At 65.8% G+C, this 51,329-nt stretch carries 49 protein-coding genes and 1 pseudogene; 24 read left to right on the top strand and 26 right to left on the bottom strand.

Going from position 1 to position 51,329, the window contains the following annotated elements:
* Both A5906_RS44325 and A5906_RS13560 read left to right on the top strand, forming a co-directional pair.
* The coding region (locus A5906_RS44325; RefSeq protein ID WP_245326718.1) for a tetratricopeptide repeat protein at positions 1 to 911 on the top strand (911 nt) is incomplete at its 5' end.
* Positions 912 to 996: 85 nt separating this feature from the next.
* Positions 997 to 1,881, top strand: coding sequence for a 4-(cytidine 5'-diphospho)-2-C-methyl-D-erythritol kinase (locus A5906_RS13560; RefSeq protein ID WP_080135688.1), 885 nt, complete (start codon positions 997 to 999; stop codon positions 1,879 to 1,881).
* Here A5906_RS13560 and A5906_RS13555 read toward each other — a convergent pair.
* From A5906_RS13555 to A5906_RS13535, 5 genes are all read right to left on the bottom strand, one after another.
* On the bottom strand, positions 1,878 to 2,756 hold the full coding sequence (locus tag A5906_RS13555) for an alpha/beta fold hydrolase (protein WP_080135687.1): 879 nt from the start codon (positions 2,754 to 2,756) through the stop codon (positions 1,878 to 1,880). The genes A5906_RS13560 and A5906_RS13555 overlap by 4 nt on opposite strands.
* Positions 2,749 to 3,381: a LysE family translocator gene (locus tag A5906_RS13550; RefSeq protein WP_080135686.1), complete on the bottom strand. Its 633-nt coding sequence runs from the start codon at positions 3,379 to 3,381 to the stop codon at positions 2,749 to 2,751. The genes A5906_RS13555 and A5906_RS13550 overlap by 8 nt, the downstream gene beginning before the upstream one ends.
* 44 nt (positions 3,382 to 3,425) lie before the next feature.
* A complete protein-coding gene (gene fabF, locus A5906_RS13545) occupies positions 3,426 to 4,688 on the bottom strand; it encodes a beta-ketoacyl-ACP synthase II (protein WP_080135685.1) in 1,263 nt (420 codons plus the stop codon).
* Position 4,689: 1 nt separating this feature from the next.
* A complete protein-coding gene (locus A5906_RS13540; protein ID WP_080135684.1) occupies positions 4,690 to 5,205 on the bottom strand; it encodes a winged helix-turn-helix transcriptional regulator in 516 nt (171 codons plus the stop codon).
* A gap of 422 nt (positions 5,206 to 5,627) precedes the next feature.
* Entirely contained in the window at positions 5,628 to 6,635 is a 1,008-nt protein-coding gene (locus A5906_RS13535; protein ID WP_080135719.1) for a polyprenyl synthetase family protein, read from the bottom strand.
* A 133-nt stretch (positions 6,636 to 6,768) separates the two neighbouring features.
* Here A5906_RS13535 and A5906_RS13530 point away from each other — a divergent pair, with 133 nt between their 5' ends.
* From A5906_RS13530 to glyS, 6 genes are all read left to right on the top strand, one after another.
* Complete coding sequence (locus A5906_RS13530) at positions 6,769 to 6,996, top strand: putative signal transducing protein (RefSeq protein ID WP_080135683.1); 228 nt, start codon at positions 6,769 to 6,771, stop codon at positions 6,994 to 6,996.
* Positions 6,989 to 7,756 (top strand): tRNA1(Val) (adenine(37)-N6)-methyltransferase, encoded by a 768-nt coding sequence (locus A5906_RS13525; RefSeq protein WP_080135682.1) that lies wholly within the window; start codon positions 6,989 to 6,991, stop codon positions 7,754 to 7,756. The genes A5906_RS13530 and A5906_RS13525 overlap by 8 nt, the downstream gene beginning before the upstream one ends.
* Positions 7,757 to 7,971: 215 nt before the next feature.
* Entirely contained in the window at positions 7,972 to 8,880 is a 909-nt protein-coding gene (locus A5906_RS13520) for a S49 family peptidase (RefSeq protein ID WP_080135681.1), read from the top strand.
* A gap of 104 nt (positions 8,881 to 8,984) precedes the next feature.
* Positions 8,985 to 9,176 carry a hypothetical protein gene (locus tag A5906_RS13515; RefSeq protein WP_018648788.1) on the top strand — a complete coding sequence of 64 codons (192 nt, stop codon included), beginning with the start codon at positions 8,985 to 8,987 and terminating at the stop codon, positions 9,174 to 9,176.
* Positions 9,177 to 9,367: 191 nt separating this feature from the next.
* On the top strand, positions 9,368 to 10,306 hold the full coding sequence (locus A5906_RS13510) for a glycine--tRNA ligase subunit alpha (protein ID WP_080135680.1): 939 nt from the start codon (positions 9,368 to 9,370) through the stop codon (positions 10,304 to 10,306).
* Positions 10,306 to 12,405 (top strand): glycine--tRNA ligase subunit beta, encoded by a 2,100-nt coding sequence (glyS, locus tag A5906_RS13505; RefSeq protein WP_080135679.1) that lies wholly within the window; start codon positions 10,306 to 10,308, stop codon positions 12,403 to 12,405. The genes A5906_RS13510 and glyS overlap by 1 nt, the downstream gene beginning before the upstream one ends.
* Positions 12,406 to 12,711: 306 nt before the next feature.
* Here glyS and A5906_RS13500 read toward each other — a convergent pair whose 3' ends face one another.
* Positions 12,712 to 13,059, bottom strand: a complete 348-nt coding sequence (locus A5906_RS13500) for a DUF1236 domain-containing protein (protein WP_080135718.1) — start codon at positions 13,057 to 13,059, stop codon at positions 12,712 to 12,714.
* A 224-nt stretch (positions 13,060 to 13,283) separates the two neighbouring features.
* Here A5906_RS13500 and A5906_RS13495 point away from each other — a divergent pair, with 224 nt between their 5' ends.
* On the top strand, positions 13,284 to 13,439 hold the full coding sequence (locus A5906_RS13495; protein ID WP_074077234.1) for a DUF3096 domain-containing protein: 156 nt from the start codon (positions 13,284 to 13,286) through the stop codon (positions 13,437 to 13,439).
* Between the two features lie 96 nt (positions 13,440 to 13,535).
* A complete protein-coding gene (gene ppdK / locus A5906_RS13490; RefSeq protein WP_080135678.1) occupies positions 13,536 to 16,463 on the top strand; it encodes a pyruvate, phosphate dikinase in 2,928 nt (975 codons plus the stop codon).
* Positions 16,464 to 16,493: 30 nt separating this feature from the next.
* Here the strand turns inward: ppdK and A5906_RS43515 are convergent.
* Positions 16,494 to 16,691, bottom strand: a pseudogene (locus A5906_RS43515) (hypothetical protein); the annotation flags it as partial.
* A gap of 214 nt (positions 16,692 to 16,905) precedes the next feature.
* Between A5906_RS43515 and A5906_RS13485 the strand changes: the two are divergent.
* Positions 16,906 to 18,372, top strand: coding sequence for a cell wall hydrolase (locus A5906_RS13485; protein ID WP_080135677.1), 1,467 nt, complete (start codon positions 16,906 to 16,908; stop codon positions 18,370 to 18,372).
* 167 nt (positions 18,373 to 18,539) lie between these two features.
* Here A5906_RS13485 and nadC read toward each other — a convergent pair whose 3' ends face one another.
* The 3 genes from nadC to nadA form a co-directional block, all read right to left on the bottom strand.
* Positions 18,540 to 19,418, bottom strand: a complete 879-nt coding sequence (nadC, locus tag A5906_RS13480) for a carboxylating nicotinate-nucleotide diphosphorylase (RefSeq protein ID WP_080135676.1) — start codon at positions 19,416 to 19,418, stop codon at positions 18,540 to 18,542.
* Positions 19,419 to 19,428: 10 nt separating this feature from the next.
* Positions 19,429 to 21,036, bottom strand: coding sequence for an L-aspartate oxidase (locus tag A5906_RS13475; RefSeq protein WP_080135717.1), 1,608 nt, complete (start codon positions 21,034 to 21,036; stop codon positions 19,429 to 19,431).
* A gap of 179 nt (positions 21,037 to 21,215) precedes the next feature.
* Positions 21,216 to 22,319: a quinolinate synthase NadA gene (gene nadA, locus A5906_RS13470; protein WP_080135675.1), complete on the bottom strand. Its 1,104-nt coding sequence runs from the start codon at positions 22,317 to 22,319 to the stop codon at positions 21,216 to 21,218.
* A 330-nt stretch (positions 22,320 to 22,649) separates the two neighbouring features.
* Here nadA and A5906_RS13465 point away from each other — a divergent pair, with 330 nt between their 5' ends.
* From A5906_RS13465 to A5906_RS13435, 7 genes are all read left to right on the top strand, one after another.
* On the top strand, positions 22,650 to 23,900 hold the full coding sequence (locus A5906_RS13465; protein ID WP_080135674.1) for an MFS transporter: 1,251 nt from the start codon (positions 22,650 to 22,652) through the stop codon (positions 23,898 to 23,900).
* Positions 23,901 to 23,941: 41 nt separating this feature from the next.
* Entirely contained in the window at positions 23,942 to 24,928 is a 987-nt protein-coding gene (gene acuI / locus A5906_RS13460; RefSeq protein WP_080135673.1) for an acrylyl-CoA reductase (NADPH), read from the top strand.
* A gap of 113 nt (positions 24,929 to 25,041) precedes the next feature.
* Positions 25,042 to 25,641 (top strand): hypothetical protein, encoded by a 600-nt coding sequence (locus A5906_RS13455; RefSeq protein WP_080135672.1) that lies wholly within the window; start codon positions 25,042 to 25,044, stop codon positions 25,639 to 25,641.
* A 158-nt stretch (positions 25,642 to 25,799) separates the two neighbouring features.
* The gene (locus A5906_RS13450) at positions 25,800 to 26,039 is read left to right on the top strand and encodes a DUF6894 family protein (RefSeq protein WP_080135671.1); all 240 of its coding nucleotides are present in this window, start codon (positions 25,800 to 25,802) and stop codon (positions 26,037 to 26,039) included.
* 202 nt (positions 26,040 to 26,241) lie between these two features.
* The gene (locus tag A5906_RS13445) at positions 26,242 to 27,975 is read left to right on the top strand and encodes a methyl-accepting chemotaxis protein (RefSeq protein WP_080135670.1); all 1,734 of its coding nucleotides are present in this window, start codon (positions 26,242 to 26,244) and stop codon (positions 27,973 to 27,975) included.
* A gap of 205 nt (positions 27,976 to 28,180) precedes the next feature.
* Positions 28,181 to 30,151, top strand: coding sequence for a methyl-accepting chemotaxis protein (locus A5906_RS13440; RefSeq protein WP_080135669.1), 1,971 nt, complete (start codon positions 28,181 to 28,183; stop codon positions 30,149 to 30,151).
* Positions 30,152 to 30,425: 274 nt separating this feature from the next.
* Positions 30,426 to 32,114 (top strand): methyl-accepting chemotaxis protein, encoded by a 1,689-nt coding sequence (locus A5906_RS13435; protein ID WP_080135668.1) that lies wholly within the window; start codon positions 30,426 to 30,428, stop codon positions 32,112 to 32,114.
* Between the two features lie 64 nt (positions 32,115 to 32,178).
* Here the strand turns inward: A5906_RS13435 and A5906_RS13430 are convergent, their stop codons facing one another.
* From A5906_RS13430 to ygfZ, 6 genes are all read right to left on the bottom strand, one after another.
* The gene (locus tag A5906_RS13430) at positions 32,179 to 34,887 is read right to left on the bottom strand and encodes a DUF2339 domain-containing protein (protein ID WP_080135667.1); all 2,709 of its coding nucleotides are present in this window, start codon (positions 34,885 to 34,887) and stop codon (positions 32,179 to 32,181) included.
* Positions 34,888 to 34,938: 51 nt separating this feature from the next.
* Entirely contained in the window at positions 34,939 to 35,907 is a 969-nt protein-coding gene (locus A5906_RS13425; protein ID WP_080135666.1) for an NUDIX hydrolase, read from the bottom strand.
* A gap of 220 nt (positions 35,908 to 36,127) precedes the next feature.
* Positions 36,128 to 36,634, bottom strand: coding sequence for a tyrosine phosphatase family protein (locus A5906_RS13415; RefSeq protein WP_080135664.1), 507 nt, complete (start codon positions 36,632 to 36,634; stop codon positions 36,128 to 36,130).
* Positions 36,635 to 36,766: 132 nt separating this feature from the next.
* Positions 36,767 to 37,381: a YfbR-like 5'-deoxynucleotidase gene (locus tag A5906_RS13410; RefSeq protein ID WP_080135663.1), complete on the bottom strand. Its 615-nt coding sequence runs from the start codon at positions 37,379 to 37,381 to the stop codon at positions 36,767 to 36,769.
* On the bottom strand, positions 37,378 to 38,004 hold the full coding sequence (locus A5906_RS13405) for a DNA-3-methyladenine glycosylase I (RefSeq protein WP_080135662.1): 627 nt from the start codon (positions 38,002 to 38,004) through the stop codon (positions 37,378 to 37,380). The genes A5906_RS13410 and A5906_RS13405 overlap by 4 nt, the downstream gene beginning before the upstream one ends.
* Positions 38,001 to 38,876: a CAF17-like 4Fe-4S cluster assembly/insertion protein YgfZ gene (gene ygfZ, locus A5906_RS13400; RefSeq protein WP_080135661.1), complete on the bottom strand. Its 876-nt coding sequence runs from the start codon at positions 38,874 to 38,876 to the stop codon at positions 38,001 to 38,003. Before ygfZ ends, A5906_RS13405 begins: the two co-directional genes overlap by 4 nt.
* Positions 38,877 to 38,972: 96 nt before the next feature.
* Between ygfZ and A5906_RS13395 the strand changes: the two genes are divergently transcribed.
* The 5 genes from A5906_RS13395 to A5906_RS13375 all read left to right on the top strand — a co-directional run bounded on the left by A5906_RS13395 (position 38,973) and on the right by A5906_RS13375 (position 43,112).
* Positions 38,973 to 40,307 (top strand): dihydroorotase, encoded by a 1,335-nt coding sequence (locus A5906_RS13395; RefSeq protein WP_080135660.1) that lies wholly within the window; start codon positions 38,973 to 38,975, stop codon positions 40,305 to 40,307.
* Positions 40,308 to 40,505: 198 nt separating this feature from the next.
* Positions 40,506 to 41,369 carry a sulfurtransferase gene (locus tag A5906_RS13390; RefSeq protein WP_080135659.1) on the top strand — a complete coding sequence of 288 codons (864 nt, stop codon included), beginning with the start codon at positions 40,506 to 40,508 and terminating at the stop codon, positions 41,367 to 41,369.
* A gap of 103 nt (positions 41,370 to 41,472) precedes the next feature.
* Complete coding sequence (locus A5906_RS13385; protein WP_245326717.1) at positions 41,473 to 42,165, top strand: RNA polymerase sigma factor; 693 nt, start codon at positions 41,473 to 41,475, stop codon at positions 42,163 to 42,165.
* A gap of 92 nt (positions 42,166 to 42,257) precedes the next feature.
* Complete coding sequence (locus A5906_RS13380) at positions 42,258 to 42,788, top strand: DUF4142 domain-containing protein (RefSeq protein WP_080135657.1); 531 nt, start codon at positions 42,258 to 42,260, stop codon at positions 42,786 to 42,788.
* Between the two features lie 9 nt (positions 42,789 to 42,797).
* Positions 42,798 to 43,112 (top strand): cupredoxin domain-containing protein, encoded by a 315-nt coding sequence (locus A5906_RS13375; protein WP_136615197.1) that lies wholly within the window; start codon positions 42,798 to 42,800, stop codon positions 43,110 to 43,112.
* A gap of 195 nt (positions 43,113 to 43,307) precedes the next feature.
* Here A5906_RS13375 and A5906_RS13370 read toward each other — a convergent pair whose 3' ends face one another.
* The 4 genes from A5906_RS13370 to A5906_RS13355 all read right to left on the bottom strand — a co-directional run bounded on the left by A5906_RS13370 (position 43,308) and on the right by A5906_RS13355 (position 45,188).
* The gene (locus tag A5906_RS13370; RefSeq protein ID WP_024341552.1) at positions 43,308 to 43,574 is read right to left on the bottom strand and encodes a hypothetical protein; all 267 of its coding nucleotides are present in this window, start codon (positions 43,572 to 43,574) and stop codon (positions 43,308 to 43,310) included.
* Between the two features lie 251 nt (positions 43,575 to 43,825).
* Positions 43,826 to 44,203 carry a TIGR02301 family protein gene (locus A5906_RS13365; RefSeq protein WP_080135656.1) on the bottom strand — a complete coding sequence of 126 codons (378 nt, stop codon included), beginning with the start codon at positions 44,201 to 44,203 and terminating at the stop codon, positions 43,826 to 43,828.
* 45 nt (positions 44,204 to 44,248) lie between these two features.
* Positions 44,249 to 44,683: an NUDIX hydrolase gene (locus A5906_RS13360; protein WP_080135655.1), complete on the bottom strand. Its 435-nt coding sequence runs from the start codon at positions 44,681 to 44,683 to the stop codon at positions 44,249 to 44,251.
* A 4-nt stretch (positions 44,684 to 44,687) separates the two neighbouring features.
* The gene (locus A5906_RS13355) at positions 44,688 to 45,188 is read right to left on the bottom strand and encodes a hypothetical protein (RefSeq protein WP_080135654.1); all 501 of its coding nucleotides are present in this window, start codon (positions 45,186 to 45,188) and stop codon (positions 44,688 to 44,690) included.
* Positions 45,189 to 45,251: 63 nt separating this feature from the next.
* On the opposite strand from A5906_RS13355, the gene A5906_RS13350 reads away from it, so the two are divergent.
* Positions 45,252 to 46,010, top strand: coding sequence for an SOS response-associated peptidase (locus A5906_RS13350; RefSeq protein ID WP_080135653.1), 759 nt, complete (start codon positions 45,252 to 45,254; stop codon positions 46,008 to 46,010).
* A 66-nt stretch (positions 46,011 to 46,076) separates the two neighbouring features.
* Here A5906_RS13350 and A5906_RS13345 read toward each other — a convergent pair whose 3' ends face one another.
* The 6 genes from A5906_RS13345 to A5906_RS46360 all read right to left on the bottom strand — a co-directional run bounded on the left by A5906_RS13345 (position 46,077) and on the right by A5906_RS46360 (position 51,324).
* Positions 46,077 to 47,270 carry a CaiB/BaiF CoA transferase family protein gene (locus A5906_RS13345; RefSeq protein WP_080135652.1) on the bottom strand — a complete coding sequence of 398 codons (1,194 nt, stop codon included), beginning with the start codon at positions 47,268 to 47,270 and terminating at the stop codon, positions 46,077 to 46,079.
* Positions 47,271 to 47,305: 35 nt separating this feature from the next.
* Complete coding sequence (locus A5906_RS13340; protein WP_080135651.1) at positions 47,306 to 48,235, bottom strand: glycine reductase; 930 nt, start codon at positions 48,233 to 48,235, stop codon at positions 47,306 to 47,308.
* 270 nt (positions 48,236 to 48,505) lie between these two features.
* Positions 48,506 to 49,087, bottom strand: a complete 582-nt coding sequence (locus A5906_RS13335; protein ID WP_080135650.1) for an NUDIX hydrolase — start codon at positions 49,085 to 49,087, stop codon at positions 48,506 to 48,508.
* A gap of 10 nt (positions 49,088 to 49,097) precedes the next feature.
* Positions 49,098 to 49,541, bottom strand: coding sequence for a GNAT family acetyltransferase (locus tag A5906_RS13330; RefSeq protein ID WP_080135649.1), 444 nt, complete (start codon positions 49,539 to 49,541; stop codon positions 49,098 to 49,100).
* Positions 49,538 to 50,965, bottom strand: a complete 1,428-nt coding sequence (locus A5906_RS13325) for an FAD-binding oxidoreductase (protein ID WP_080135648.1) — start codon at positions 50,963 to 50,965, stop codon at positions 49,538 to 49,540. Before A5906_RS13325 ends, A5906_RS13330 begins: the two co-directional genes overlap by 4 nt.
* Before the next feature lie 20 nt (positions 50,966 to 50,985).
* The gene (locus A5906_RS46360) at positions 50,986 to 51,324 is read right to left on the bottom strand and encodes a Sua5 family C-terminal domain-containing protein (RefSeq protein ID WP_430642377.1); all 339 of its coding nucleotides are present in this window, start codon (positions 51,322 to 51,324) and stop codon (positions 50,986 to 50,988) included.
* Between the last annotated feature and the right edge of the window lie 5 nt (positions 51,325 to 51,329).

The raw sequence follows: 51,329 nt of genomic DNA, 5'->3' as shown, positions 1-51,329 counted from the left end.
CCCGCCGCGGCGGCGAGGATCTCGCGCTGGTCTATCTCCAGCTCTCGCTGTACCTGCAGCCGACCCATCCGCTGGCGCTGCTCTCGCTGGCCGATCTCTATGAATCGGTGAAGCGTCCGCAGATGGCGATCAAGGTCTATGAGCGCGTGCCGTCGACCTCGCCGCTGAAGCGCAACGCGCAGATCCAGCTCGCCATCGACCTCGATTCGGCCGACCGCACCGACGAGGCGATCAAGATCCTCAAAGGCGTCACGACAGAGGACGCCAAGGATCTCGAGGCCATCATGGCGCTCGGCAATATCGAGCGCGGCCGCAAGAAGTTCGGCGACTGTGGCGCGACCTATTCGCAAGGCATCGAGGTGCTGCCGGCCGGCGCCGACAAGGCCAACAGCGTCTGGTATTATTATCGCGGTATCTGCGAGGAGCGTTCCAAGCAGTGGGCCAAGGCCGAAGCCGACATGAAGAAGGCGCTCGAGCTGCAGCCCGATCAGCCGCATGTCCTCAACTATCTCGGCTATTCCTGGATCGATCAGGGCGTGAACCTCGACGAGGGCATGAAGATGATCAAGCGCGCCGTCGAGCAGCGCCCCGACGACGGCTACATCGTCGACTCGCTCGGCTGGGCTTATTACCGCATCGGCAACTACGAAGAGGCGGTGAAGAACCTCGAACGCGCGATCGACCTCAAGCCCGAGGATCCCACCATCAACGACCACCTCGGGGACGCCTATTGGCGCGTCGGCCGAACGCTGGAGGCCAAGTTCCAGTGGGCGCATGCCCGCGATCTCAAGCCCGAGCCGGATGACCTTCCGAAGATCGAGGCCAAGATCGCCAACGGAATGACCGACGACAATTCGAATTCTTCGGCCGCGCAAGCGGAGAAGAAGAAGGACGACGGCAAGGGCGGCTGATCTAGGTGCATGATCCGGAAAAGTGTGTAGCGGTTTTCCGATCGGATCATGCGCAAACAAGTGAATCATTTGGGGGCTGTCGCGCATGCCGGCGCTGATTGAAGAAGGGCGGGCGAAGGTCAATTTGAGCCTTCGCGTCGTCGGCCGTCGTGCGGACGGGTATCATGACCTCGAAAGCGTGGTCGCGTTCGCCGATTGCGCCGACCGGCTCACGCTGGAGCCCGGTGGGGAGTTGACGCTCATCACCACGGGGCCTCTGGCCGCAGCGTGCGGCGAGACCTCCGACAATCTCGTGTTCAAGGCGGCGAGGCTGCTGGCCGAAGCCGTGCCGGGCCTGAAGCTCGGTGCCTTTACGCTCGACAAGGTGCTTCCTGTGGCCGCCGGCATCGGTGGCGGCTCGGCCGATGCCGCGGCAGCACTGCGGCTGCTCGCGCGCCTCAACAATCTGCCGCTCGACGATCCCCGTTTGCAGAAGGTTGCGCTTGCGACCGGCGCCGACGTGCCGGTCTGCCTGTTCTCACGCGCCTGCGACATGACCGGCGTCGGCGAGCAATTGCTGCCGCTGGCGTTGCCGAGCATGCCCTGCGTGATGGTCAATCCGCGCGTGCCGGTTGCCACCAAGGACGTCTTCCAGGCGCTTGGCCTGCGCAACGGCGAGCTCCTGGTCGGCGCCACCGCGGTGCTCGGAGCCCCGGCCTGGCCGAACGAGGGCGCCTCGATCGCCGATTGGGTCGCGGTCCTCGACAATGTCGCCAACGATCTCGAAGCGCCCGCGCTGCGTATCGAGCCGGTGATTGGCGAGGTGCTGGAAGCCTTGCGCGGCTCCCCCGGCGTCAAGCTCGCCCGCATGTCCGGCTCCGGCGCGACGTGCTTTGCGATCTATGCCGCGCCCACCGATGCGCATGCCGCCGCCGAGAAGATCCGGCGCGATCACCCCGGCTGGTGGGTGCACGCGGGGACGTTGAGCTAACCCGCGCCGTCCTCGGCCAATCCGAGAAACCCCCGGATCGCACCCAGCACCTCTTGCGGCTTGTCGTGCTGCAGCCAGTGCCCGGCGCCGGCGATGGTCGCGACACGCGCCTGTGGGAAGTAGCGCTCCAGGCCTGCGGCCCTCGCGCCCGCCAGAAAGCTCTCCGCGGCATTGAGCAGCAGCGTCGGGCAGGCGATGCGCGACCACAATGCGACGTGGTCGTCCGGCCAGAGCCGGTGCGGCGCAGAGGCACGCTGATAGGGATCGAACTTCCAGCTATAGGTGCCGTCCGCGTTCTGCCGCGCGCCGTGCGTGGCAAGATGCAGCGCGAGGTCGCGGGCGAGGCGCTTGTTGTGAAGCATCATCTGCGCGGCCGCATCCTCGAGGGTCGCATAGCGGCGCGGCGTGCGGTCGTGCAGTCTGTCGAGCTGGCCGACCCATTTACCGATGCGCTCGTGCACGGGCGGCTTCGGCGTATCGGGAAGCATGGTCACGCCGTCGAGAACCACGAGCTTGCTGACCTGCTCCGGGAATGATCCCGAAAAGATCAGGCTCACCATGCCACCCATGGAATGGCCGATGAGGGTCACTTGAGGCGCCGCGATGCTGCGGAGGAGCTGGACCAGATCGTAGACATACTCGGTCAGCGCGTAACTGCCGCCTCGCGTCCAGTCGGAATCGCCATGGCCGCGCAGGTCGGGCGCAACCACGTGATAATGCGGCTGCAGCGAGCGTGCGATGACGTCCCAGCTGCGGCAATGATCGCGGCCACCATGGACCAGGATCAGGGGCGGCGCGAGCTCGTTGCCCCAATCGGCATAATGCAGCCGCAGGCCGTGCGATTCATAGAAGCGGTCGTGGGGGGCGCTAGCCATTGGCCGGCCGCCGTGCCAGCGCCAGCGAGAGGCCGAGGCCTGCGATGACGACGCCGGAGCCCTGGGTGAGGCGCCGCATCAGAAGCGGCCGTCCGATCAACTGCGTGCGCGTCGCGGAGGCCATCAGCACCACCACGACATCGGCAAGCGTGTTCAGCGTCACCGAGATCGAACCCAGCATGATGAATTGCAGAGTCGGGTTCGATCCCGCGGGATCGAGGAATTGTGGAATGAAGGCGAGGAAGAACGCGGCGGTCTTCGGATTCAGCGCCTCGACCAGCACGCCGTCGCGAAAGGCGCACTTGTCGCCGACCGCTTCGCTCCCGAGCGACAGCGCGCGGCGGGCGCTGCGGAAGGTCGTGATGCCGAGCCAGACCAGATAGAGCGCGCCGACGAATTTGACCGCGGCAAACAGTTCCGCGCTGGCCAGGATGATCGCGGAGATACCGAGACTGCCGGCCACGACATGGACCATCCCGCCCAGTGCCGTGCCCGCGGTCGAGGCAAAGCCGCTGCTGCGTCCCTCCGACAGGGTTCGCGCCGCGACATAGAAAATGCCGGGGCCGGGAACGGCCGCGATGAGAAAAGCTGCGGCCAGGAACAGCCAGAAATTCGTTTCAACCATCCCGTTTTGGTAGCGCAGCGGGCCGCGATTGCAAGGCCTTCCGTCTAGCCCATGCGTCGGAAGATCACGCTGGCATTCACCCCGCCAAAGCCGAAACCGTTGGAGATGGCGTGCCGCATCGGCATCGGCCGCGCGCTGCCCGAGACGATGTCGATACCGTCGGCATTCGTGTCGGGGTTTTCGAGATTGAGCGTCGGCGGCGCGATCTGGTCGCGCAAGGCGAGCACGGTGAAGATCGCCTCCAGGCCGCCGGCGGCGCCGAGCAGATGGCCGGTCGCGGATTTGGTCGCGCTCACGGCAATGCCGCGGTTGCGGCCGAACAGCGCGGCGATGGCGCCGAGCTCGCTCTCGTCGCCGGCCGGCGTCGACGTCGCATGCGCATTCAGATGCTGCAGATCCGCGGGCGCAAGCTTCGCCTGCCGAAGCGCGATCTCCATGGCGCGGCGGGCGCCGTCGCCATCGGGCGGGCCCGACGTCATGTGGTAGGCGTCTGCCGTCGTGCCGTAGCCGACGATTTCCGCGATCGGCCTCGCGCCGCGCGCCAGCGCATGCTCGAGCTCCTCGATCACCAGGATGCCGGCGCCTTCGCCCATGACAAAACCGTCGCGGTCGCGATCGAACGGGCGCGAGGCGCGTGGGGGTTCGTCGTTGAATCCGCTCGACAGGGCGCGTGCCGCGGCAAAGCCGCCGAGGCTGACGATGTCGATGCAGGCCTCCGCGCCGCCGCAGATCGCAACGTCGGCTTCGCCCGCGCGGATCATGCGCGCGGCATCGCCGATCGCCTGCACGCCGGCCGCGCACGCCGTGACGGGCGTGCCCAGCGCGCCCTTGTAGCCGTATTTGATCGAGACGTGGCCGGCGGCGAGGTTGGCGAGGAACGAGGGGATCGTGAATGGCGACAGCCGGCGCGCGCCGCGCTGCTCGGTGATGCGCACGGCTTCCGCCATCGCCGGGAAACCGCCGACGCCGGAGGCGATGATCGTCGCCGTGCGTTCCAGCGCGGCTGCATCTTGCGGAGTCCACCTGGCTTGCGCGACTGCTTCTGCGGTGGCGAGCAGCGCGAACAGGATGAACCGGTCCATCTTGCGCTGGTCTTTTGGCGCGGCGGCTTGCGAGGGATCGAAGCCGCCTTCGGCATCATCGGCCTTGTCAGGCACGACCCCGGCAATGCGTGCGGGAAGCGCCTGTGCCCATTCGGGCAGCGGGCGCAGCCCGCTTTGGCCGGCGAGCAGCCGACGCCAGGACAGTTCGACACCGCAGCCGAGCGGCGACACCGCGCCCATTCCCGTCACGACGATACGACGCATGTCAGTCTCCCGCCGGCGCGACGGCCGGGTTCATGGCCTTGAGCAGGGCGAGCCGTCTGCGCATCAAGCGGCTGGCGCGAGGGCCTGCGATGACCACGGCATTGGCGAGCGTGATCGGCTGCATGCTGGCGGCGTCGACCACCACGGGTTCGAGCGGCCGGACATCGTCACGGCTCGCCAGCAGGATGGCTTCGCCTTTGGGGGCGAGATGCTTGTTGCCCCAGGCGAGCAGTGCCGCGACCACGGGGAAGAAATCCCGTGCTTTGTCGGTCAGCACATATTCGTAGCGCGGCGGCCGCTCCTGATAGCGGCGGCGGACGAACATGCCGCTTTCGGTGAGATGGGCAAGCCGCCGCGACAGGATGTTCGGCGCAATGCCAAGACTTCGCGAAAACTCATCGAACTTCGTCGAACCCTGGAATGCATCCCGCAGGATCAAGATGCTCCACCATTCGCCGACCGTCTCCACGGCGCGGCCGACCGGGCATTCCAGGATGGAGGGGGATTTCGGCTGCATGGCGGGAAGGTTAGGTTAGTAACTTTCAAAATGCAAGTAACTTGCGGTCAGCATTCCAGCCCAGGGAGACGAGCTACGAGCCTAGGAGGCGTCGCTGAAAGTTGAATGCGGTTTGGCGAATGGCTCCTGCGCGCCTTGCTCGGTCATTGCGAGCGCAGCGAAGCAATCCAGGGCCTTTCCGCGGAGGGATGCCGGATTGCTTCGCTGCGCTCGCAATGACGAGGTTGATGCAGCGAGCAACTCTCCATCACCGTCACCCTGAGGTGCGAGACGAGCGACGCAGTTGCGGCGCTTGTCGAGCCTCGAAGGGCGACGGCCCGGATGCTTCCAGGCCGATTCATCCTTCGAGGCTCACCGTGCTGCGCACGGCGAGCGCCTCAGGATGACGGAGTTGATAAGAGAAGCGGAAAGCGCGTCAGCCCCTAATGCGACCGCGCCAGACAGAACGCCACGACCTGCTCCAGCGCGCTCTTCATCGGCGAGGGCGGGAACAGGGCCAGCGCGTCGACCGCCATGGCGCCGTAGTGCTGGGCGCGGCTCAGGGTGTCCTCGAGCGCGCGATGCTTGTTCATGAGCCCGATGGCGTGATCGAGATCGCTGTCGCCGATCTCGCCGCGCTCGAGCGCGCGGATCCAGAATGCGCGCTCGGTGTCGTTGCCGCGGCGGAAGGCGAGCACCACGGGCAGGGTGATCTTGCCCTCGCGGAAATCGTCGCCGGTGTTCTTGCCGAGCTTTGCGCTCTTGCCGCCATAGTCGAGCACGTCGTCGACGAGCTGGAAGGCGATGCCGAGATTCATGCCGACCGAGCGGCAGGCGGTCTGCTCCGCCTTGGGGCGGTTGGCGATGACGGGGCCAACCTCGCAGGCGGCTGCGAACAGCTCGGCGGTCTTGCCGCGGATCACGGCGAGATATTCGTCCTCGGTGGTCGCGGTGTTCTTGGCGGCGGCGAGCTGCATCACCTCGCCCTCGGCGATGGTGGCGGCGGCCGCGGAGAGGATGTCGAGCGCGCGCAGCGAGCCGACCTCGACCATCATGCGGAAGGCCTGGCCGAGCAGGAAGTCGCCGACCAGCACGCTGGCCTCGTTGCCCCAGAGCATCCGCGCCGACAGCTTGCCGCGGCGCATCTCGCTCTCGTCGACGACGTCGTCGTGCAGCAGGGTCGCGGTGTGCATGAATTCGACGGAGGCGGCGAGCTTGATGTGGCCGTCGCCGGTGTAGCCGGCGAGGTTGGCCATCGCCAGCGTCAGCATCGGACGCAGGCGCTTGCCGCCGGAGGAGATCAGATGGTTGGCCACCTCCGGGATCATGGTCACGTCCGACCCGGTCCGCGACAGGATCGTGGCGTTGACGCGCTCCATATCAGGGGCGACAAGGGCAACCAGCTCTTCGATCGACGCGCCGGGAGTTTCGAAAGGTACGATGACGGCCACGCCGGTCTCCAATATTTGCCCCGGAGGGGCTATTCTGATGGAAATACAATAGAAACTGGCGGCGGATGCGGCAAGGGCCGCGGAACCATTGACATTTGCCGCTTTTCACCCCCTTGGGCAGGAGACCTCGGTTTTGCGTGAACTGGTTCGGACCAACGACATGGTGCTGGTGTCGGCGATCGGCGCCCTGCTCGACGGCGCCAACATCCATCATCTGGTGCTGGACCAGAACATGAGCATCATCGAGGGCTCGCTCGGCATTTTGCCGCGGCGGATCCTGGTCCATGAGGACGACGCCCTCGAGGCCCGGCAGCTTTTGACGGAAGCCGGCCTCAGCCACGAACTGCGCGGCGATGATTGAGGCCGCAGCCGATATCACCGAGGACGCCTTTCTCGGCGGGCAGTTGCTCCTGAAGCAGAAGCGGTCCGGCCATCGTGCCGGACATGACGCGATCCTGCTGGCGGCGGCGACACAGGCCCAGGCCGGCGACCGCGTGGTCGATCTTGGCGCCGGTATCGGCACGGCGGGCCTCGCGCTCGCGCGACGCGTGGCGGGGATCAGGCTCAGCCTGGTCGAGATCGATACGGAACTGGCGGAGCTTGCGCGCGCCAATGCGGCGGCGAACGCGATTGCCGCCGAGGCGATCGTGCTCGATGTCACGGCTGACGCGGAGGCGTTTGCTGCACATGGGCTGGTGCCCGATAGCGTGGACGTCGTTCTGATGAACCCGCCCTTCAACGATCCGGCGCGGCATCGCGGCTCGCCGGATCAGTCCCGCCACACCGCGCATGTCGCGACCGGGGAGACGCTGCATGCGTGGGTGCATGCAGCGCGGCGTATCCTCCGGTCGAGCGGCGTGCTGACTCTGATCTGGCGCGCGGACGCAATCGCGGACGTTTTGGCAGCGCTGTCACGCGGCTTCGGCAGCGTTGTAATCCTGCCGGTTCATGGCGAAGCGGGAAAGCCGGCGATCCGCGTGCTGGTGCGCGCGGTCAAAGGCGGCAGGGCGTCGACGCGGTTGCTGCCGGGCCTGATGCTTAACGAAGAGTCAATCGTGCCTAAAAAAGAGGTGAGGAAGATTCTGGAGGGGAGAGCGGTGTTGCCGCTGGCGGAGCCGTGACGGCTTACTGCGGAAGCGATTCCGTCTGCTGTTCCTGCGGGGACGTAAAGCGAATCGCCGTGAAAAGTGCACCGATCAGCAGCAGCAGCAGATAGATCTTCATGGCGTTTCCTCCGCTGCCTATTGCAGCTTCCCAACGGGAATTCTGCAAAACACGTTCCAAGCACTTTCAATGACACTCGCGTGATAAGAAATGGTTAATCAGAGGTAAGGGCATGGCCGAACAATTGAACGATCGTGAGAGTTCCGGCCTGGCCGACAAGCTCATGCAATATCTGCCGGCGCGTTTCCGTCCCGGCGCGGCGGTCGTGCCAGTGGTGCGGCTGTCGGGCGTGATCGGCGCGGTGACGCCACTGCGTCCAGGCATGTCGCTCGCCGGTGTCGCGAGGGTGCTGGAGCGGGCGTTCTCCATGCGGAATGCCAAGGCGGTGGCGCTGGTGATCAACTCGCCCGGCGGCTCGCCGGTGCAGTCGCGCCAGATCTACTTGCGCATCAAGCAGCTCGCGGCCGAGAAGAAGCTGCCGGTGCTGGTGTTCGTCGAGGATGTCGCGGCCTCCGGCGGCTACATGATCGCCTGCGCCGGCGACGAGATTTTCTGCGATCCGTCCTCGATCCTCGGCTCCATCGGCGTGGTCGGCGGCAGCTTCGGATTTCAGGACGCGATCAGGCGGCTCGGCATCGAGCGGCGCCTCTACACTGCCGGCGCGCACAAGGCGATGCTCGATCCGTTCCTCCCCGAAAACCCCGACGACGTCGCCAAGCTGAAGGCGATCCAGCGCGAGATCCACCAGATCTTTATCTCACTGGTGAAAGAGAGCCGCGGGTCGCGCCTGAAGGGTTCGGACGACACCCTGTTCACCGGCGAATACTGGGCCGGCGACAGCTCGGTCGCGCTGGGGCTCGCCGACGGCATCGGCGATCTCCGCTCAACTCTTCGTGCCCGCTATGGCGAGAAGGTTCTCACCCCCGTGATCGCCCAGCCGACCGGGCTGCTCTCCGGGATTTTGGGGCGGAAATCGCCCGGAGCGGGCCAGCTTTCGGCCATGGAATCAATGGCCGGCCTGCCGGACGAGCTGATCTCGGCGGTCGAGACGCGGGCGATCTGGGCGAAATTCGGGTTCTAGGCCGCGCCCTCCCGCGCCATTTGGTCCGGGGGCGCCCGATTGCGGCGCAGCCCCGACTGCGCGAGAATGCGTGTGGGGGCTGAGCACTAGACAAGGATCGACAGATGCCGCCGTTCGTCGCTTTCGCGGGCGTCCTGGGCGGGCTTGCCGTGGTCCGCTGGGCCTACAAGACCGCTGTCCGGATCAACCAGGAGCTGGAGGAGATGCGCCTGTCGCGCGTCGCCGAGGCCGCCCATATGGGGGAAATCCAGACACTGAAGCGCGACCCCGTGACCGGAGCTTACCGACCGGGGTAGCCGGTGTTCTTTTTCGCCCGCCGTCGTTCGGGGCGGTCCGTAGAACCGAACCCGGAATCTCGAGATTCCGGGTCCGATGCTTTCGCATCGTCCCGGAATGACAGGCATTTAGCCCCTTTGCCTTGATTCCCATCCCCGCCGTCGATACGGTCCCGCGCGATTCAAAACCCCCCGCGAGAGCTGATCTGACGATGGACGCCTCATTGCCCGCCCATATGCGCCCGGAACGCTCGTTCCAGGGCTTCATCCTCGCGCTCCAGCGGTTCTGGGCCGAGCAGGGCTGCGTGATCCTGCAGCCCTACGACATGGAGATGGGCGCGGGCACCTTCCATCCGGCGACCACGCTGCGCGCACTCGGGCCAAAACCCTGGAACGCGGCCTATGTGCAGCCCTCTCGGCGGCCCAAGGACGGGCGCTACGGCGAGAATCCGAACCGGATGCAGCACTACTACCAGTTCCAGGTGATCATGAAGCCGTCGCCGCCGAACCTTCAGGAGCTGTACCTGAAGTCGCTCGCCGCGATCGGCATCGATTCCGCCGTGCACGACATCCGCTTCGTCGAGGACGATTGGGAGAGCCCGACGCTCGGCGCCTGGGGCCTCGGCTGGGAGTGCTGGTGCGACGGCATGGAGGTGAGCCAGTTCACCTATTTCCAGCAGGTCGCCGGCTTCGAATGCGCCCCGGTTGCGGGCGAGCTCACCTACGGGCTCGAGCGTCTCGCGATGTATGTGCAGGGCGTCGACCGCGTCTACGACCTCAATTTCAACGGCCGCGATGGTGATCAGAAGGTCACCTATGGCGATGTCTTCCTGCAGGCCGAGCAGGAATATTCGCGGCACAATTTCGAATACGCCGACACCGCGATGCTGTTCGAGCAGTTCAAGATGGCGGAAGCGGCCTGCCGGAAATATCTCGACGCCGGCTGGCGCGACGGCGGTAACAAGAAGCAGCACCTGATGGCGCTGCCGGCCTACGACCAATGCATCAAGGCGAGCCACGTCTTCAATCTGCTCGACGCGCGCGGCGTGATCTCCGTGACCGAGCGGCAGAGCTACATTCTCCGCGTGCGTGAGCTGGCCAAGGCTTGCGGCGAGGCCTGGATCCATACTGAAGCGGGCGGAGCGGCCTGATGCCCGAACTTTTGCTTGAACTGTTTTCGGAAGAAATTCCCGCGCGAATGCAAGCCAAGGCGGCCGACGATTTGCGCCGCATGGTCACCGACAAGCTCGTCGCCGAAGGCCTCGTCTACGAAGGCGCCAAGGCTTTTGCGACGCCGCGCCGCCTTGCGCTCACCGTGCATGGCATCCCCGCGCGCCAGCCCGACCTCAAGACCGAGCGCCGCGGACCGAAGGTCGGCGCGCCCGATGCAGCCGTGCAGGGCTTTCTGAAAGCCACCGGTTTGAAGTCGCTGGACGAAGCCAAGATCCAGCGCGACCCCAAGGGTGATTTCTACATTGGCTTGATCGAGAAGCCCGGCCGCGACGCGATCGACGTGCTCGCGGAAATCCTGCCCGTTATCATCCGGACCTTCCCCTGGCCGAAATCGATGCGCTGGGGCGCGCGTTCCGGCAAACCCGGCTCGCTGAACTGGGTGCGTCCGCTCCACGCGATCACCGCGACCTTCGGGCTCGAGACCGAAGAGCCCGATGTCGTGAAGTTCGAGGTCGACGGCATCGAGACCGGCCAGACCACGTACGGCCACCGCTTCATGGCGCCTGGCGCGATCTCCGTGCGCCGGTTCGAGGACTACGAGGCGAAGCTGAAGGCGGCAAAAGTCATCCTCGATCCGCAGGCGCGCAAGGACATCATCTTCGCCGACGCCAAGGAATTGACGTTCGCGCAGGGATTTGAGCTGGTCGAGGATCAGGGGCTGCTCGACGAGGTCTCGGGCCTCGTGGAATGGCCCGTCGTCATGATGGGAACGTTCGAAGCGGAATATCTCGCGATCCCGGACGAGGTGATCCGCGCCACCATCCGCAACAACCAGAAGTGCTTCGTCGTCAAGGACCCCAAGACCGGCAAGCTGACCAACAAGTTCGTCCTCACCGCTAATATCGAGGCGACGGATGGCGGCAAGGTCATCGTATCGGGCAACGAACGCGTGATCCGTCCGCGCCTGTCGGACGCGAAGTTCTTCTACGAGACGGACCTGAAGACGAAGCTCGAGGACCGGCTGCCGAAGTTCGAGCAGATCGTGTTCCATGAGAAGCTGGGCACGCAGGCCGCTCGCATCAACCGCATCGAGCGCATGGCCGCTGAGATCGCACCACTGGTCGGCGCCGATGTCGCCAAGGCCACGCGGGCCGCGCATCTTGCCAAAGCGGATTTGCTGACCGAAGTCGTCGGCGAATTCCCCGAGGTGCAGGGCCTGATGGGCAGGTACTATGCGAAGGCTCAGGGCGAGGATGATTCCGTCGCCGCGGCCTGCGAGGATCACTACAAGCCGCAGGGCCCGGCCGATCGCGTGCCGACCGATCCGGTCAGTGTTGCGGTGGCGCTCGCGGACAAGATCGATACGCTGGTTGGCTTCTGGGCGATCGACGAGAAGCCGACAGGATCGAAGGACCCGTATGCGCTGCGTCGTGCGGCGCTGGGTGTAATCCGGCTGATCGCCGAGAACGCACTGCGCCTGTCGCTGACGAAGGTGGCGGCGTCCGCGCTCGCCGGCTTGTCGGTGAAGTCGGCCGACGCACAGAAGCTTCCGAGCGATCTGCTCGCCTTCTTCGCCGACCGCCTCAAAGTCCAGCTCCGCGAGCAGGGCGCGCGTCACGATCTCGTCGACGCCGTGTTCGCGCTTGGCGGCCAGGACGATCTCCTGATGATCGTCCGCCGCGTCGAGGCGCTCGGAAAATTCCTCGACACCGACGACGGCAAGAACCTGCTCGCCGGTACCAAGCGCGCCAGCAACATCCTCTCGATCGAGGAAAAGAAGGACAAGCGCAGCTTCGACGGTGCGCCCGATGCTGCGCTCTACAGCCTCGCTGAGGAGAAGGCGCTGGCCAAGGCGATTGGCGAGGTCAAAGCGGAGGCAAGCGCTGCCGTCGCCAAGGAGGACTTTGCCGCCGCAATGAGCGCAATGGCAAAGCTGCGTCCGCCGGTCGATGCGTTCTTCGACAAGGTTCGCGTCAACGACGACGATCCGAAGGTGCGCGAGAATCGCCTGAAGCTGCTGAACGAGATCCGCAGCGCCACGCGTGCGGTGGCGGACTTCTCGAAGATCCAAGATTGAGGCGCGGTCGAGCGAAAAACACTCCTGTCATTCCGGGGCGCGCCACTTGGCGCGAGCCCGGAATCCATAACCACGATCGTGAGTATGGATTCCGGGCCCACGCCTTCGGCCTGTCCCGGAATGGCCGCTTCTGATGTGGCGAAAAAAGCCCCGCCCGGCGGGGGGAGACCGGGCGGGGCCTGATGTCCGCTACTCACCTCTACGCGCCAGCCTGATTGAAGTGGCGCGCCGGACATCTAGTCGATCAGCGGCGTTCTTAGCGAGGCAGATACCGGTTCGCGTGACGAAAACGCGTCCAGCGATTGCCTAGTCCAGCACCTCGACGATGCGGCGCGAGCGCGGCTCGACCAGCACGGTTTCGCCGTTCACGACGGTGTAGCGATAGGTGGTGGCGCCGAAGCGTTGCGGGACGTCATAATAGGTGACGCCGCTTTCAGGTAAGGTGGTGCCGACCACCACGCGATCTGGAATCCGAAAGGCTGGCACACGTTGTTCGACGACATAGTCGCGGAAGGCCGGCCGCTGTTCGACCGCGATTGTCGGGCCGCTGTCGACCACGACAGGTGCGCGCCCGACCGTGCTTTGCGCCTGCGCCGCCAGGGGCGAGCCGATCGCGGCCGCGAGCGCTGCAAGAGCAAGAATCCTGTTCCGCATGCAAAACTCCTTCGGCGTGATTTTCGGAAGCGCCAATGGCGCGACTCGTTGCCAATGCATGCGTCTTGGCAATGTTCCGGGAAAATGCCCGCCGCATTCGCGGCAATTTCAAGCAGTTTTCGCGAAAAGGGGAACTCGCATCGCGCCTTGCGCGTCTCTACTCGCGGAACCGGGACCGCTATGATCCGCCCGCGATTCGCCCCACCTCCACAGAAAGATAGTTCATGCACATCACCGTCGCCCACATTTCGCCGATCCTGTCGTTGATTGCGGGCGTGCTCATCCTGATCATGCCGCGGCTGCTCAACCTGATCGTCGCGATCTTTCTCATCATCAACGGTGCGATCGGGCTCGGGCTCCTGAAGTGGCTCCACCTCTAGGGGTTCATTTTCCGGAACTGTCCGACTTGCGCGGGCCCCTCCAAAGTGGTGTAAGGCCCGCGATTTCCCATTCCTCTCGCAGGTTGTGTGCAAGCTATGGCCAAAGCCGCCTCGAAGCCCAATAAAACTCCAGCGAAATCAAAGCCCTCCGCCAAGGGGAAGGCCGCGCCGGCAGCCCGCAAGACGCTTGCCAAGAGCGCCTTGAAGAGCGCCCCGAAGCCGGTGGCCAAAGCCGTGGCGAAGCCGGCTGCGAAAGCCGCAACCAAGCCGGCCGCGCCGAAGGTTGCCGCCAAGGTCGCGCCGAAGAAGGCCGCACCGGCCAAGGCGGCGCCCGCCGCGGCCAAGGCCGGCAAATGGGTCTACACGTTCGGCGACGGCAAGGCCGAGGGCCGCACGGAGATGCGCGACCTGCTCGGCGGCAAGGGCGCCAACCTCGCCGAGATGGCCAATCTCGGTCTTCCCGTGCCTCCGGGCTTCACCATCCCGACCTCGGTCTGCACCTACTTCTATGCACACGACAAATCCTATCCGAAGGAATTGCAGGCGCAGGTTGAGAAGGCGCTCGACCATGTCGGCAAGTTGACCGGCAAGGTGTTCGGCGACACCAAGAACCCGCTGCTCGTCTCCGTGCGCTCCGGCGCACGCGCCTCGATGCCGGGCATGATGGACACGGTGCTCAACCTCGGTCTCAACGACCAGACGGTGGAAGCGCTGTCGGAGCTGTCGGGCGACCGCCGCTTCGCCTATGACAGCTATCGCCGCTTCATCACCATGTATTCGGATGTGGTGCTCGGCTTCGAGCATCATCACTTCGAGGAAATCCTCGACACCTTCAAGGACACTCAGGGCTACACGCTCGACACCGACCTGTCCGCCGACGACTGGGTCGAACTGGTCGGCAAGTACAAGGATGCGGTCGCGCGCGAGACCGGGAAGGACTTCCCGCAGGATCCGCACGACCAGCTCTGGGGCGCGATCGGCGCAGTGTTCTCATCCTGGATGAACGCGCGCGCGGTGACCTATCGCAAACTGCACGATATCCCGGAGTCGTGGGGCACCGCGGTCAACGTGCAGGCCATGGTGTTCGGCAACATGGGCGAGACCTCGGCCACCGGCGTTGCGTTCACCCGCAACCCCTCGACCGGCGAGAGCAAGCTCTACGGCGAATTCCTGATCAACGCGCAAGGCGAGGACGTGGTGGCGGGCATCCGCACGCCGCAGGACATCACCGAGGAAGCGCGGAAGGAGTCGGGCTCCGACAAGGCGTCGATGGAATCGGCGATGCCGGAAGCCTTCAAGGAGCTGACGCGGATCTACACGCTGCTCGAGAAGCACTACCGCGACATGCAGGACATGGAGTTCACGGTCGAGCAGGGCAAGCTGTGGATGCTCCAGACCCGCGGCGGCAAGCGCACCGCCAAGGCGGCGCTGCGCATCGCGGTCGAACTCGCCAATGAGGGCCTGATCTCGAAGAAGGAAGCGGTTACTCGGATCGATCCGGCCTCGCTCGATCAGCTGTTGCATCCGACCATCGACCCCAACGCCAAGCGCGACGTGATCGCCACGGGCCTGCCGGCTTCGCCGGGCGCAGCCTCCGGCGAGATTGTGTTCTCCTCGGATGAGGCCGCCAAGCTTCAGGGCGACGGGCGCAAGGTGATCCTGGTCCGCATCGAGACCAGCCCGGAAGACATCCACGGCATGCATGCCGCGGAAGGTATCCTCACCACCCGCGGCGGCATGACCTCGCACGCGGCGGTCGTCGCGCGCGGCATGGGCAAGCCTTGCGTCTCCGGCTGCGGCACCATTCGCGTCGATTACGGTCGCGGAACCATGAGCATCGGCTCGCGCACGTTCAAGACCGGCGACGTCATCACCATCGACGGCTCGCTCGGCCAGGTGCTCGCAGGCCGCATGCCGATGATCGAGCCGGAGCTCTCCGGCGAGTTCGGCACGCTGATGAACTGGGCCGACCAGGTCCGCAAGATCGGCGTCCGCGTCAACGGCGATACGCCCGATGATGCGCGCACCGCGATCAAGTTCGGCGCCGAAGGTATCGGCCTCTGCCGCACCGAGCACATGTTCTTCGAGGAGACGCGCATCCGCACGGTGCGCGAGATGATCCTCTCCGAGGACGAGCAGTCGCGCCGTGCCGCGCTGGCAAAGCTGCTGCCGATGCAGCGCGCCGACTTCGTCGAGCTGTTCGAGATCATGAAGGGCCTGCCCGTCACGATCCGTCTGCTCGACCCGCCGCTGCACGAGTTCCTGCCGCACACCCATGCCGAGGTCGAGGAAGTGGCGCGCGCCATGAACACCGATCCGCGGCGCCTCGCCGACCGCGCGCGCGAGCTGTCGGAGTTCAATCCGATGCTCGGCTTCCGCGGCTGCCGCATCGCGATCGCCTATCCGGAGATCGCCGAGATGCAGGCGCGTGCGATCTTCGAGGCGGCGGTCGAGGCGCAAAAGCGCACCGGCAAGGCCGTTGGTCTCGAGGTGATGGTGCCGCTGATCGCCACCAAGGCCGAGCTCGATCTCGTCAAGGCGCGGATCGACGCCACCGCGCAGGCGGTGATGCGCGACACCAATACTAAGCTCGCCTATCAGGTCGGCACCATGATCGAGCTGCCGCGCGCCTGTCTGCTCGCGGCGGAGATCGCGCAGTCGGCTGAGTTCTTCTCGTTCGGCACCAACGACCTGACGCAGACGACCTACGGCATCAGCCGCGACGACGCGGCAAGCTTCCTTGGCCCCTACGTCGCGAAGGGGATTCTTTCGGTCGATCCGTTCATCGCGCTCGACCAGGAAGGTGTCGGCGAGCTGGTCAAGATCGGCGTCGCGCGCGGCCGCAAGACGCGCCCGAAGCTCAAGGTCGGCATCTGCGGCGAGCACGGCGGCGATCCCGCCTCCGTCGCCTTCTGCCACAATATCGGCCTCGACTACGTCTCCTGCTCGCCCTACCGCGTGCCGATCGCACGCCTCGCGGCGGCGCAAGCCGCGCTCGGCAAGGCGGTCGCGAGCCAGGCGTAAGCGAAGGGCAGAAATGTTGAATGCGAAGANCCCCGCCTCTTTCATTTTGAGCGACGCTGCATCCACGCCGTCATTGCGAGCGCAGCGAAGCAATCCAGAATCCCTCCGCGGAGAGACTCTGGATGCTTCGCTGCGCTCGCAATGACGAGCTTGTGGAGGCACTTCGCTCAACACGGAACCTGTCACCCGTCCCGTAATGATACGTGCGCGCAAGAGTTCCTTCACCATTGGCGTTGACCAGATGTTTACCGCTTTACGTGAGGCCGCATTTACCAATGCGCATCGTCGTCCCCTGAAAACACCTGCAATCGCTTGAGTGTGCCGTGCGCGCAACGCCGATTAACGCCGCGGCAACCTAAATTGGATACTTACGATAAAGATCGAATTGCACGGACGTACTGCGGTTCGATTTTTCTGGCGTAAGCGTAGCGTGAGCGTGTTGATGTCAGTGTTGCGTAACCATCCGAAGGGCGCGCGGTTCGCGTCCTTCGGCATCGGTCTCTGCATCTTCGCATTGATGCCGAGGGAGACCGGCTATCAGGACATTGCCTCTCTGCTGGCGCGTCAGCCCGGCGTCGCCGAGCGTTGGCAGAAGCAGGTGTTCTCCGCGGCGTCCTCGATCCAGCTCGCCACCTACAGTTTTTCCCGCCCCATCGGCACGTCGGCCCCGCAGAGCGCGATGGTTCGCCTCGCCAGCATCGATGGCCGCGACGTGACCGGCGCGATCAGCCGCAATCCGGCGCTCCAGGCGCCGCCCCGCTACCAGGCTGCAGATTTTCCAAAGGTCGATCGCTCGCTGAAGGGCGATCGCCTCGCAATGGCTACGCCCGCGCCGGTCCCCGAAACCGCAGCGCCCGCCGCGACGCCCGCGCAGGAGGACCCCGCGACGTCGAACAGCTCGGTGTTCGGCGCCAAGACCGCTGCATTGCCGCAGGCGATGTCGCAAGCAATGTCGCCTGAGTCCGCGGCCGCGCTCGACCCCGAGCTTCAGGAAGCGCTGCGCGCGCCGCCGTTGCCGCAATATTCCAATCCTCCGCGAGCCAGCGACCTCGCGCGTTCATTCGCGGTGCAGCCGCTGGAGGCGCTGAAGCGGGCGGCCGCGCCGACGACGCCCGTGCGCGATCCCTTCAGCGTCAAGACCGCGGCCCTGTTCTTCGGCAGCTCCTCGCTCGGCGGCAATCTCGAGAGCATCGAGAGCTGGCAGCCCGGCGCCGCGCCGCTGATCGTGATGCCCGATCCCGACATGAAGGTCACGGCTTCGCTGACCCCGCCGACGGCGGAGATCGCCAAGGACATCGAGAGCGGCGAGAGCGTCGCGCCGAAGGGCGAGGTCAACGCCGACAACCAGCGCGCAAAATCGCCGGCGGAGCGGCTAGCGCTCGACGACAAGTCGCGCGCGAAGTCGGAAAAGTGCCTCGCCGAAGCCGTCTATTTCGAATCCCGGGGCGAAGCCGTGCGCGGCCAGATGGCGGTCGCGCAAGTCGTGATGAACCGGGTGTTCTCGGGTAAATATCCCGACACCGTGTGCGGCGTGGTCTACCAGAACAAGTACCGTCATTTCGCCTGCCAGTTCACCTTTGCCTGCGACAACAATCCGGACGTGATCCGGGAGCCCGAGATGTGGGAGCGCGCGAAGAAGATTTCGAAGGCGATGCTGGATGGCCAGATCTGGCTGCCCGAGGTCGGCAAGTCCACGCACTACCACGCCTATTGGGTGCGCCCGTCCTGGGTCGCCGAGATGAAGAAGATGTACAGGACCGGCGTGCACACCTTCTATCGGCCGCGCAACTGGGGAGACGGCAGCGAGGAACCGAGCTGGGGCACCCCGGCGCAGACCGCCGCACTCTCGGCTGAACTCGCGCAGGAAGCCAAGAGTTCTGCGGAGATGGGCAACACGGAGCGGCGCTAGTTGTCCTTCACCTCTGCGCAACTGCGCCCCCTCGCCCCGCTTGCGGGGAGAGGGGGGACTCTCCGCGGGGACGGTGACACTGGGACTCGCGGAGACTCCCCCTCACCCGGAATCCGCGCTGCGCGCGCATTCCGGCCTCTCCCCGCGCGCGGGGAGAGGCGAAGATCTCACGCCTCGATATCCAGCGCGCAGTCGAAATTCGGCGCCGAATGCGTCAGCGCGCCGGACGACGCGTAGTCGACGCCGGTTGCCGCGATGGCCGCAATCGAATCGAGCGTGACGCTGCCGGATGCCTCCAGCTTGAGCCGGCCCGCGTTGATCCGCACGGCTTCGCGCAGCGTCGCAAGGTCCATGTTGTCGAGCAGCATGGCGTCAGCCATTCCGGTGTCCAGCACCTCGCGGAGCTGCGTGAGCGTATCGACCTCGATCTCGATCTTGACGAGATGGCCGGCGTGGGCGCGGGCGCGCTCCAGCACCGGACGGATGCCGCCGGCGACTGCGATGTGATTGTCCTTGATCAGGATCGCATCGTCGAGACCGAAGCGGTGGTTGAAGCCGCCGCCGCAGCGCACCGCATATTTTTCCAGCGCGCGCAATCCCGGCGTGGTCTTGCGAGTGCAGCAGATACGCATCTTCGTGCCTTCGGTACGCACGACATAATCCGCCGTGAGCGTGGCTATGCCCGACAGCCGGCCGACGAAATTCAACGCGGTCCGCTCCGCCGTGAGAATGGCGCGCGCGGGACCTGTGATCGTCAGCACTTTCTGGCCGCGCGCAACCCGTGCGGCGTCGCGGACATGCGCGCGCACCTCGATGTCGGGCGAGAGCCTTCGCAGCGTCGCCAGCGCCAGCGGCAGGCCGGCGATCACGCCGGACTGGCGTGCGACCAGGATCGCTTGTGCTGTGGTCGCCTCCGGGATCGTGGCCAGGGAAGTGATGTCGCCGGCGCGGCCCAGATCCTCATCGAGTGCGCGATGCACGGCTTCGTCGATCGCGAGCGGTGACAGAAAGGCGTCGGGAGAAAGCAGCGACGTGGGGGTGATCATAGGGGCTCCTTCAGGCGGTCAGGGGTTGCGCAACGCGCGGCAGCGGATGCTCGCTCAGGCTCTCTGCGACCTCGCGCGCTGCGGCGAGTGTGGTCATCGTTCTCCGTGCCAGCGCGGGGTTCTCGGCGGGATGATCGGAACGGAAATGCGCCCCGCGGCTCTCGCGCCGGGTCCAGGCGGAAGCGGCAACGAGCAGGGCCGAGATCGCCATGTTGCGGACAGCGATGTCTCCAGCCTCACGTTCACGCGCGGCGAAGTGGCGCACGGCGTCCGCAAGGCCGTCGTCATTGCGGATCACGCCGACATAACCGCTCATCATTGCGCGCAGCCGTTTCACGGCTGCCGCATCCGGCGCGCCGCCGCGCGGCGTCACGACGGCGTCCGGCAAGCGGGCAGGCGAGGGCACCGTGCGACCGGCGATATCGTCGGCGACGCGCGCAGCGTAGACCACGGCCTCCAGCAGCGAATTGGAGGCGAGGCGGTTGGCGCCATGCGCGCCGGTGGACGACACCTCGCCGCCGGCCCACAGCCCGTCGATCGAGCTGCGGCCGCGCGCATCCACCGCGATGCCGCCCATGTGGTAATGCGCGGCCGGAGCGATCGGGATGGCCTGCCTCGCGGGATCGATCCCGGCGGCGATGCAGCTCGCATGCACCGTCGGAAATCTGTCGGCGAAACGCGCGCCCAGCGCCTCCCGTGCATCGAGGAACGCGCCGCGCCCGGCTGCGATCTCGGCGAACACGCCGCGGGCCACGATGTCGCGCGGGGCGAGCTCGGCGAGCGGATGGCATGCCGGCATGAAGCGTTCGCCATGACGGTTGATCAGCGTCGCGCCTTCACCGCGCAACGCTTCGGTCGCGAGCGGAGCCGGATCGCGGCCGACCATGATGGCGGTGGGGTGGAACTGGACGAATTCGGGATCGGCGATCACGGCGCCGGCGCGGGCTGCGATCGCAAGGCCCGAGCCGCTGGCTTCCATTGGATTGGTGGTGACGGCGTAGAGATGTCCGAGGCCGCCGGTCGCCAGCACCACCGCACGCGAGGCGATCGTCATCGGCCTTGCTAAGGGGTTGCCGGCCTCGCGCAATTGAAGGCCGGTAACAGCGCCATCCTCCGTCAACAGCGCCTCTGCCACAAAGCCTTCGATGACGCGGATCGACGGCGTGCTGCGTACCGCCTCGCTCAAGGCCGCGATGATCGCGGCGCCCGCCCCATCGCCGCGCACATGGACGATGCGCCGGGCTGAATGCGCAGCTTCCCGCCCCACGGCGAGCCGGCCTTCGAGATCGCGGTCGAACGGCACGCCATAGGCGAGCAGGTCATGGATGCGCGGTGCAGCCTCCCGCGCAATGCCGAGAGCGACGGCCTCGTCGACGACGCCGCCGCCGACCGCGATCGTGTCGGCGGCATGGGCTTCCGGCGTGTCGCCTTCGGCCACCGCCGCGGCGATGCCGCCTTGCGCCCAAGCGGACGAGGCGCCCTGGCCAAGTGGTGCCGCCGAGATCAGCGTCACCGGCCGCGGCGCGAGCTTTAGCGCGCAGAAGAGTCCGGCCAGGCCGCCGCCGACGATGACGACGTCGTCGGTCGAGCGGGTGAAGTTGTGGATGGTGTTGGTCATGGCTTTCTCCATTGTCGTCCTGGCGAAAGCCAGGACCCATTACCCCGACTGTTTGTTGTTGCAGCAGGCTGGAGCTCCCAGCGTGCCAAGATCCACGTGCTGTGGTTATGGGTCCCGGATCTGCGCGCGCTTGGGGCGCCTGTCCGGGACGACGGCGGTAAGTGTTGCTGCGTCTCGACCTAGTTCTTCAAATTGATCATCCGCTCCACCGACCGCCTTGCCCGCACCGCGAGCGCGGGATCGATCGTGACTTCCTCGCCGAGCGTCAGCAGGCTCTGCAAGATGTTCGCGAGCGTGATGCGCTTCATGTGCGGGCAGAGATTGCAGGGGCGCAGCATCTCGACATCCGGCAGCTCGGCGCGGACATTGTCGGCCATCGAGCATTCCGTGATCATCACCAGCCGGCGCGGCCGTTTGTTGCGGACCCAGTTGATCATGTGCGCGGTCGAGCCGGTGAAATCGGCCTCCGCCAGCACGTCCGGAGGACATTCGGGATGCGCGATGATCTGCACGGACGGATCGGCCTCGCGCAAGGCGCGCAGCTCCTCGCCCTTGAAGCGCTCATGCACCTCGCAGGCACCCTTCCAGGCGATGATCTTCACGTCCGTCTTCGAGGCGACGTAGGTGGCGAGATAGCGGTCGGGCAGGAAGATCACGGTCGGGGCGTTCAGGCTCTCGACGACCTGCACCGCGTTCGACGAGGTGCAGCAGATGTCGACCTCGGCCTTCACCTCCGCCGAGGTGTTGACATAGGCGACGACGGGCACGCCGGGAAATCTTTCGCGCAAGAGGCGCACGTCGGCGCCGGTGATGCTGGCGGCAAGCGAACATCCGGCACGCGAATCCGGGATCAGCACGGTCTTCTCCGGGTTGAGCAGCTTCGAGGTCTCCGCCATGAAGTGCACGCCGCACTGGACGATGGTGCCGGCCTTCACTTTGGTGGCCTCGACCGCGAGCTGGAGCGAGTCGCCGCCGATGTCGGCGACGCAGTGGAAGATCTCCGGCGCCTGGTAATTGTGCGCGAGGATCACCGCGCCGCGCGCCCGCTTCAGCTCGTTGATCGCGTGAATCGTCGGCGCCATCAGCGGCCACTCGATCGGCGGGATCACGTGCTTGACGCGCTCATAGAGCGGCGCGGTGGCCCGCGCGACCTCGTCAGTCCATTCCAGCGAAGGCGTCGGCAGCGCGGGCCCCGGCACCGGCGCTGCGCGCGGGGAGGTGATGGCCTTGCTCTCAGGCCGGGCGGCAAAGTCGTCAGGGCCGTAAATTCCAGTAATCGGCATCGAAGCCTCCCTCTCATTAGTTGTACTCAGATTGAGTATATTATAGGCCCGAGTAGTCCGGCCGAGGGCCGGAGCAGAGTTGGTCGATACCCTAATATGCTCAATCTGAGTAAATCTAAGATATCACGCGCCGCGGAAGATCGCTAGGGCCTACCGCACACATTCCCGTCAGACCGGCATCAGGCGAGGTCTCCTTGAAATGCAATGCTTTCGCGACAGCCCTTCGCGGAATGCAATCGCTTTTGACTTGGGATTTTCATGCAAATGCATTAAACGAGCTGGCTCGCGGCTGCCTATTCCGGACCGCCAACAACAAACAAGGAGCACACCATGTCGACGTCAATTGGCGAGCTCGGTCCGGCCTCCCGCTCCACGTGGCGCACACCGGCGATCATCATTCTCTGCGGCTGTGCCATCGGCATGCTCGGCTTCGGCCCGCGCTCGGCACTCGGCTTCTTCGTGCAGCCGATGAGCCACGAGTTCGCCTGGGGCCGCGACGTGTTCGGCCTCGCCATCGCCGTGCAGAACCTGTTGTGGGGATTGGGCCAGCCGTTCGCCGGTGCGGTCGCCGATCGCTTCGGCCTGTTTCGCGTGATGTGCGTCGGCGCGCTGCTCTATGCCGGCGGCCTGCTCCTGATGCGCTATTCCTCGACGCCGCTGTCACTGAATATCGGTGCAGGCGTGATGGTCGGCTTTGGCCTCGCCGGCTGCTCGTTCAACCTGGTGCTGTCGGCGTTCAGCAAGCTGCTGCCGGCCGAGAAGCGCGGGCTCGCGCTCGGCGCCGGCACCGCGGCGGGCTCGTTCGGCCAGTTCCTGTTCGCACCGATCGGCGTGGCGCTCATCGACAATTTCGGCTGGCAGCAGGCGCTCACCGTGTTCGGCTTCCTGATGCTGCTCATCATCCCGCTGTCGCTGGCGCTTTCCACGCCGCCGGTCGCAAGCACGGCCAGCACCGCGCCCGCCGATGAGCAGACGTTTACGAAGGCGCTCGCCGAAGCCTTCGGTCACCGCTCCTATGTGCTGCTGGTGCTCGGCTTCTTCACCTGCGGCTTCCAGCTCGCCTTCATCACCGTGCATCTGCCGGCCTTCCTGGTCGATCGCGGCATCTCGACACAGACCGGCGGCTGGGTGATCGCGGCGATCGGCCTGTTCAACATCATCGGATCGCTCAGCGTCGGCTACCTCCAGAACTATCTGCCCAAGCGCTACATCCTCTCGACCATCTATTTCACGCGCGCGCTCGCGACGCTCGCCTTCATCTCGTTCCCGATCACGCCGTTCTCGGCGATCGCGTTCGGCGCGATCTCCGGTCTGACCTGGCTGTCGACGGTGCCGCCGACCTCGGCGCTGGTGGCGCTGATGTTCGGCACGCGCTGGCTCGCCACGCTCTATGGCTTTGCCTTTGTCAGCCATCAGGTCGGTGGCTTCCTCGGCGTCTGGCTCGGCGGCATCGTGTTCGAAAAGTTCGGTTCCTACACGCCGATCTGGTGGCTCTCGATCCTGTTCGGCGTGCTCTCGGCGCTGATCAACCTTCCGATCGTGGAGAAACCGGTCGCACGAGCGGTTGCGCAGCCGGCCTGATCGGCTAAACATCCCCGACAAACAAGTCAGGGAGTGCAGTCGTGGCCACATTCAAGGCGATCCGGATCGACAAGGCGGACAAGGGCACCACCGCGCAGCTCGCGCAGTTCGACGAAGCCGAGCTGATGGAGGGCGACGTCACCGTCCGCGTCGAATGGTCGACGCTGAACTACAAGGACGGCCTCGCGCTGACGGGCAAGGCGCCGGTGGTGCGCCGCTTCCCGATGATCGCAGGCATCGACTTTGCCGGCACGGTCGAAGCCTCCTCGCATCCGCAGTGGAAGGCGGGCGACAAGGTGGTCTGCACCGGCTGGGGCATGGGCGAGACCCATCTCGGCGCCTATGCCGAGAAGGCGCGGGTGAAAGGCGACTGGCTGGTCGCCCTTCCGCAGGGCCTGTCGGCGCGCGATGCCATGGCGATCGGGACCGCCGGCTTCACAGCGATGCTCTCGGTGCTGGCGCTGGAGAAGCACGGCCTGTCGCCGAAGAGCGGCCCCGTCGTGGTGACGGGCGCGGCCGGCGGCGTCGGCTCGATCGCAACCGCCGTGCTGTCCAAGCTCGGGTACCACGTCATCGCCTCGACAGGCCGCGCCGCGGAAGCGGACTATCTGAAAGAGATCGGCGCCGCGGAGATCATCGACCGCAATGAGCTGTCGGCGCCGGCAAAACCCCTCGCCAAGGAACGCTGGGCGGGCGGCGTCGATAGCGTCGGCTCGACCACGCTGGCGAATCTCCTGTCGATGACGAAGTACGGCGGCGCGATCGCCGCCTGCGGCCTGGCGGCCGGCATGGACCTGCCGTCTTCTGTCGCGCCTTTCATTTTGCGCGGAGTGTGCCTTCTCGGCATCGATTCCGTGATGTGCCCGCTTCCGCCGCGAAAAGCCGCCTGGCTGCGCTTGGCCTCCGATCTGGACCGGACAAAACTATTTGAAATCACTCAGGAAATTACGCTAGATCAAGTTCCTGAGTGGGGCGCGAAAATTCTCGCCGGCCAGGTCCGCGGCCGCGTCGTGGTAAAAATTGTCTAACGGCGTTCAGACTTTACCAACCAAGCTGCTTCAATGTTGCCTTGGTTGGTATGGTAAGCAGCGGGTAAAGAGATAAGGCATCGCCCGCTGCGGGGGTTGGTTCGGAGTTGAGCATGCTTGCGCGTATTGTGTTGGGGGCTGTCACGGCGGCGGCGACGTTTGCGCCGGCCATAGCTGGAAGCATGAATGCCGACGAGGCGCGTCGCTTCGTCGCCGGCAAGGTATTCGCCTTCACCTGTTTCGACGGCACCCGCGGCGCAGGCCGTATCCTCGATGACCTCGGTGCCGCCGGCGCCGTGCAGTTCTCGGGCTCAGGCCCGGTGAAACACCTTCGCCTGCCTGGCAACACCCTCCAGATCCGCGGCCAGAACGTCTGCGCCTCGATCAAGGGCATTCCATTCGAGCCCTGTTTCAACCTGGAAAAAACCGACGATCGCAGCTTCCGCGGTTCGGTGTCGGGCATGGGCTTTGCCTATTGCGACTTCCACCATCAGGGCGGCAACCAGATGCTGATGGCGCGTGCCGTCGCGCGCCCGCGTTCGCTACGCACCTCGGAGCACACCGGGTCGGTCGGCGCATCGAACACGGAAGTCGCCGCTCGCGTCGAGACGCCGCGTGTCGAGAGCAGCCGGATCGAGCCGGTGAAGTCGGAAGCCAAATCGGAGCCCGTCAGGAACGAGGGCCCGCTGGAGCTGCGTCGCTCGACCCAGTAAGCGGCTGCGCAGATCCGTCCGCGCACCGTTGAAGAAGTTCGTCAAACACCTGGCCGCCGCGCCGTAGTCATACGGACGGCGGCTTTCATGCGTTGGTAGTTGTTCGCGTTCCAGCTTGCGTACGGCCGGGGGACGCGGCCCCACGCAAGGGTTCAACGATGTCGCTGTACTTCTTCCGCATCAGCACCGGTCGCTATTCAGGCGCCGCCGATCAACCGTACGAGTTCGAGGATCGCGCCGCCGCCTGGACTGAGATGACCGAAGTCTGCGCCAATCTGCTCGGCGGGATCGCCCGCAGCATGAAGCCGAATGCGAAGTGGAGCATGGAGCTGCTCGACGAGAACAAGGAGCCGGTGTTCCGAATCAGCATCGTCGGCGAGACGGTCGGGCAGCGATAGGCGAGGTCCATCCCTGGATGTAGTTAACGCGTTAAGCTCGCATTCCGTGCTGAATTTCAAGGTCTTTTCGCACCAATTCAGTATTTGCACGGTGGCTGCGTTAACCAATTTGGAATGCTTGGCGCTGAGCTTTTAGGCAAGAGCGATCAACGCCCAAGGCCGCCGACAATGACTCGGCTGCGCATCCTTTTGGGAAATTCCCATGTTGAGCCTCGTTCGGAATTTAAGGATCGGAACAAAGCTGGCCATCGCATCGGCACTCGGCATCCTCCTGGTCCTGTGCATCATCACTAGTCAATTCGTCGGCAACGGCTATGTGCGGGATTCCAACAAGGCCGTAGTCGGGCAGCTCGAGTTGGCGCGGGACGCGGTGGAAGCCAAGCTCGCCGTGCGCGGCATGCAGCTCGCCGTCCGCGATATCCGGCTGGCCGGCACTTCGGCTGAGCTGCAAAAGGCCGGCGACGGTCTGGTCGACCGATCAAAAGCGCTGAACGACATCGCCGACTCCATGCTCAAGCTGTCCCATTCCGAGGAAAATCGTGCGCGGATCCAGCAGCTGAAAAGTCTGTCCGGCAGCTATCTCAAGGGCGCGCAGCAGAACGCCTCGGTTCGCGCCGAGGCCATTGCTCTCGCTGCGACGGACGCGGCCGGCGCTGCAAAGCTCTCCGAAGAAGGTGTACGCCACTCGCGTGAAGTGACGCTGCCCCTCGCCGCCCAGCTCGATACGATCACGAGCGAGATTGCGGATTTTGCCCAGCACAAGGCTGAAGGGGAGGTCGCCGCCTCGCTGCAGGAGATGGCGTCCAGCGAGCGGATCGGGATGTTCGTCGGCGCGATCGCGATGCTCGTCCTCGTCGGCTCCTGGCTGACGTCATTTCTGACCATCGCGCGGCCGATCCGCGCGCTCACCGTTGCGATGGACAAGCTCGCCGGCGGAGATTTCTCGGTGGTGCTACCCGGTCTCGGCCGCAAGGACGAGGTCGGTGGCGTCGCTGCGGCCGTTGAGAAGTTCAAGATCGTGTCGGAGCAGAAGGCGCGCGAGGAAGCCGAGGCGAAGGTCAGGCAGGACCAGGCGGCAGCCGCGCAGCGCAAGACCGAGATGCATAAGCTCGCCGACGGCTTCGAGGCTGCGATTGGCGAGATCGTCGATACCGTGTCGTCGGCCGCAACCGAGCTGGAAGCCTCGGCATCGACCCTCACATCGACTGCGGAGCGCGGCCAGGAGTTCACGACCATGGTTGCCGCAGCCTCTGAGGAGGCCTCCACCAACGTGCAGTCGGTGGCATCGGCCACCGAAGAGCTGTCGTCCTCGATCACGGAGATCAGCCGTCAGGTGCAGGAATCCGCTCGCGTGGCCAGCGAAGCCGTCGGGCAGGCCCGCACCACGACCGAGCGCGTCAGCGAATTATCCAAGGCGGCGACGCGCATCGGCGACGTGGTCGAGCTGATCAACACCATCGCCGGCCAAACCAACCTGCTGGCACTCAATGCGACCATCGAGGCCGCCCGCGCCGGCGAAGCGGGCCGCGGCTTTGCCGTCGTCGCCTCCGAGGTCAAGGCGCTTGCCGAGCAGACCGCGAAAGCGACCGGCGAGATCGGTCATCAGATTGCGAGCATCCAGGCCGCGACCGAGCATTCGGTCGGCGCCATCAAGGACATCAGCGATACCATCGAAAAGCTGTCGGAGATATCCTCGACGATTGCGGCCGCGGTGGAAGAGCAGGGCGCGGCGACGCAAGAGATTTCCCGCAACGTGCAGCAGGCGGCGGCAGGCACCCATCAGGTGTCGTCCAACATCACCGACGTGCAGCGCGGCGCGAGCGAGACCGGATCGGCGTCCGCGCAGGTGCTCTCGGCCGCACAGTCGCTCTCCTGCGACAGCAACCGCCTCAAGCTCGAGGTCGGCAAGTTCCTCGGCACCGTGCGCGCCGCCTGACGGCGGCCGTCCTTCCATAGCTCGGGCCTGCAACCGCCGCGCGTGGCAGCGCGGCGGNNCGGTTGCGCGCATGCATGCTGCGCCGCCGCGAACAACGCGGCGCAGGGTTAACTTTCCGGAAAAGCGACGCAGTCATGATGCCCGCAATATTCCGGGCGATGAGCCGCCCTCTTCGTATTGCGTCTCGATTCTTTGGAGCACATTCATGAGCGGCCCTGCCATCCGCCTGACCCACAAGGTCATGGCGATCGGACTTTTCGGCCTCATCGGTCTCGTCGCCTTCGGCGCGATCTACGAGGTCGGCAGCCTGTCCCAGGATGCTTCCCGCGACATTGCCAGTCGCGCCCGTGCCATCGCCGATCTCGACAAGCAGCTTTCGATCGAGATGCTGGAGGCGCGCCGCAACGAGAAGGACTTCCAGCGGCGGCGCGCCGAAAGCTACGCCAAGGCGCATGCTGAGCTGATCGGGCCGATCAACCGCGATTTCGACGAGATGGAGCGGCTGATGACGGCCGCCGGCATGAGCTCACTGTCGGGGACAATGAAGCAGGCCCAGGACGGCTTCAAGCGCTACGCGTCCGACTTCGCCGCACTGGTGGCGGCCGAGACCAGGCTCGGGTTGAACGAGACGCTCGGTCTGTCCGGCTCGCTTCGTGGCGCGGTGCACGACATCGAGGCCAAGCTCAAGGAGATCGACGATCCCAGGACGACGACCTGGATGCTGATGATGCGCCGGCACGAGAAGGACTTCATGCTACGGCGCGATCCCAAATACCTTGCCGAAGTGAAGAAGGCCGGGGTTGAATTCTCCAAGGCGATAGAGGTTGTCGCGATTCCCACGGCGGCGATGAACGACATCACCGCCAAGCTCCAGAAATACCAGGCTGAGTTCGCGGCCTGGGCCGAGACCGCACAGCAGAGTGCGGCTCTCGACGCCGCCATGATGAATAGCTTTCGCGAAATCGAGCCCGTGATGGCCAAGGTGCGGACCGCCGTCGATGCCATGTACAAGCAGGCTGACGCGGCCGAGGCCGCGACCCGTGAGGTCGTGCGCATGTGGATGGCCGCGGCCTTCGGCATCACCGTCGTCGTGCTCGCCGTGACCGGCTTTCTGCTCGGACGTTCGATCTCGAAGGCGCTCGGTGCCATGGTCGGTGCGATGACGCGGCTTGCACGCGGCGAGCTCTCGATCTCCGTTCCCGGCGTCGGTCGCAGGGACGAGATCGGCGAGATGGCCGGCGCCGTCGAGGTGTTCAGGACCAGCATGGCCGAGACCGAGCGGCTGCGCCTTGAACAGTCGGAAGCGGATGCGCGCGGTCGCGAACAGCGCAAGGCCGAGATGCGGCGGCTCGCCGACACGTTCGAAGGCGCGGTCGGCGAGATCATCGAGACCGTGTCGTCGGCGGCAACTGAGCTCGAGGCCTCCTCCAACACGCTGACGCAGGCCGCCGAACGCGGCAACGGACTTGCGAGCGCTGTTGCCGCGGCCTCGGAGGAGGCGTCCGCCAACGTGCAGTCGGTGTCATCGGCGAGCGAGGAGATGACGAGCTCGATCTCCGAGATCAGCCGGCAGGTGCAGGAATCGGCGCGCGTCGCCGACGTCGCGGTCGGACAGGCCGAGCGCACCAACGCGCGCGTTGCCGAATTGACGAAGGCGGCAAGCCGCATCGGCGACGTGGTCGAGCTGATCAACACCATCGCCGCCCAGACCAACCTTCTGGCACTGAACGCCACGATCGAGGCGGCGCGGGCGGGGGAAGCCGGCAAGGGATTTGCCGTGGTCGCAACCGAAGTGAAGGCGCTCGCCGAGCAGACGGCGAAGGCCACCGGCGAGATCAGCCAGCACATCGGCTCGATCCAGACCGCGACGGACGACTCCGTTGGGGCGATCAAGGAGATCGGCGACACCATCGCGCGGATGTCTGAGATCTCGTCGACCATCGCCGCCGCGGTAGAGGAGCAGGGCGCCGCGACGCAGGAAATTTCCCGCAACATCCAGCATGCCGCGCAAGGCACCTGCGAGGTCTCGGCGAATATCGGCGATGTCCAGCGCGGCGCCGGCGAGACCGGCGCGGCTTCGGCGCAGGTGCATTCGGCGGCGCAGTCGCTGTCGCGAGAGAGCAACCGGCTGAAAGGCGAGGTCGCGCGCTTCCTGGACTCGGTGCGGGCAGCGTGACGTCGTCGGTCGTGCCGTTCGGATGTTGCGGTGCGATAATTCGCGGCTCGGGAGCCCGGCTCGGCTGCAACAGATGGTTGCAGGAAAAATAACGACGGCTGCGGCGGTCCCGTAGTTTTACTAGGTTCCTGTTAACGCCTGTTTGCAACTATTGGCGCAATCTGACGGGATAAAAATCAGCCGGCATTGATGAACTGACTTCCGCCCTGTCGTCCGTTGCGATGATTGCGGCGCCGGTCATTCGTGCGTTGCTAGGTCTCACCGGGATTGTGTGATGTCGAAGTTGTCGATCGTCTTCAAGCTTCTGACCGTGCTGTCAGTTCTCGTTCTCTCGCTCGCCGGCGTCGGCGTGACGGCGATCGGCACGATGCAGAACATCAACGCGCACACCGTCGAGATCGCTGAAAGCTGGCTGCCGAGCGTTCGCGCCCTCGGTTCGCTTCGCGCCGACATCAACGAGCTGCGCGTCGCGCTCCGTCTGCACCTGATGCAGGACAGCGCCGAGGGCAAGGACGCTGCCGAGAAGCGGCTCGCCTCACTGCAGGGGCGCATCGAGCAGACACGCAAGGTCTACGAGCCCCTGATCAACTCGTCCGAGGAGCGCTCGCTCTATGAGCAGTGGTCCAAGGCGTGGGCCGAGTACCTGAACGGCGTGCAGGAGGTGATGGCGTTGTCGCGCAAGAGCGTCGGCCGTTTCCCGACCGAAGCCAATGAAATGTTGCAGACCAAGGTGGCGAAGATGGCCCAGGCGGCCGATCCGCTGCTCCAAAAAGGCATCGAACTCAACAACAGCGGCGCCGAGCTGGAGACGAAGCAGGCGGCCGCCAGCTATGCCCTGATCTTCCGCGTCCTGGTCGGCATCATCGTGTTCTCGGTCGTGATCGCGATCGGCGCGGCCTATTATCTCGTGCGTGATGTTTCGCGTGGCATTGCTTCGATCATCAAGCCGATGCAGGCGCTCGGCGAGGGCGACCTCTCGGCCGAGGTGCCGCATCGCGGCGAGAAGACCGAGATCGGATCGATGGCGGATGCGCTGCAGATCTTCAAGGAGGCGCTGATCGCCAAGCGGGCCGCCGACGAGGCGGCCAGGCTCGATGCCGAAGCCAAGATCGAGCGCGGCCGCCGCGTCGATGCCATCACGCGCAAGTTCGAGGCGATGATCGGCGAAGTCGTCGGCACCGTCTCCTCGGCTTCGACCGAGCTCGAGGCGTCGGCGTCGACGCTGACGAGCACCGCGCAGCGCGGCAAGGAGCTCGCCACCGTCGTCGCGGCGGCGTCCGAGGAAGCCTCCACCAACGTCCAGGCGGTCGCCTCGGCCTCGGAAGAGCTGTCGTCCTCCATCACCGAGATCAGCCGCCGCGTGCAGGATTCGGCGCGGATGGCAGCGGAAGCGGTCGAGCAGGCGGCGCGGACCAACGAGCGCGTCAACGCGTTGTCGCAGGCGGCCTCCCGCATCGGCGACGTCGTCGAGCTCATCAACACCATCGCGGGTCAGACCAATCTGCTGGCGCTGAACGCCACCATCGAGGCGGCGCGCGCGGGCGAAGCCGGCCGCGGCTTCGCGGTCGTCGCCTCCGAAGTCAAGGCGCTGGCCGAGCAGACCGCGAAGGCGACCGGCGAGATCGGAGCGCAGGTGTCCGGCATCCAGGCCGCGACGGAGGAATCCGTCAGCGCGATCCAGGAGATCGGCGGCACAATCGAACGGCTGTCCGAAGTGTCCGCGGCGATTGCCGCCGCCGTCGAGCAGCAGGGCGCGGCGACGCAGGAGATCTCGCGCAACGTCCAGCAGGCCTCGCTCGGCACGCAGGAGGTCTCCTCCAACATCACCGACGTGCAGCGCGGCGCGATCGAAACCGGCGAGGCCTCGACCGAGGTGCTGTCGGCGGCGAAATCGCTGGCGACCGACAGCACGCGTCTCAAGGTCGAAGTGGCGCAGTTCCTGGAATCGGTCCGCGCGGCCTAGAAGCGCGGCGCGTTCTTACTTCACCTCTCCCCGCCGGGGAGAGGTGAGAACATCGCCGTGACGCTTAGCTGCCGGTCTGCGGCGCCGGCGCCGGCGAGGCCTGCCGCCGGAACAGGATGCGCTGGTAGAGCCAGCCGATCGCGACCAGCACGACGCCGAGGCACATGAACGACAGCGCGCGGTAGACGCCTGTCAGCGTCGACATGTCGATGACGAAGGCCTTCAGGATCGTCAGCGCGATGACGGCAGCGGACGCCAGCCGCGCCCGCTCCGAGTTGACGAGAATGCCGACCCCGAGCAGCACCACGCCGAAGGCGAGCCAGCCGATCGAATAGGTGTATTGCTCGGCGCCCGTCGTCGGCCCGGTGGAGAGGATCGGGCCGTGATAGAAGCGGCGGATCTCCAGCGTGACATAGGCCAGCGCGAACACCAGTGCGCCGCCGGCGATGGTGTTGGCGTAGACCTTGCCGCGCTCGCCGACCACCGCGTAGGACAACAGCAGCATCAGCACCGCCGGCAGCGCATAGCCGAGCAGCAGCAGGTTGAACACCGCTCCGCCGACGTCGATGTGCCACAGCAGGGGATTCTCCAGGATCAGCAGCCCGAAGATGCTGATGAGGCCTGCCATCGCCGTCAGCACGACCGCGCCGACATTGTGGACGATGCTGCGGCTGCGAAGCCTCAACCGCTCCAGCCCGATCGCCATGGCGAGCATCACGCAGACCTGCAGCGCGCATTCGAGCAGCGAGGGCGTGGACGTCATCTGGCCGCCGGTGGCGAAATGGCGGATTTCCATGAAGGCGAGCAGCGCGGTGAACAGGATCGCGCCGGTCTCCACGATGCGCAGCGGCGCATCGTCGGCGCGGCGGCGCAAGAAGATGCTCGCGCCCCAGAACGAGGCGGCAGGCACGCCATAGCCCCACAGCAGCCAGTTGAAGATCGGCGTGGTGCCGACGGCATCGCCGACGATGCGCGGATCGTAGGCGATGCGCGCGGTGACGATCGCGGCGAAGATCGTGGCGAGCCAGCGCAGGAACGGGATCGGCCGCTGCATCGAGATCCATGCGGTGCCGAGCGACATCAGCGCGAGCGCGATGGTGAGCCAGCCCTTCTCAAGCGCGAAGGTCAGTGCCAGCGCCAGCGCGCCGAGCGTGCCGGTCGCGAACAGCGCGGTGGAGATCATGGTGCCCGGCCGGCTCTCGCGCCGGGTGAGGGCTTCGGTCGCGGCGCCAAAGCCGGCGGCGAGCAGCACGGCAAGAATCGCGAACGGGATCGAACGGTCGAGATGGGCGACACGCGCATAGAGCGCGACCAGGATGGCGATTGGCGTCGCGACGCCCGCGGCCGACCACACCACCGGAATGATCGCTGAATTCGAACGGCCCTGCGCAAAGAAACCCGCGACGCCGAAGCCGGCGGCGAAGATCGCGGCGGTCACCAGATGCAGCGTCACCGAGCTGTCGGTCGCGACAGGGCCGACGCCCGGCATCGGGCCGCCCGGCAGCACCAGCATGTCGGGATTGGCGCGCACCGCCCATTCGGCGAACACGATGAACACGGTCGCAGCAGCCGCGCCGAGTGCGCCGGTCGCCGCCGGTGCGCGCCAGGCCACGAACAGCGTCGCACCGACCAGAAGGGTGAAGGCGATCAGCGCGAGATTGGCGTGCGCGCTCGACAGCACGACCAGCATCGCTCCGAACAGATAGGCACCGAGCGCGCCCGACGAGATCGGCTCGATCTCGCCGTCTTCGATGGTCGGGCCGAACATGAAACCGCAGACCACGAGCAGCGCGGCCAGCACGAAGCCCGCGATGACGTGGAAGGCGTGCGGCGCGACCTGCAATTCGGCGGCGTCGAGACCCGGGAAGATCCAGAGCACCGCGAAGGCGATCGTCGTGACCGCAAGCCAGCGCCACAGCCGGATGCGGGCAAGGCCGAAGCTCGCGGCGGTGACGATGGCGAGATAGATGTAGAGCGCCCAATAGTCCGGCTTGCTGCTGGAGACGAGGACAGGCGTCACGAAGGCGCCGACCACGCCGAGGCCGGCGAGCGCGGGCCCGTGCAGCAGCGCTGCGGCAAGCGTGCCCATGGCAACGATGCCGAGCAGCACGAAGGCGGTGGCGGGCACGAGGAAGCCGTAGAGCGCATAGGCCGCGTAGATGGTCGCAAACGCCACCGCCGTGCCGGCCGCGGTGAGGATCGCGGGGATGTTGGCGATCGGCAGCGCCGCGATGGCGGAGATGCTCTCCTTGCGCCGCGTCCATTCGCCGGCGCCCAGCAGCGCGGCTGCGAACAGGCCGCCGAGGAACACGCGCACGCCGGGCCCGAGGAGGCCGGCCTCGATCGAATAGCGCACCATGAAGAAGCCGCCGAGCGCCAGTGCAAGGCCGCCGATCCAGACCACCCAGCGCGTGCCGAGGCGTTCCTCGAACCCGGGCTCTGCTGCCGGCACCGGAGGCGGCGGCGCATCGGTCGCCGCGCTCGGTTCGCGCGGGGGCGGCGCAACCTCTTCGGCGACGAGCGGAGGTGGTGTTGTTTCCGCTTCAGGCGCAAGCGGCGGCGGCTCGGCGGCTGCAGTCGCCGCGGGCGCTTCAGCCTGCACCTGCGCGGGCATCAGCGGCGGCGGTTGCACAGGCCGCTGCGCATAAAGCTTCTCTTCGAGCAAGTTCAGCCGGCGGCGCAGCTCGGTCGACTGGCTCGAGGCCTTGATCGCGATCAGGAAGGCGATGATCGCAATGATCAGCGCAAAGACGTCAAACGGGCCGTCGAACATGAAGCCTCCAGGCGACCGGCGGGCAGGGGCCGATCGCACAAATCCCAGGATCTAGCGCCGGGAGCGAACGCGCAAGCCCGGCGCCGGCCGCTCCTGGAGCACCTCGCGGCGGAAGCGGTAGAGCGCTGCCGGCCGTCCGCCAGTCTGTGTCGACATCACGCCGGTCGGTTCGACCAGGGCTTCCGTCTCAACCAGGCGGCGGAAATTCTGCTTGTGCAGGTGCCGGCCCGAAATTGCCTCCACCGTATGCTGCAATTCCGTGAGTGTGAACTCGGCGGGCAAAAGTTCAAACACCACAGGACGATACTTCAGTTTTGCGCGCAGCCGCGCGATCGCCGTGGCGAGAATCCTGCGATGATCGAACCGCATCGAGGTCCCGAGCGCGGGAAGCGCCTTGCGCGCTAATGCCGCAGGACGGCCGTCGCGCCGTGCCTCCTCGATCAGCCCCGCCTCGTACAGCAATTCGTAGCGATCGAGTACGCGCTCCTCGTCCCAGGGCGCGCCGTCGAGCCCGAAATAGAACCGCACGCGATCCTTGCGGGGCAGCGCGCGCGTCGTCTCCGGCGTTTCGTCTTCGGCCCATTTGGTCAGCGCCGGGATGATGTCGCGGGCGATGATCGCGGGCGGCTCTTCGCGCCAGTCCTCCCAGGGCAGGAAGCGGTACCAGGGCTCGAAGCTGGCGCCATTTGCCGCGAGCTCGCCGCCCGCGGCCCGTGTGAGCGCGAGATAGCCGATCGACACCATGTGCGCGCCGGTGTCGCCGGCCTCGGCATGACGGCCGCGATCGCCAAAGGTGTAGAGCTGTTCGACATAGCCGAGCCGCAGGCCCGCCTGCGCCTCGACCCAGGCGCGCAGGCCGATCTCGAAGGTGCGATGGCTCAGCGCATCGAACGGCCCGAACGGCAGGCCCGCCAGCCCGTCGCTGCTGTGCGCGGTGAGGATCAGCGGCTCATGGTCCTCGATCGCGACGATCGCGGCGGTCAGGCCGATCTCGATCGGTGTCAGCAGCGTCTCGCTCATGCGGCTGAGATCGCGGCTGTTGCGAGAAGAATGTCTTCGTTGGTTGAGCCGGTCGCTCCGGGGGCTCGCTGTAACCTCTCCCGCTTGCGGGAGAGGTCGGCGCGTAGCGCCGGGAGAGGGCTTTCTCCTCTAGGGGGCTGTCCCGTTGTAGAGACACCCTCTCCCCAACCCTCTCCCGCTAGCGGGAGAGGGGGCGCACCTGCGATTTGGCGCGCAGCCGTCATTCGAGCTCGATCACGAAGGGGCGGCCTTCGACCATCATCGCGCCGGGGCCCATCTCGTCGAGTGCGCGCAGCATGCGGCCGTTGCGCCCGAGCGCGCGGTCGGCGAGCCCGACGATGCGCCGGTTCGGCGAGGCGATGGGAGAGGCGGCGCGGATCTTCTTCGCGATCTCGATCTCGTCGCGGTGCGGATTGAGCGCGCAGACGGCGGCAAACGCGCTCGCGGTGGAACGGCTGATGCCGGCATAGCAATGCACCACCAGCGGCGCAGCTCGGTCCCAGCCACGCACGAAGTTCAGCACCTGCTCGATGTGCGTCTCCGACGGCGCGACGAAGCCGTCCATCTCCTCGGTGATGTCGTCCATCGACACCTTGAGATGGTTGGCCGGCAGCACCGATACCGGCCGCGCCACCTGCTCGACATTGGCCATCACGGTCAGCACGTGGCTGGCCTTGGTGAGGCGGACGGTTTCGGGAAGCGCGGCGAGGGAACAGACGTGGATCATAGCGGACCTTTTTGCCGCTGATTATAGCCGCGGCCGCAGGGTGGGCAAAGCACCCACATGGTCGTGCGTGCGCAATTGGCACCAGGCCGGGACGACGGCGGAGCTAGCAGCGTCACCAGCCCCCTACAGGACCTACGCGAACACCGCGCCGAACCGCTCCAGAAACTGCTTCTCCGCCCGCGCCGCGGTCCAGGGCGTCAAGTAGTCGCGCCGGACGCTGTCGGAAAGGCCGGGATCCTTGCCGAACAGGCGCTTGGCCTCCGCGTCGCTGAAGCCGGCGAGCTCGGTCGCCTCGAGATAAGCCGCGCCACGATCGGCGGCCTTGATGGCCTGCGTGATCTCGTCCGCCAGCACCGGCGGCAGGCCGAAGCGGATGTGGATGGCTCCGAGCAGGCGCTTCTCCACCGCCTTGTAATGGCCGTCGAGCACCGCCTTGAACGGCGAGATCATGTCGCCGATCACATATTCGGGCGCATCATGCAGCAGTGCGGCGAGCCGCATGCGCTGGTCCACGCGCGGCATCTCGTGCCGAAGCACGGTTTCCACCAGCAGCGTGTGCTGTGCGACCGAGAAGATGTGGGCGCCGGTGGTCTGCCCGTTCCAGCGCGCCACGCGCGCGAGACCATGCGCGATGTCGGCGATCTCGACATCGAGCGGGGAGGGATCGAGCAGGTCGAGCCGCCGGCCCGACAGCATGCGCTGCCAGGCACGGGATTGCGCATCACGCGCGGTTTTCTTCACCGTCATTTGGCCTTGAGGCGCGGCTTGCGCTGCGTCTTGCCGCAGGTCGCGTGGCAATGGCAGTCGACGAGATGGTCGTTGACCATGCCGGTCGCCTGCATGAAGGCGTAGACAATGGTCGGGCCGACGAACTTGAAGCCGCGGGACGACAGCTCCTTGGAGATCTGCACCGACAGCGGCGTCGAGGCGGGCACGCTTGCGGAGGTCTTGAAGTGGTTGACCTTGGGCTTGCCGCCCATGAAGTCCCACAGCAGCTTCGAGAAGCCCGGGCCCTTCTCCATGATGTCGAGATAGGACTTCGCGCTCAGGATCGCGCCGTCGATCTTGGCGCGGTTGCGCACGATGCCGGCATCGTTCATCAGCGCATGGACTTTCTTCGCATTGTAGCGTGCGATCTTCTCCGGCTGGAAATCGTCGAAGGCCTTGCGGAAATTGTCGCGCTTGCGCAAGATCGTGATCCAGGACAGGCCGGCCTGAAAACCGTCGAGGATCAGCTTCTCGTAGAGCGCGCGATCGTCATATTCAGGCACGCCCCATTCAGTGTCGTGATAGGCGACATAGAGCGGATCCTCGCCGGGCCAGGGGCAGCGGGTCAGGCCGTCGGAATGCAGGCGGGGAGCACGGCTCATGCGATGGGCTGCTTGGCTGGAATGCGGACGATTTCAGGTTCGGCGAGCGTCAGGGCAAGGCCGCCCGCCGTGAGCGGCTGGCCGGCATCGAGCGCGTCGGCGACACGGTCGATGCGCACCAGAGCAATGCCCTTGCCTTGTGCCGACGAGCCCATCGTGCCGACCGGCTTGTCGCCGGCCATCACGCTGACGCCGACTTCCGGCGAGACGTCATCGAGCAGCACCTTGACGCTGCGCGTGCGCGCGGTGCCGCGATGCTGCATGCGCGAGACGACCTCCTGGCCGACATAGCAGCCCTTGTCGAAATCGACGCCGGCAAGCCGGTCCATGTTGGTTTCGTGCGGGAACGCATCGCTGTACATGAAGTCGAGCCCGCCGCGCGGCACGCCGAGCGCAATGCGGTGCGCCTCATAGTCGGCCGCGTCAACCAGCTCGGCGCCGATCAGATCGGACAGCTTCTGCTTGAGATCCTCGGGGATCAGGATGCGGGTGCCGAGCTCGCCGTTGCGCGGATCGGCGAAGGCAAGGTCAGGTTGCGCCGCAGGCTGGCCGTCCCAGGCGGCGAGCACACCGAGATCGAGGTTTTCCACCGTGACCTTGGCGCGCAGCTTGTAGAATTTCAGCTTGGTGGCGAGGCTGTCCGCCAGCGCCTTCGGGCAGTCGATCAGGAACCCACCGCCATGGCCTGCGGGCACCTCAGTGATCAGGAAATCGGCGATGATCTTGCCCTGCGGTGTCAGCAGCGCGCCGAATCGCCCCTGGCCCGGCTTCAGCCTGTCGACATCGGTCGTGATCAGGCCGTTGAGGAAGTTGCGCGCATCCTCGCCCGCGACCTTGACCACGCTCCGGTCGGGAAGAAACGCTGATTTCATGCGAAAATCTCTTGCGACATGTTGCTCCGGAACGTAAGCCCCCAAGGCATAAACGACAAGACCTCGAGCCCTGCGCTTGGGGATGAGAGAGGCCCCATGACCCAGCGTTTCGATGTGATTCTCAAGGGCGGCACCGTCGTCAACCAGGACGGCGAGGGTGTTCGCGATGTCGGCATCACGGGCGGTCGTATCGCGGAGCTGGGGTCGCTCTCGCAGGCCGCCGCCGCGGAGGTGATTGACTGCAAGGGCCTGCACATCCTGCCCGGCGTGATGGATACGCAGGTGCATTTCCGCGAGCCCGGGCTGGAGCAGAAGGAAGACCTCGAGACCGGCTCGCGCAGCGCCGTGATGGGCGGCGTCACCGCGGTGTTCGAGATGCCGAACACGTCGCCGCTCACGGTGACGGAAGCCACCTTCACCGACAAGGTGAAGCGCGCCCATCACCGCATGCATTGCGATTTCGCCTTCTTCATCGGCGGCACCCGCGAGAACGTGCAGGATCTGCCGGTGCTCGAGCGCGCACCGGGCTGCGCCGGCGTCAAAGTGTTCATCGGCTCGTCCACCGGCGCGCTGCTGGTGGAGGACGACGAGAGCCTGCGCCGCATCTTCCAGGTGATCCGTCGCCGTGCCGCCTTCCATGCCGAGGACGAGTATCGTCTCAACGAGCGCAAGCCGCTGCGCATCGAGGGCGATCCGCGCTCGCATCCGGTCTGGCGCGACGAGACCGCGGCGCTGATGGCGACGCAGCGCCTGGTCAAGCTCGCGCGCGAGACGGGCAAGCGTATCCACGTGCTGCACATCTCGACCAAGGAAGAGATCGAGTTTCTGCGCGACCACAAGGATGTCGCCTCCTGCGAGGCGACGCCGCATCATCTCACCCTGGTCGCGCCCGAGTGCTACGAGCGGCTCGGCACGCTCGCGCAGATGAACCCGCCGGTGCGCGGGGCCGATCACCGCGCCGGCATCTGGCGCGGCATCGAGCAGGGCATCATCGACGTGCTTGGCTCCGACCACGCGCCACACACGCTGGAAGAGAAGCAGAAGACCTATCCGGCCTCGCCCTCCGGCATGACGGGCGTGCAGACGCTGGTGCCGCTGATGCTCGACCACGTCAATGCCGGCCGCCTGTCGCTCGCCCGCCTCGTCGATCTCACCAGCGCCGGCCCCGCGCGCCTTTACAACATGGCCTGCAAGGGCCGCATCGCCGCGGGCTACGACGCCGACTTTACCATCGTCGACCTCAAGCGCAGCGAAACCATCACCAACAAATGGGTGGCGTCGAAAGCCGGCTGGACGCCCTATGACGGCGTTCGCGTCACCGGCTGGCCCGTCGGCACCTTCATCCGCGGCCGCCGCGTGATGTGGCAGGGCGAGCTGGTGACGCCCTCGCAAGGCGAGCCGGTGCGGTTTCTGGAGACGCTGAAGCAGTAGGGGGTCTGGTCGCTAGGCGGTACAAGCACGTTTCACATTCGGTGTCGTCCTGGCGAAGGCCAGGAGCCATACCGCGGAATCTATCTGTGCTGGACGGTCGCACTACCGGCGAACGGATTAACTGCTAGCCTTCGCCAAACTCCTCCCTGGGTCCTGGCTTTTCGCCAGGACGAGGTGGAGAAGCATGGGAGAGCATGCATGACTCAACCCCTCATCACCACCGAGCAGCTCGCCGTGATCCTCGGCGATCCCAGCCTCCGCCTCTACGACTGCACGACCTACAACGAGCCGGTGCCGCCGGGCAGCGACGTGCCCTATCGCGCGGTGCCCGGCGACAAGATGTTCGCGGCCGGCCACATTCCCGGTGCCGATTTCCTCGACCTGCAAGGCGAGTTCTCCGACACCTCTGCGCGACCGCTCTACATGATGCCTGATGTGCCCCAGCTCGAGGCTGCCTTCGGCCGCCACGGCCTCGATGCGTCCACGACGATCGTGCTCTACAGCATCGGCACCATGATGTGGGCGACGCGGTTCTGGTGGATGCTGCGCTCCCTCGGCGTCGATGCGCAGGTGCTCGACGGGGGATTCGACAAATGGAAGGAGGAGGGGCGGCCGATTGAGACAGGTGCACCGAAGGGCTATCCGGCCACGATGTTCAAGTCAGCGCCGCGCGCCGGCTTCTTCGTCGACAAGGATGTCGTGAAGGCGCGGATCGATGATCCCTCGACCGTGATCGTCAATGCGCTTGGACCGCAATTTCACCGCGGCCTCGAGCCCAGTCGTTACGGCCGGCCCGGTCGCGTGCCCGGCAGCGTCAACGTATCAGCCGCAACGCTCGTCAACGCCGACAAGACGCTGACGACACTTGCAGACGCCGAAGCAAAGTTCGTTGCCCAGGGCGTCACGCGCGACAAGACCGTGATCTGCTATTGCGGCGGCGGCATCTCCGCGACGATCGACCTCTTGCTGCTGACGCAGCTCGGCTACGACAAGCTGACGCTGTACGACGGCTCGATGGGCGAATGGGCGAGGGACCCCTCGCTGCCGATCGAGACGGGTTAGCCGAGCTTTCTTACCCTCCAGGGGGAGGGTAAGAAAGTCAGGAACCTTTTGCCCTGGCCTGCATCCAATGGCTGGACCGACACGAAACGAGCAGGTAACCGCCATGCAAGGGACCGCCGCCGGCGCCAGGGCATCAGAAATCCGGTCATCGGAAGCCGAACTGATCGACCGCGCGCGGGGCCATGACGAGGCCGCGCTGCGCGGGATCATGCAGGCCAACAACCGCAGACTATACCGCCTCGCGCGCGCGATACTGCGTAGCGACAGCGAAGCCGAGGACGTGGTGCAGGACACCTATGTGCGCGCCTTCACCCATCTCGACGGCTTCCGCGGTGAGTCCAGCCTGTCGACCTGGCTGTCGCGCATCGCCATCAACGAGGCGCTTGGCCGGGCGCGTAGCGCGAGGCCGCATCTCGAGCTCGGCTCGGTGTCCGAAGCCGCGCTCGAGGTGCAGATCATCAAATTCCCCGTTTCCCCTCCAGGCGATCCGGAAAGGACCATGGCCCAACGTGAAATCCAGCGCGTCGTCGAACGTGCCATCGACCGGTTGCCGGATGTTTTTCGCACGGTGTTCGTCGCGCGCGTCATGGAAGGCATGAACATCGAGGAGACCGCCGATCTGCTCGGCGTGAAGCCCGAGACCGTGAAGACGCGGCTGCACCGCGCCCGAACCATGCTGCGCGAGAATGTCGAGAAGGAGATCGGCCCGGTGATGATGGACGCCTTCCCGTTTGCCGGCTGGCGCTGCGAGCGCCTGACCGAAGCGGTGCTGAAGCGGCTCGGTGTCGGCGGCTGAAATTTTCTCGGGAACGTTTGCGCGAAACGCCCATCCAATGCCTGTGAAGCAACGCGCCGGCAAAACGTCCGGCAGCACAGGAGTGTCAAACCATGTTCATCCGTTGGAGCGCGGCGGTCGCCGCGGCAATTCTGCTGTCGAATCCCGCGCTGCAAGGCGCCAGCGCCGCCGAAAAGCCGACCGATCCGCAGATCGCCCACATCGCCTACACCGCCGGTGTGATTGACATCAACGCTGCCAAGCAGGCACAGAAGAAAGCGAAGAACAAGGATGTGAAGGCGTTTGCCGAGGACATGCTGCGCGACCATGAAGCGGTCAACAAGCAGGCGCTGGCGCTGGTCAAGAAGCTGAACGTCACGCCTGAAGACAACGATACCAGCAAGGCGCTGTCGAAGCAGGCCAGCGACAAGCTGGCTGAGCTCGACAAGCTGAGCGGCGCGGCGTTCGACAAGGCCTATGTCGCCAACGAGGTCGCCTATCACAAGGCGGTCAACAGCGCGCTGGAGACCCAGCTCATCCCGTCGGCCAGCAATGCGGAGCTGAAGGACCTGTTGCAGACCGGCCTGAAGGTCTTCCGGGGCCATCAGCAGCACGCCGAGCATGTCGCGGCCGAGCTGAAATAGGGGCGTGGGATGATGCCGGGACGCCTCGCTCCGATCGCGCTCGCCTTCCTGTCGATGGTCGTCCCGGCGCGCGCCGCGACGATAGAGATCACGATGGAGAATCTCGTGATCGCTCCGGCTGATGTATCGGCGAAGGTCGGCGATACCATCACCTGGGTCAACAAGGACGTCTTCGCCCACACCGCCACCGCCAAGAACGGCGATTTCGACGTGACGCTGCCGCCGAAGAAGTCGGCGACATCAGTGCTGAAGAAGGCAGGAACGGTCGAGTATTACTGCCGCTATCATCCCAACATGAAAGCGACGCTCAAGATCGAGCCGTGACGCAGGAGGGACCGCTTTCCCGCTCCCGGCGGGAAGATCTCCCGGTCATTGCGAGACTAATGCTTGTCCGCGGCAAGCCACTTCCGTGCGATAAAGGCGGCAGACTTCGTGACCTTGTCGTCGAGACCCCGTCGCAAAGTCATTCATCCGTCGACTGGCCCCGCCCGCCTGGCGGGGTCATTTTTGATGAAGGGCTTATTGCCTGGAGATGCCGACCGAGAATTCGCCGTTGCGAATGCGGCCGGGAAAGCCCTCCACGAATTTCGCCACCGCGTCCTCGCCATAGGTGCCGACGAGCTCGGCGAATGCGGCGAACAGGCTCGCCTGCGCCAGGCAATCACCATCGACACCGTCATGGCGCGCTTCGGCCCAGGCCTCGTTGAGATAGCTCAGCGCGGCCTGCTTCTGCTCGTGATCGGGCAGCGGCGCGCGGGCGGGGGCGTAGGAAATCGGCTGGCTCATGAAACTCGACAAGGCTGGGGCGCGATCCACGGCGATGCGCTGCAGGAGAGGTGTAGCACGCGTATTAACGCCCGCTAGGCCACATCTTTAGGAACGGTTAACGGCTGTGAACAAACTCGATGACAGGGTTCCACCACGTGTCATTCCGGGGCGCGACGAAGTCGCGAGCCCGGAATCCATCGTGCGGTGATCTCTGTGGTGAGATGGATTCCGGGCTCGCGCTGCGCACGCCCCGGAATGACGAGAGAACCTCAGTTCGCGTAGCGCGCGGTGAGATCGCGCGAGATCTTCGAGCCTTCCTCGATATAGCGGCGGATCGCGACCGTCGCGGCCGGCGTGCAGCTCCGGTAGGTCTGCTGGAAGCCGTTATAGCCGCGGTTGAAGCCGGCGATCATGCGGGTGCGGCGTTCTCCGGACGGGGTTTCGGCGTCGATCAGCGCCTGCATTTCGCTGCGCCATTTGTTGCCTTCGTTGGACCCGCAGATGCCGCGCAGGTAGTGCAGACCGCCCAGGATCTCCGCCAGCCGCTGCAATTCGCCGTCAAACGGCGCTGCCGCGTCCTGGGCCCGGGCGAGCGGGCAGGCGCAGGCGAGAATCAGGGCGAAAATGGCCAGAAATCGCGTCGACATCGGCGGCTGTATGCCCCCTCGGGACGGCGGGCGCAAGGCGGGCCGTCAGGCCCCGATCAGGCGGCGAGCGGACTGGATGACCTCCTCCAGCCCCCCGGTCAGCTTGAGGTCGCCAAGGCTCGCCAGGGCGTCCGGGGCGACCCAGCGGTAATCGTCGAGCTCGTCGTTCAGGACCGGCTCCCGGGCCGCCCAGCGGGCGGCAAAGGACATGATCAAATAGTGGCCGGCGCCGGGCGCGGCCGGCAGCACCTCGCGCCAGCCAGCAAGGCCGATGACCTCGATATTCAGCCCGGTTTCCTCGTCGACCTCGCGCTTGAGCGCCTGGTGCAGCGATTCGCCGAATTCGACCCGGCCGCCGGGCAGGGAATAGAACCCTTTTGCGGGCGAGCGGGCGCGGCGGGTCAGCAGCACCTTGCCGTCGCGGAAAATCGCGGCACTGACCGCGATCTGGGGATGACTGGGCTGGTCGACCGCGGACACGGCGCTAGTTCGACATGATGGTGTCGACGTCAGCTTCCGCCCCGCCATTGATGATGCCGCCGCAGGCGGCGATCAGCGGCTTGACCCAGAGGGTGGCCTGCTCGGCGAGCCGCACGCGGGTCGAGTCCTTCTCGACCTCGCGCATGGCCGAGCCGACTGCGGTCAGGATCGAGGTCATGGTGTCCGTGATGTGGTCGAACTGGGCGCGCACGTTGGGATCGGCCTTCTCATAGGCCTCGATCGCGAGGTCCCGCGCCTTGAAGTTCGACGCCGTGAAATGCTCGGCATAGGACAGCGGCGACCAGGTCAAAAAGTCTTCGGCGCATTCCGGCATGTCAGGGACCATTTCAAGCAGCATCACGGCTTCATTGAAATGGTTGAGATAGTCGGTGGCAAGCCCGGTTCGCGGGTTGATATTGGCCACGCGCAGCCGTTCGGCCCAGGCCGCAGCCTCGGGGCCCGTCTGTACATGCGTCCGCGCGGGTTGGGTGGCCGTTGAGCTCATCTGCCGCAGTGTTAACGTTCGGGGTTAAAAGGACCTGAACGGACCCTATATAGGCCTCCAAGGATGTGTGGACGCTTCGTCATAACTTCGGCCCCCGCGGCTTTGCGGCAACTGTTCGGCTATGTCGAGCAGCCGAATTTCCCGCCTCGGTACAATGTCGCCCCGACGCAACCGATTCCGGTTGTTTTAGTCGAGAATGGCGCGCGCCATTTCCGCCTGATGCGCTGGGGCCTTTTGCCGTCGTGGGTCAAGGACCCCCGCGGATTTACGTTGCTGATCAATGCCCGCTCCGAGACGGTGCTGGAGAAGCCCGCGTTCAAGAAGGCCATACGCCGGCGGCGCGGCCTGATCCCGGCCGACGGCTACTATGAGTGGAAGTCGGACGGCGGCCGCAAGCAGCCGTTCTTCATCCACCGCGCCGACGGTGAGCCGCTCGGCTTTGCCGCGGTGTTCGAGACCTGGGTCGGGCCGAACGGCGAGGAACTCGACACGGTCGCGATCGTCACGGCGGCGGCGGGCGAGGACCTCGCCGCGCTGCACGACCGTGTGCCTGTCACCATCAGCCCACGCGATTTCGAGCGCTGGCTCGATAGCCGCGGCGATGAGGTCGATGCGATCCTGCCGCTGATGCGGCCCCCGCCCATCGGCGAGTTCGCCTGGCACCCCGTCTCCACCCGCGTCAACCGCGTCGCCAATGACGATGAGCAGCTGCTGTTGCCGATCAGCGCGGAGGAGATGGAGGCGGAGGCGCCGAAGCCGAGGAAGGTGGTGCGGAAGGTCGCGGCGGCGTCGTCAGATGACGGGCAGGGATCGTTGTTTTAGCTGCGGTGCACCACCCACTCCGCCGTCGTCCCGGATCTGCGCTGGCGCTTGTACGGCAGCGGAGGTTCACACGATCTCCCTTGCCCTCAGCGCGGCGATCTCCGCCGCATCGAAACCGAGTTCGCCGAGCACCGCATCGGTGTCCGCCCCCAGCTCCGGCGCCATGCGATCGAGCTTGCCGCCGCCATGGGCGAGCTTGAATCCGCTGCCGGCAAAGCGCAGGCGGCCGTAGGGCGTGTCGAGCTCCTGGATCGCGCCGCGGGCCTTCACTTGCGGATGGTCGATGACCTCTTCGACCTTCCAGATGCTGGCGCAGGGGGCGCCGGCGTCTTCGAGGATCGTTTCCCATTCGCGCGCAGGCTTTGCGGCGAGCGCCTCCTCGATGATGGCGCGCAGCGCGCCCTCGTTCTCGTTGCGCGAAAACCAATCCGCAAAACGCGGATCGGAGAGCGTGTCCTCGCGGCCCAGCGTGGACATCAGCGCGCGGTACTGCTTCTCGTTGTTGACGGCGAGCAGGATATGGCCGTCGCCGCATTTGAACAGGTTCGCGGTCGTTCTCCGGCTCACCGCCTGGTTGCCCGATAGCTGCTGGCGATGGCCCGCAACCGACCAGTCCGCGATTTGCCCCGAGAGGAACGCCAGCGTTGCCTCCAGCATGGAGACGTCGATGAATTGTCCCTTGCCGGTGCGATCGCGCTGGTACAGCGCGCTCGATACGCCGAACGCGGCGGTGGCGCCCGAGAGCACGTCGCACACGGCAAAGCCGGCGCGCGTCGGGCCCGTCTCGGGGTGGCCGGTGATCGCCATGATGCCGGACAGCGCCTGCATCTTGCCGTCATAGCCCGGCCGCAGGCGATCCGGCCCGGTCTGGCCAAAACCTGACACCGCGCAATAGATCAGCTTCGGATTGATCGCGGACAGCGCCTCATAGCCGATGCCGAGCTTGTCCATCACGCCGGGGCGAAAATTCTCCATGACGACGTCGACGGACGCGGCGAGCTTCTTCACGATCGCGATCGCATCGGGCTTCTGCAGATCGAGCGTCAGGCTGCGCTTGTTGCCGTTGATGGCCTGGAACGCCGGCGCCAGCCCGCGCTCGGCCCATTCGCGGGAGAGTGGCGTGCGGCGCATGTCCTCGCCCTCGCGCCGCTCGACCTTGATGACGTCGGCGCCAAGGAGTGCAAGCTGGTAGCTCGCATAGGGCCCGGCCAGCACTTGCGTAAAATCCAGGACCTTCACGCCCTCGAACGGTCGCGTCACGTCTCTCTCCCGATGGTTGTTGTTATTGGAGGACGTCAGGCGGCGCGGTTGCCGCGCGCGATCTCCTTCTGCTTGTCGAATTCGGCGCGGCGGCGTGCGAGCTCTTCCGGTGAGAGCTGCGCGACGTTGTTGTAGTCGAGCTTCCAGGAAGCGTCCTCGCTCCAGCGCAGCGGCGATTGCATCGTGGTCTGCGGGCCGCTCGCGGTCTCAAGCAGCCTCAAGGCCAGCTCCAGCGTCTGTGCCTGCGAGGCGACGTCGTGCGGCTTGCCGGCGGAATTGCCGAGCGGGAAGTCCGAGAACAAGAAGCGCGGCACCGCCGCGTGCTCGATGATGTCCTTGGCGCAGCCCATGATCACGGTCGGAATGCCGTTCCGCTCGAGGTGCCGTGCCACCAGCGCGGTGGTCTGGTGGCACACCGGGCAGTTCGGCACCAGCACCGCGACATCGACCGCATCAGTGAGGCAGCGCGCCAGGATCTCCGGCGCGTCGGTATCGAGCGTGACGCGATGGCTGCGGTTGGTCGGCGCGCCGAAGAAGCGAGGTGCCACTTCGCCGATGCGTCCGGCGGCGGACGCTTTCAGCAGCTGCGGCAGCGGGAACCAGGTGCCGCTGTCGGTCGCCGCGGTGTGCTTGCGGTCGTAGCCGATGTGGGAGATGCGAAGGTCGTGCTGTTGCGACGTGTCGCCGTCATAGACCTGATAGAACTTCGCGCTGCCGTTATAGGCCGCGCCCGGCCCCTGGTCGCCCTTGGCGGGATCGTAGGGCGCCGCGGTGGTGATGATGGTGACGCGCGACTTTGCCAGCGGCTTCTTCAGCGCCTCGAACGGCGCCTCGGTGTAATGCGCCCAGCGGTACGGCGTGGTGTAGCCGATCGCCGCGTAATAATCGCGGGTGCGCTGCATGTAGGGGACGGGAGAGTCATAGTCGGGCGCAAAGCCGAATTCGTCGTCGCGCGGAGCGGACATGGGGCGGCGTCTCCAGGTTCTTGGTTGGCGACAGACTAGAGATAGTTTTGGGCTTGCTCAACGGGGGGGAGCGGCGGCGCAGGTCAGAGTTGCAACCAGGTAGGAAGAGCGCCGCAGTCTTACCCTCTCCCCTTGTGGGAGAGGGTGGCTCGCCGCGAAGCGGCGAGACGGGTGAGGGGTACTCAGGAGTTTGCCGAGAGATACCCTCATCCGGCGCTGCGCCACCTTCTCCCACAAGGGGAGAAGGGAAGAGGGCAGCTCACACGTCACCTACCGGAACACATGCAGCGCCACGTATTGCAGCAGCATGATCGCCTTCGCGTCGATGATGCGGCCGTCGGCGATCATCGCCAGCGCTTCGTCGATGGAGAGCTCCAGCACCTCGATATCCTCGCCCTCGTGCTCCAGGCCGCCGCCGTCGCTGACGCGCATCTCGGGCTCGTATTCGGCGACGAAGAAATGCAGCTTCTCGGTGATGGCGCCGGGGCTCATGAAGGCCTCGAACACCTTGTGGACGTGATGCAGGCGATAGCCGGTTTCCTCCTCGGCCTCGGCACGGATGCGCTCCTCGGGCGAAGCATTGTCCAGCACGCCGGCCGCCGCCTCGATCAGGAGGTCGTCGTAGCCGCGAATGAACGCCGGCAGGCGGAACTGCTTCACCAGGATCACCGTGCGCCGGGCCATGTTGTAGGGCAGCACGGCGGCGGCGTTGTCGCGCTCATAGGTCTCGCGGTGCTGCGTCTGCCACGTGCCATCGGCGCGCCGGTACTCGAACGTCGTGGTCTTCAGCGGCGTCCAGTTGTCCGAGAGCACGCGGACGTCCTTGATGCGGACGCGGTCGGAAATGGTCATTGGCTCGATCTCAGTTGCTTGGCGTGGTCGTGCGGCCGTCGAGCCACTTCTGGTACATCACCGAGGTGGACAGCTCGAAGCCCAGCGAGCCGTAGAACGCATTGGCCTGCGCATTCTCGCGCCGGACCAGGAGCTGCAGTTTTGCGATGCCGGCACTCCGCAGCCAGTCCTCCGCCGCCGCCATGATCACGCGACCGTAACCGCGCTTCTGGCTGTCGGGATCGACCGCGACGTAATAGACCCAGCCGCGATGGCCGTCATGGCCGACCATGACGGTGGCGACGATGACGCGGCCGTCGCGGCCGATCAGCACGGTCGAATTGTCGCGCCGCCGCGCCAGCGCAATGTCGGCATGCGGGTCGTTCCAGGGACGCGTCAGGCCGCAGCGCTGCCACAGCGCCACGACGGTCTCGACGTCGGCATCCTTGATCAAGTCGATCGCAAGAGCACTCACAGCACCTTCCCCGGATTCATGATGCCGAGCGGGTCGAGCATCGCCTTGATCTGTCGCATCAGCTCGATCGCGGTCTTGTCCTTCACCTCGGGCAGCTCGTCGCGCTTGAGCACGCCGATGCCGTGCTCGGCCGAGATCGAGCCGCCCATGCGCAGCACGATCTCGAACACCACGGCGTTCATCTCGTGCCAGCGCGCCAGAAAGTCGGCCGTGTCGGCGCCGATCGGCTGGCTGACATTGTAGTGCAGATTGCCGTCGCCGAGGTGGCCGAACGGCACCGGCCGCGCGCCCGGGATCAGCTTGACCACGGCGGCGTTCGCCTCCTCGATGAACGCCGGCACCGCTGCGACGGGCACCGAGATGTCGTGCTTGATCGAGCCGCCCTCCGGCTTCTGCGCCGCCGACATCTCCTCGCGCAGCTTCCAGAAATTGTTGCGCTGGGCGAGGCTCGCCGCGATCACGGCATCGTCGACGATCTCCTCCTCCATGGCGCGGCCGAGGATCGTCTCCAACGGCGTGCGGGCGTCGTCACCGGGAGAAGACAATTCCATCAGCACGTACCAGGGATGCTTCTCGGCAAGCGGATCGCGCACGTCGATGCCGTGGCGGACCGAGAAATCGACCGCCATCTCCGAGAGCAATTCAAAGCTCGTCAGCGCGTTGGCGGCTTCGCCCTGCGCGATCGTCAGCAGCTTCAGGGCCGCCGCCGGCGATTTCAGCCCGACATAGGCCGTCTCGACCGCCCGTGGCTTCGGAAACAGTTTCAGCGTCGCCGCCGTGATGATGCCGAGCGTGCCTTCCGCGCCGATGAAGAGGTTGTGCAGATTGTAGCCGGTGTTGTCCTTCTTCAGCTTCGACAGCACGTTGAGCACGCGCCCGTCGGCGAGCACGACTTCCAGCCCGAGCGCCATCTCGCGCGCGACGCCATAGGCAAGCGCCGCGGTGCCGCCGGCATTGGTGGAGAGATTGCCGCCGATGGTGCAGCTGCCTTCAGCGCCCAGGGACAGCGGAAACAACCGGTCCACATCGGACGCCTTCTGCTGCGCAACCTGGAGCACCACGCCGGCCTCGCAGGTCATGGTGTTGGAGGCGGTGTCGATCTCGCGGATCTTGTCGAGGCGCCGCAGCGACACCACCACCTCGCCATTGTGCGGCGTTTGGCCGCCGACGAGGCCGGTGTTGCCGCCCTGCGGCACCAGCGCGATTCTGTGCTCCGAGGCGAGCTTGCAGATCGCGGCGACTTCCGCCGTCGAGCCCGGGCGCAGCACCAGCGGCGAGCGGCCGTGGAACAGATTGCGCTCCTCGGTGACGTAAGGCTCGATGTCGGTCGCATCGGTGATCGCGTGGCGATCGCCGACGATCTTGCGGAATTGGTCGATCAGCTCGGGCGCAAGCGGAGGGATGGCCGGTTTATTGATGTTCATCTCGTCTCGTTTCTTCGCTCTTATCTCGCCACAGCAGCCCGGCGCAGCCGGTCGTTGATCGCCTCGCCCAAATCCACCTCGGGAATCGGCATTACCGCGATCGCCCGCGGGCTCTTTGCATCCAGGCTGCGAAGATAGCCGAACAGATTGGCGGCGGCTTCATCGAGATCACCGGCGGGCGACAAATTCATGACAGCCGCCGCAGCATCAACGCCGGGCAGGCGTGCGGGGCCGAACGCCAGCAGCGCTTCGCCCGGCGCCACATCTTGCGCATTGAGCCGCACATCGGCGCGCGGCGCGTAATGCGAGGCCAGCATGCCCGGCGCCAGCGGCTGGCTGTCGTCGCTGCCGGCCTCCACCGGCG

Source organism: Bradyrhizobium sacchari (assembly GCF_002068095.1).
In the GTDB taxonomy this organism is placed as follows: domain Bacteria; phylum Pseudomonadota; class Alphaproteobacteria; order Rhizobiales; family Xanthobacteraceae; genus Bradyrhizobium; species Bradyrhizobium sacchari.
This window is presented reverse-complemented; position numbering and strand designations above follow the sequence as displayed.

Excerpts from the sequence above, each read along its gene's own strand:
- A5906_RS13455 (WP_080135672.1), top strand. The coding sequence starts at position 25,042 with ATGCTTGCGCGTATTGTGTTGGGGGCTGTCACGGCGGCGGCGACGTTT.
- A5906_RS13390 (WP_080135659.1), top strand. The coding sequence starts at position 40,506 with ATGACTCAACCCCTCATCACCACCGAGCAGCTCGCCGTGATCCTCGGC.
- A5906_RS13525 (WP_080135682.1), top strand. The coding sequence starts at position 6,989 with ATGATTGAGGCCGCAGCCGATATCACCGAGGACGCCTTTCTCGGCGGG.
- A5906_RS13520 (WP_080135681.1), top strand. The coding sequence starts at position 7,972 with ATGGCCGAACAATTGAACGATCGTGAGAGTTCCGGCCTGGCCGACAAG.
- A5906_RS13370 (WP_024341552.1), bottom strand. The coding sequence starts at position 43,574 with ATGAGCCAGCCGATTTCCTACGCCCCCGCCCGCGCGCCGCTGCCCGAT.
- A5906_RS13335 (WP_080135650.1), bottom strand. The coding sequence starts at position 49,087 with ATGACCATTTCCGACCGCGTCCGCATCAAGGACGTCCGCGTGCTCTCG.
- A5906_RS13365 (WP_080135656.1), bottom strand. The coding sequence starts at position 44,203 with ATGTCGACGCGATTTCTGGCCATTTTCGCCCTGATTCTCGCCTGCGCC.
- A5906_RS13445 (WP_080135670.1), top strand. The coding sequence starts at position 26,242 with ATGTTGAGCCTCGTTCGGAATTTAAGGATCGGAACAAAGCTGGCCATC.
- A5906_RS13475 (WP_080135717.1), bottom strand. The coding sequence starts at position 21,036 with ATGACCAACACCATCCACAACTTCACCCGCTCGACCGACGACGTCGTC.
- A5906_RS13550 (WP_080135686.1), bottom strand. The coding sequence starts at position 3,381 with ATGGTTGAAACGAATTTCTGGCTGTTCCTGGCCGCAGCTTTTCTCATC.
- A5906_RS13485 (WP_080135677.1), top strand. The coding sequence starts at position 16,906 with ATGTCAGTGTTGCGTAACCATCCGAAGGGCGCGCGGTTCGCGTCCTTC.
- A5906_RS13340 (WP_080135651.1), bottom strand. The coding sequence starts at position 48,235 with ATGTCCGCTCCGCGCGACGACGAATTCGGCTTTGCGCCCGACTATGAC.
- ygfZ (WP_080135661.1), bottom strand. The coding sequence starts at position 38,876 with ATGAAATCAGCGTTTCTTCCCGACCGGAGCGTGGTCAAGGTCGCGGGC.
- A5906_RS13395 (WP_080135660.1), top strand. The coding sequence starts at position 38,973 with ATGACCCAGCGTTTCGATGTGATTCTCAAGGGCGGCACCGTCGTCAAC.
- A5906_RS13430 (WP_080135667.1), bottom strand. The coding sequence starts at position 34,887 with ATGTTCGACGGCCCGTTTGACGTCTTTGCGCTGATCATTGCGATCATC.
- A5906_RS13515 (WP_018648788.1), top strand. The coding sequence starts at position 8,985 with ATGCCGCCGTTCGTCGCTTTCGCGGGCGTCCTGGGCGGGCTTGCCGTG.
- A5906_RS13375 (WP_136615197.1), top strand. The coding sequence starts at position 42,798 with ATGATGCCGGGACGCCTCGCTCCGATCGCGCTCGCCTTCCTGTCGATG.
- A5906_RS13415 (WP_080135664.1), bottom strand. The coding sequence starts at position 36,634 with ATGATCCACGTCTGTTCCCTCGCCGCGCTTCCCGAAACCGTCCGCCTC.
- ppdK (WP_080135678.1), top strand. The coding sequence starts at position 13,536 with ATGGCCAAAGCCGCCTCGAAGCCCAATAAAACTCCAGCGAAATCAAAG.
- A5906_RS13495 (WP_074077234.1), top strand. The coding sequence starts at position 13,284 with ATGCACATCACCGTCGCCCACATTTCGCCGATCCTGTCGTTGATTGCG.
- A5906_RS13555 (WP_080135687.1), bottom strand. The coding sequence starts at position 2,756 with ATGGCTAGCGCCCCCCACGACCGCTTCTATGAATCGCACGGCCTGCGG.
- A5906_RS13500 (WP_080135718.1), bottom strand. The coding sequence starts at position 13,059 with ATGCGGAACAGGATTCTTGCTCTTGCAGCGCTCGCGGCCGCGATCGGC.
- A5906_RS13465 (WP_080135674.1), top strand. The coding sequence starts at position 22,650 with ATGTCGACGTCAATTGGCGAGCTCGGTCCGGCCTCCCGCTCCACGTGG.
- A5906_RS13350 (WP_080135653.1), top strand. The coding sequence starts at position 45,252 with ATGTGTGGACGCTTCGTCATAACTTCGGCCCCCGCGGCTTTGCGGCAA.
- A5906_RS13540 (WP_080135684.1), bottom strand. The coding sequence starts at position 5,205 with ATGCAGCCGAAATCCCCCTCCATCCTGGAATGCCCGGTCGGCCGCGCC.
- fabF (WP_080135685.1), bottom strand. The coding sequence starts at position 4,688 with ATGCGTCGTATCGTCGTGACGGGAATGGGCGCGGTGTCGCCGCTCGGC.
- A5906_RS13405 (WP_080135662.1), bottom strand. The coding sequence starts at position 38,004 with ATGAGCCGTGCTCCCCGCCTGCATTCCGACGGCCTGACCCGCTGCCCC.
- nadA (WP_080135675.1), bottom strand. The coding sequence starts at position 22,319 with ATGCCGATTACTGGAATTTACGGCCCTGACGACTTTGCCGCCCGGCCT.
- A5906_RS13510 (WP_080135680.1), top strand. The coding sequence starts at position 9,368 with ATGGACGCCTCATTGCCCGCCCATATGCGCCCGGAACGCTCGTTCCAG.
- A5906_RS13440 (WP_080135669.1), top strand. The coding sequence starts at position 28,181 with ATGAGCGGCCCTGCCATCCGCCTGACCCACAAGGTCATGGCGATCGGA.
- A5906_RS13425 (WP_080135666.1), bottom strand. The coding sequence starts at position 35,907 with ATGAGCGAGACGCTGCTGACACCGATCGAGATCGGCCTGACCGCCGCG.
- A5906_RS13355 (WP_080135654.1), bottom strand. The coding sequence starts at position 45,188 with ATGAGCTCAACGGCCACCCAACCCGCGCGGACGCATGTACAGACGGGC.
- nadC (WP_080135676.1), bottom strand. The coding sequence starts at position 19,418 with ATGATCACCCCCACGTCGCTGCTTTCTCCCGACGCCTTTCTGTCACCG.
- A5906_RS13325 (WP_080135648.1), bottom strand. The coding sequence starts at position 50,965 with ATGAACATCAATAAACCGGCCATCCCTCCGCTTGCGCCCGAGCTGATC.
- A5906_RS13380 (WP_080135657.1), top strand. The coding sequence starts at position 42,258 with ATGTTCATCCGTTGGAGCGCGGCGGTCGCCGCGGCAATTCTGCTGTCG.
- glyS (WP_080135679.1), top strand. The coding sequence starts at position 10,306 with ATGCCCGAACTTTTGCTTGAACTGTTTTCGGAAGAAATTCCCGCGCGA.
- A5906_RS13450 (WP_080135671.1), top strand. The coding sequence starts at position 25,800 with ATGTCGCTGTACTTCTTCCGCATCAGCACCGGTCGCTATTCAGGCGCC.
- A5906_RS13560 (WP_080135688.1), top strand. The coding sequence starts at position 997 with ATGCCGGCGCTGATTGAAGAAGGGCGGGCGAAGGTCAATTTGAGCCTT.
- A5906_RS13435 (WP_080135668.1), top strand. The coding sequence starts at position 30,426 with ATGTCGAAGTTGTCGATCGTCTTCAAGCTTCTGACCGTGCTGTCAGTT.
- A5906_RS13410 (WP_080135663.1), bottom strand. The coding sequence starts at position 37,381 with ATGACGGTGAAGAAAACCGCGCGTGATGCGCAATCCCGTGCCTGGCAG.
- A5906_RS13385 (WP_245326717.1), top strand. The coding sequence starts at position 41,473 with ATGCAAGGGACCGCCGCCGGCGCCAGGGCATCAGAAATCCGGTCATCG.